The organism is Gordonibacter faecis, from assembly GCF_030077735.1.
GTDB classification, from domain to species: domain Bacteria; phylum Actinomycetota; class Coriobacteriia; order Coriobacteriales; family Eggerthellaceae; genus Gordonibacter; species Gordonibacter faecis.
In genome coordinates, this window is sequence record NZ_JASJEU010000022.1 from 1 (window position 1) to 57,671 (window position 57,671).

At 60.0% G+C, this 57,671-nt stretch carries 49 protein-coding genes and 1 pseudogene (1 of these 50 running past the window's edge); 23 read left to right on the forward strand and 27 right to left on the reverse strand.

Annotated features, from left to right (window positions below):
* Positions 1-83: 83 nt before the first annotated feature.
* Complete coding sequence (locus QNJ86_RS10730; RefSeq protein ID WP_283832623.1) at positions 84-275, reverse strand: RNA methyltransferase; 192 nt, start codon at positions 273-275, stop codon at positions 84-86.
* Positions 276-281: 6 nt separating this feature from the next.
* Positions 282-1,736: a 23S rRNA (uracil(1939)-C(5))-methyltransferase RlmD gene (rlmD, locus tag QNJ86_RS10735; RefSeq protein ID WP_283832624.1), complete on the reverse strand. Its 1,455-nt coding sequence runs from the start codon at positions 1,734-1,736 to the stop codon at positions 282-284.
* Positions 1,737-1,827: 91 nt separating this feature from the next.
* Here rlmD and QNJ86_RS10740 point away from each other — a divergent pair, with 91 nt between their 5' ends.
* The 3 genes from QNJ86_RS10740 (at position 1,828) to QNJ86_RS10750 (ending at position 4,476) form a co-directional block, all read left to right on the forward strand.
* Positions 1,828-2,604 (forward strand): dimethylarginine dimethylaminohydrolase family protein, encoded by a 777-nt coding sequence (locus QNJ86_RS10740; RefSeq protein ID WP_283832625.1) that lies wholly within the window; start codon positions 1,828-1,830, stop codon positions 2,602-2,604.
* 165 nt (positions 2,605-2,769) lie between these two features.
* Positions 2,770-3,141: a phage holin family protein gene (locus QNJ86_RS10745; protein ID WP_283832626.1), complete on the forward strand. Its 372-nt coding sequence runs from the start codon at positions 2,770-2,772 to the stop codon at positions 3,139-3,141.
* Between the two features lie 162 nt (positions 3,142-3,303).
* The gene (locus QNJ86_RS10750) at positions 3,304-4,476 is read left to right on the forward strand and encodes an iron-containing alcohol dehydrogenase (protein WP_283832627.1); all 1,173 of its coding nucleotides are present in this window, start codon (positions 3,304-3,306) and stop codon (positions 4,474-4,476) included.
* A gap of 284 nt (positions 4,477-4,760) precedes the next feature.
* Here the strand turns inward: QNJ86_RS10750 and QNJ86_RS10755 are convergent, their stop codons facing one another.
* Positions 4,761-5,555, reverse strand: a complete 795-nt coding sequence (locus tag QNJ86_RS10755) for a ZIP family metal transporter (RefSeq protein ID WP_283832628.1) — start codon at positions 5,553-5,555, stop codon at positions 4,761-4,763.
* Positions 5,556-6,146: 591 nt separating this feature from the next.
* Here QNJ86_RS10755 and QNJ86_RS10760 point away from each other — a divergent pair.
* Positions 6,147-6,926 carry an EFR1 family ferrodoxin gene (locus QNJ86_RS10760; RefSeq protein ID WP_283832629.1) on the forward strand — a complete coding sequence of 260 codons (780 nt, stop codon included), beginning with the start codon at positions 6,147-6,149 and terminating at the stop codon, positions 6,924-6,926.
* A gap of 113 nt (positions 6,927-7,039) precedes the next feature.
* On the opposite strand, the gene QNJ86_RS10765 is transcribed toward QNJ86_RS10760, so the two are convergent.
* Positions 7,040-8,185 carry a hypothetical protein gene (locus QNJ86_RS10765; RefSeq protein WP_283832630.1) on the reverse strand — a complete coding sequence of 382 codons (1,146 nt, stop codon included), beginning with the start codon at positions 8,183-8,185 and terminating at the stop codon, positions 7,040-7,042.
* A 302-nt stretch (positions 8,186-8,487) separates the two neighbouring features.
* On the opposite strand from QNJ86_RS10765, the gene QNJ86_RS10770 reads away from it, so the two are divergent.
* Both QNJ86_RS10770 and QNJ86_RS10775 read left to right on the forward strand, forming a co-directional pair.
* Positions 8,488-9,741, forward strand: coding sequence for a putative ABC transporter permease (locus QNJ86_RS10770; protein WP_283832631.1), 1,254 nt, complete (start codon positions 8,488-8,490; stop codon positions 9,739-9,741).
* 201 nt (positions 9,742-9,942) lie between these two features.
* Positions 9,943-11,118, forward strand: a complete 1,176-nt coding sequence (locus QNJ86_RS10775; RefSeq protein ID WP_283832632.1) for an ATP-binding protein — start codon at positions 9,943-9,945, stop codon at positions 11,116-11,118.
* Positions 11,119-11,279: 161 nt separating this feature from the next.
* Here the strand turns inward: QNJ86_RS10775 and QNJ86_RS10780 are convergent, their stop codons facing one another.
* Complete coding sequence (locus tag QNJ86_RS10780; protein WP_283832633.1) at positions 11,280-12,581, reverse strand: L-cysteine desulfidase family protein; 1,302 nt, start codon at positions 12,579-12,581, stop codon at positions 11,280-11,282.
* 142 nt (positions 12,582-12,723) lie between these two features.
* Here QNJ86_RS10780 and QNJ86_RS10785 point away from each other — a divergent pair, with 142 nt between their 5' ends.
* Together QNJ86_RS10785 and QNJ86_RS10790 are read left to right on the forward strand one after the other, a co-directional pair.
* Positions 12,724-14,679 carry a putative bifunctional diguanylate cyclase/phosphodiesterase gene (locus QNJ86_RS10785; protein ID WP_283832634.1) on the forward strand — a complete coding sequence of 652 codons (1,956 nt, stop codon included), beginning with the start codon at positions 12,724-12,726 and terminating at the stop codon, positions 14,677-14,679.
* A gap of 205 nt (positions 14,680-14,884) precedes the next feature.
* Positions 14,885-17,377, forward strand: a complete 2,493-nt coding sequence (locus QNJ86_RS10790; RefSeq protein ID WP_283832635.1) for an EAL domain-containing protein — start codon at positions 14,885-14,887, stop codon at positions 17,375-17,377.
* Between the two features lie 72 nt (positions 17,378-17,449).
* Here the strand turns inward: QNJ86_RS10790 and QNJ86_RS10795 are convergent, their stop codons facing one another.
* The 5 genes from QNJ86_RS10795 to QNJ86_RS10815 all read right to left on the reverse strand — a co-directional run bounded on the left by QNJ86_RS10795 (position 17,450) and on the right by QNJ86_RS10815 (position 23,039).
* Positions 17,450-18,352 (reverse strand): dimethyl sulfoxide reductase anchor subunit family protein, encoded by a 903-nt coding sequence (locus QNJ86_RS10795; RefSeq protein WP_283832636.1) that lies wholly within the window; start codon positions 18,350-18,352, stop codon positions 17,450-17,452.
* A gap of 9 nt (positions 18,353-18,361) precedes the next feature.
* Positions 18,362-19,006: a Tat proofreading chaperone DmsD gene (gene dmsD, locus QNJ86_RS10800; RefSeq protein ID WP_283832637.1), complete on the reverse strand. Its 645-nt coding sequence runs from the start codon at positions 19,004-19,006 to the stop codon at positions 18,362-18,364.
* Positions 19,007-19,109: 103 nt separating this feature from the next.
* Positions 19,110-19,973 carry a dimethyl sulfoxide reductase anchor subunit family protein gene (locus QNJ86_RS10805; RefSeq protein ID WP_283832638.1) on the reverse strand — a complete coding sequence of 288 codons (864 nt, stop codon included), beginning with the start codon at positions 19,971-19,973 and terminating at the stop codon, positions 19,110-19,112.
* Position 19,974: 1 nt separating this feature from the next.
* On the reverse strand, positions 19,975-20,595 hold the full coding sequence (locus QNJ86_RS10810; RefSeq protein ID WP_283832639.1) for a 4Fe-4S dicluster domain-containing protein: 621 nt from the start codon (positions 20,593-20,595) through the stop codon (positions 19,975-19,977).
* Positions 20,596-20,624: 29 nt separating this feature from the next.
* The gene (locus QNJ86_RS10815) at positions 20,625-23,039 is read right to left on the reverse strand and encodes a DMSO/selenate family reductase complex A subunit (protein WP_283832640.1); all 2,415 of its coding nucleotides are present in this window, start codon (positions 23,037-23,039) and stop codon (positions 20,625-20,627) included.
* 273 nt (positions 23,040-23,312) lie between these two features.
* Here QNJ86_RS10815 and QNJ86_RS10820 point away from each other — a divergent pair, with 273 nt between their 5' ends.
* The 10 genes and pseudogenes from QNJ86_RS10820 to QNJ86_RS10860 all read left to right on the forward strand — a co-directional run bounded on the left by QNJ86_RS10820 (position 23,313) and on the right by QNJ86_RS10860 (position 31,637).
* Complete coding sequence (locus tag QNJ86_RS10820; RefSeq protein ID WP_283832641.1) at positions 23,313-25,007, forward strand: helix-turn-helix transcriptional regulator; 1,695 nt, start codon at positions 23,313-23,315, stop codon at positions 25,005-25,007.
* A 248-nt stretch (positions 25,008-25,255) separates the two neighbouring features.
* Positions 25,256-25,564: pseudogene (locus tag QNJ86_RS13935) on the forward strand (RNA polymerase sigma factor); the annotation flags it as partial.
* A gap of 52 nt (positions 25,565-25,616) precedes the next feature.
* Positions 25,617-25,823: an RNA polymerase sigma factor gene (locus QNJ86_RS10825; RefSeq protein ID WP_283832642.1), complete on the forward strand. Its 207-nt coding sequence runs from the start codon at positions 25,617-25,619 to the stop codon at positions 25,821-25,823.
* Complete coding sequence (locus QNJ86_RS10830) at positions 25,810-26,820, forward strand: hypothetical protein (RefSeq protein ID WP_283832643.1); 1,011 nt, start codon at positions 25,810-25,812, stop codon at positions 26,818-26,820. The genes QNJ86_RS10825 and QNJ86_RS10830 overlap by 14 nt, the downstream gene beginning before the upstream one ends.
* A 12-nt stretch (positions 26,821-26,832) precedes the next feature.
* Positions 26,833-27,591, forward strand: a complete 759-nt coding sequence (locus QNJ86_RS10835) for a hypothetical protein (RefSeq protein WP_283832644.1) — start codon at positions 26,833-26,835, stop codon at positions 27,589-27,591.
* Positions 27,592-27,606: 15 nt separating this feature from the next.
* On the forward strand, positions 27,607-28,257 hold the full coding sequence (locus tag QNJ86_RS10840) for an ABC transporter ATP-binding protein (RefSeq protein WP_283832645.1): 651 nt from the start codon (positions 27,607-27,609) through the stop codon (positions 28,255-28,257).
* Positions 28,254-28,910, forward strand: coding sequence for a DUF5028 domain-containing protein (locus tag QNJ86_RS10845; RefSeq protein ID WP_283832646.1), 657 nt, complete (start codon positions 28,254-28,256; stop codon positions 28,908-28,910). The genes QNJ86_RS10840 and QNJ86_RS10845 overlap by 4 nt, the downstream gene beginning before the upstream one ends.
* Positions 28,907-29,746, forward strand: a complete 840-nt coding sequence (locus tag QNJ86_RS10850; RefSeq protein ID WP_283832647.1) for a DUF2705 family protein — start codon at positions 28,907-28,909, stop codon at positions 29,744-29,746. The genes QNJ86_RS10845 and QNJ86_RS10850 overlap by 4 nt, the downstream gene beginning before the upstream one ends.
* Positions 29,747-29,763: 17 nt before the next feature.
* Positions 29,764-30,732: a hypothetical protein gene (locus QNJ86_RS10855; protein ID WP_283832648.1), complete on the forward strand. Its 969-nt coding sequence runs from the start codon at positions 29,764-29,766 to the stop codon at positions 30,730-30,732.
* Entirely contained in the window at positions 30,729-31,637 is a 909-nt protein-coding gene (locus QNJ86_RS10860; protein ID WP_283832649.1) for a hypothetical protein, read from the forward strand. The genes QNJ86_RS10855 and QNJ86_RS10860 overlap by 4 nt, the downstream gene beginning before the upstream one ends.
* Positions 31,638-31,788: 151 nt before the next feature.
* Here QNJ86_RS10860 and QNJ86_RS10865 read toward each other — a convergent pair whose 3' ends face one another.
* The 12 genes from QNJ86_RS10865 to QNJ86_RS10920 form a co-directional block, all read right to left on the reverse strand.
* Positions 31,789-32,922: a glycosyltransferase family 2 protein gene (locus tag QNJ86_RS10865; protein WP_283832650.1), complete on the reverse strand. Its 1,134-nt coding sequence runs from the start codon at positions 32,920-32,922 to the stop codon at positions 31,789-31,791.
* Between the two features lie 9 nt (positions 32,923-32,931).
* The gene (locus QNJ86_RS10870; protein ID WP_283832651.1) at positions 32,932-33,216 is read right to left on the reverse strand and encodes a hypothetical protein; all 285 of its coding nucleotides are present in this window, start codon (positions 33,214-33,216) and stop codon (positions 32,932-32,934) included.
* On the reverse strand, positions 33,213-34,400 hold the full coding sequence (locus tag QNJ86_RS10875) for a hypothetical protein (protein WP_283832652.1): 1,188 nt from the start codon (positions 34,398-34,400) through the stop codon (positions 33,213-33,215). Before QNJ86_RS10875 ends, QNJ86_RS10870 begins: the two co-directional genes overlap by 4 nt.
* Entirely contained in the window at positions 34,397-36,679 is a 2,283-nt protein-coding gene (locus tag QNJ86_RS10880) for a hypothetical protein (protein WP_283832653.1), read from the reverse strand. The genes QNJ86_RS10875 and QNJ86_RS10880 overlap by 4 nt, the downstream gene beginning before the upstream one ends.
* Positions 36,680-36,733: 54 nt before the next feature.
* Entirely contained in the window at positions 36,734-38,278 is a 1,545-nt protein-coding gene (locus QNJ86_RS10885; RefSeq protein ID WP_283832654.1) for a CotH kinase family protein, read from the reverse strand.
* Positions 38,279-38,289: 11 nt separating this feature from the next.
* Positions 38,290-38,973 carry a DUF4956 domain-containing protein gene (locus tag QNJ86_RS10890; RefSeq protein ID WP_283832655.1) on the reverse strand — a complete coding sequence of 228 codons (684 nt, stop codon included), beginning with the start codon at positions 38,971-38,973 and terminating at the stop codon, positions 38,290-38,292.
* A 19-nt stretch (positions 38,974-38,992) separates the two neighbouring features.
* Complete coding sequence (locus QNJ86_RS10895) at positions 38,993-39,688, reverse strand: polyphosphate polymerase domain-containing protein (protein WP_283832656.1); 696 nt, start codon at positions 39,686-39,688, stop codon at positions 38,993-38,995.
* A 330-nt stretch (positions 39,689-40,018) separates the two neighbouring features.
* Entirely contained in the window at positions 40,019-40,912 is an 894-nt protein-coding gene (nrfD, locus tag QNJ86_RS10900; RefSeq protein WP_283832657.1) for an NrfD/PsrC family molybdoenzyme membrane anchor subunit, read from the reverse strand.
* Between the two features lie 6 nt (positions 40,913-40,918).
* Positions 40,919-41,461, reverse strand: coding sequence for a 4Fe-4S dicluster domain-containing protein (locus tag QNJ86_RS10905; protein WP_283832658.1), 543 nt, complete (start codon positions 41,459-41,461; stop codon positions 40,919-40,921).
* On the reverse strand, positions 41,461-43,665 hold the full coding sequence (locus tag QNJ86_RS10910; protein ID WP_283832659.1) for a molybdopterin-containing oxidoreductase family protein: 2,205 nt from the start codon (positions 43,663-43,665) through the stop codon (positions 41,461-41,463). Before QNJ86_RS10910 ends, QNJ86_RS10905 begins: the two co-directional genes overlap by 1 nt.
* A gap of 53 nt (positions 43,666-43,718) precedes the next feature.
* Positions 43,719-44,399: a molecular chaperone TorD family protein gene (locus tag QNJ86_RS10915; protein WP_283832660.1), complete on the reverse strand. Its 681-nt coding sequence runs from the start codon at positions 44,397-44,399 to the stop codon at positions 43,719-43,721.
* 98 nt (positions 44,400-44,497) lie between these two features.
* A complete protein-coding gene (locus QNJ86_RS10920; RefSeq protein ID WP_283832661.1) occupies positions 44,498-45,244 on the reverse strand; it encodes a ferredoxin-like protein in 747 nt (248 codons plus the stop codon).
* A gap of 344 nt (positions 45,245-45,588) precedes the next feature.
* Between QNJ86_RS10920 and QNJ86_RS10925 the strand changes: the two genes are divergently transcribed.
* The gene (locus QNJ86_RS10925) at positions 45,589-47,718 is read left to right on the forward strand and encodes an aldehyde ferredoxin oxidoreductase (protein WP_283832662.1); all 2,130 of its coding nucleotides are present in this window, start codon (positions 45,589-45,591) and stop codon (positions 47,716-47,718) included.
* 163 nt (positions 47,719-47,881) lie between these two features.
* On the opposite strand, the gene QNJ86_RS10930 is transcribed toward QNJ86_RS10925, so the two are convergent.
* Together QNJ86_RS10930 and QNJ86_RS10935 are read right to left on the reverse strand one after the other, a co-directional pair.
* Complete coding sequence (locus tag QNJ86_RS10930; protein WP_283832663.1) at positions 47,882-48,919, reverse strand: type II TA system antitoxin MqsA family protein; 1,038 nt, start codon at positions 48,917-48,919, stop codon at positions 47,882-47,884.
* Positions 48,920-48,944: 25 nt separating this feature from the next.
* Positions 48,945-49,343 carry a type II toxin-antitoxin system MqsR family toxin gene (locus tag QNJ86_RS10935; RefSeq protein ID WP_283832664.1) on the reverse strand — a complete coding sequence of 133 codons (399 nt, stop codon included), beginning with the start codon at positions 49,341-49,343 and terminating at the stop codon, positions 48,945-48,947.
* A 77-nt stretch (positions 49,344-49,420) separates the two neighbouring features.
* Here QNJ86_RS10935 and QNJ86_RS10940 point away from each other — a divergent pair, with 77 nt between their 5' ends.
* Positions 49,421-50,437, forward strand: a complete 1,017-nt coding sequence (locus tag QNJ86_RS10940; protein WP_283832665.1) for a hypothetical protein — start codon at positions 49,421-49,423, stop codon at positions 50,435-50,437.
* A 50-nt stretch (positions 50,438-50,487) separates the two neighbouring features.
* Here QNJ86_RS10940 and QNJ86_RS10945 read toward each other — a convergent pair whose 3' ends face one another.
* On the reverse strand, positions 50,488-51,075 hold the full coding sequence (locus QNJ86_RS10945) for an iron-sulfur cluster assembly scaffold protein (protein ID WP_283832666.1): 588 nt from the start codon (positions 51,073-51,075) through the stop codon (positions 50,488-50,490).
* Between the two features lie 78 nt (positions 51,076-51,153).
* Positions 51,154-52,158: a hypothetical protein gene (locus QNJ86_RS10950; protein ID WP_283832667.1), complete on the reverse strand. Its 1,005-nt coding sequence runs from the start codon at positions 52,156-52,158 to the stop codon at positions 51,154-51,156.
* A 227-nt stretch (positions 52,159-52,385) separates the two neighbouring features.
* Here QNJ86_RS10950 and QNJ86_RS10955 point away from each other — a divergent pair, with 227 nt between their 5' ends.
* The 3 genes from QNJ86_RS10955 to QNJ86_RS10965 all read left to right on the forward strand — a co-directional run bounded on the left by QNJ86_RS10955 (position 52,386) and on the right by QNJ86_RS10965 (position 56,504).
* Positions 52,386-54,008, forward strand: a complete 1,623-nt coding sequence (locus QNJ86_RS10955) for a helix-turn-helix transcriptional regulator (RefSeq protein ID WP_283832668.1) — start codon at positions 52,386-52,388, stop codon at positions 54,006-54,008.
* A 78-nt stretch (positions 54,009-54,086) separates the two neighbouring features.
* A complete protein-coding gene (locus QNJ86_RS10960) occupies positions 54,087-55,328 on the forward strand; it encodes a 4Fe-4S binding protein (RefSeq protein WP_283832669.1) in 1,242 nt (413 codons plus the stop codon).
* A 135-nt stretch (positions 55,329-55,463) separates the two neighbouring features.
* On the forward strand, positions 55,464-56,504 hold the full coding sequence (locus QNJ86_RS10965; RefSeq protein WP_283832670.1) for a threonine aldolase family protein: 1,041 nt from the start codon (positions 55,464-55,466) through the stop codon (positions 56,502-56,504).
* A 131-nt stretch (positions 56,505-56,635) separates the two neighbouring features.
* Here QNJ86_RS10965 and QNJ86_RS10970 read toward each other — a convergent pair whose 3' ends face one another.
* Positions 56,636-57,671, reverse strand: partial view of a pyridoxal phosphate-dependent aminotransferase gene (locus QNJ86_RS10970; protein ID WP_283832671.1) — the 3' portion only. 149 nt of this gene lie beyond the right edge of the window; 1,036 of the gene's 1,185 nt are visible here — the last part of the coding sequence; its start codon lies off the right edge, out of view; it ends in the stop codon at positions 56,636-56,638.

Below are 57,671 nucleotides of genomic sequence, written 5' to 3' on the forward strand. Positions count from 1 at the left end.
CGTTTTAAGGCACGAAAAAGCCCGCCAGGGTAACGGAGTACCCCAACGGGCTTAAAACGTCTTAAAACGCAAAATACGCCGTCCTATCCCTCCGAGGAATCATCCTCAATCATCCCGAAGTGTCGGAACGCGTCCAGAATCGCCTCGCGCTTCTCGGGCGGACACTTCGGCTGCTGCTTGCCGCCCGAGCGGTCGCACTCCATCTCCAGTCCGCACTCGGCCTTCATCTGCGCGATGTTCAGGGTGCTCACGGTCAGGCCGTGCGTCTCCTTCACATACTTTCAGATGTTCTCGTACGTCGGTTGCGCCTTGGCCTCATCCAGTCCCATGTCCTTCGGGCTGACGGTCACGGGGATGAAAGTCTTCGTTGCGGATTTCCGAGATAGAACCGCAACCGTCTCGATATGATCGGTGTGGGGAAACATGTCTACCGGCTGCACAATGCGTACCGCATAGCCGCTGTCCCGTAAGCGGGCCAGGTCACGCACTTGCGTTTCCGGATTGCAGGAAATGTAAACCACGCGGGCTGGCGCGAGGGCTGAAAGCGCGTCCAAGAACTCCGCGCTCGCGCCGGCGCGCGGCGGGTCCATGAGCACAACATCCACCGGCTCGCCCTCGGCGGCGCAGCGGCGCATGAAGTCGCCGGCATCTTCGGCCACGAAGCGCGCGTTTCCCACGCCGTTGTGGCGGGCATTCTCGCGCGCGTCGCGCACGGCCGACGCAACGGAGTCCACGCCGGTCACGTGCGCGGCACCGTGCTTGGCGGCCACGAGCCCAATGGTGCCCGTGCCGCAGTAGGCGTCCACCACGTGCTCGATGCCCGTAAGGTGCGCAAGCTCCACGGCCGTGCGATACAGCACCTCCGTCTGCACGGCGTTCACCTGGTAAAACGATTGCGAAGAAATGCGGAAACTCAACCCGCACAACTCGTCCAAAATAAAGCCCGGGCCATAGAGCGTCTGCTCACGCTCGCCCAAGATGACGTTGGTCTGGCGCTCGTTCACGTTCTGCACGACACTGGTTACAAACGGGCAGCGCTTCACCAGCTCGCGGCAAAACGCGCGCGAGCCGGGGAATTCCCGGCCGTTCGTTACCAGCGTGACCAGCACCTCGCCGCTCGTGTGACCCACACGCACCACGGCGTGGCGCAGAAAGCCCGAACCTGCGTCTTCGCGATATGGCTCCATGCCGAAGCGCGGCATGAGGCTGCGCACGGCCTGAATCACGCGTTTGGCGTTCTGGTTTTCCACCACGCACTGCTCGGTGGGAACGATGCGGTGCGTGCCCGCGGCATACATGCCGCAGAGTATCTCGTGGCGCGGGCGACCGGCCGCGCGGCGGTCACGGGCTGCGCGGTTGCGTTCGCCCCGTGTGGTTTTACCCGCTTGGGCACCCTTTCCGCCCGGCGCGGGCGGCAGCTTCTTGCCCGGCGCGAAGGGCGACACCACCTTGTTGCGGTAGAAATAGGGATGCTCCATGCCCAGGATGGGACGCACCTCGGCGCCACGAAAGCCGCTGAACAGGTCCGCAACGCGCGCGTCCTTGTGGACAAGCTGGAGGTCGTAGGGCTGCTCGACGTGCTGGCAGGCACCGCACTGGCGGGCATGGGGGCAGGTGGGTGCGGTAAGGGCATCCGCATCTGCCGAGCGAGGCGCGGAGGAGTCCGCCTGTTCGCTGGCCTCGGCATTCGCAGATGCGCGCCGCGAGGCTCGTTCGCTTTGCAACCGTTTCGTCATGAAAAACCTGTCCTTCGCAAGAATCTTAGAGCTACACTATAGTATAAGCAAGTGAACCTACCACCAAACCGTGCAAAAAGAAGGAGATCTCATGACCGCGTTCACGAACGTCATTGTCCGCCGCCCGGCGAAGTCGATGGTTGAAGGCATTACCTCGGCCCCTGAACTGGGCAAGCCCGACTACGAGCTGGCATGCAAGCAGCACGACGACTACATCGCCGCCCTCAAGCAGTGCGGCGTGGAAGTGACCGTGCTGCCCGCGTTGGAGCAGTTCCCCGATTCTTGTTTTGTGGAGGACCCGGCCGTCATCACGCGCAAAGGTGCCCTCATCACGAACCCGGGTGCGGCCAGCCGCAACGGCGAGAAGGACGAAATTGAACCCGCCGTGCGCCAGTTCTTCGACGACGAGCACGTGGCACACATTGTGGCGCCGGGCACGCTCGACGGCGGCGACGTGATGATGGTGGGCGACCACTTCTACGTGGGCCGTTCCGCCCGCACGAACGAGGAAGGCATCCGCCAGTTCTTCGAGATTCTGGAAGGCTGGGGCCTTGAGGGCTCCGAGGTGCCGCTTGAGCACGTACTACACCTGAAGACGGGCGTGAACTATCTGGAAGACGGCAACATGCTGGTGTCCGGCGAGTTCGTGACCAAGCCCGACTTCGAGCAGTACAACCGCATTGAGATTCCCGAGGACGAGGCCTACGCCGCGAACTGCATCTGGGTAAACGGCACCGTCATCGTGCCCGAGGGCTACCCCACCGTTCTGGCGGCCGTCCAGGACGCCGGCTACGAGACGCTCACGGTAGACACGAGCGAGTATCGCAAACTCGACGGCGGCCTAAGCTGCCTGTCGCTGCGCTTCTAAACCCGACGTCGTGCTGCGGCAACTGGCTGGCCGACTCACCGCAGCACGCCTGTTTCTTTCTTTGCTGATTTTGAACGCTGAACGGTAACGGTTGGTTGACCGTTCTGTTCAGCGTTTTGGTGTTCGCGGTATAGTGTGCGGAACTTTTGTGCGAAAGGATTTGGTATGCGATTCATTCTCCGCTGGCTGGTGACTGCTATTGCCGTGGGCGTGGCTATATGGCTGGTACCCGGCATTGAACTGGTGGGCGGTACGGACGCGTGGGCGGCCATCGCGCTGTTTGGCCTTATTCTGTCGCTCATCAATATCAGCATCAAGCCGCTCATGCAGGTGCTGAGCCTGCCCATCACCGTGATCACGCTGGGCATCTTCTACCTGATAGTGAACACGTTGCTGCTCTACATAGCCGCGTGGCTCGCCAACGGCATCTTCCAAGTAGGCATCGACATAGCCACCTTCGGCAGCGCCTTCGTAGCCTCCATCGTCATCAGCATAGTCTCCAGCCTCATGAACTCCCTCGTCGGGAACAAGGACTAAGAAAACCAGCCAATAATTGCATACGCGTTTACACACCCAAGCGCAGCGCGTAGGCGCCTTCCTCCGCCCATCCGGATACCTCTGCGTAGTTAGAGAGAGACGGCGCGTGTCCACTCCGCTATCATGATGCAAACGGCAGATCATCGGTTGAAAGGATCGCAGATGGAGAACTTCGAATTCGTGTCGCCGACGCATTTTGTGTTCGGCCGTGGCGCGGAGGAGCAGGTGGGTGCAAAACTGTCCGAGCGCGGCGCGAAGAAAGTGCTCATCCACTTTGGCGGCCAGAGCGCCGTCAAAAGCGGGCTGATTGACCGGCTGAAAGCTACGCTTGACGCAGCAGGCATTGAGCACGTGGAACTGGGCGGTGTGCGCCCGAACCCCGAGATCGGTCTTGCGCGCGAGGGCATTCGGTTGTGTAAAGAGCACAACATTGATTGGGTGCTGGCCGTGGGCGGCGGCTCGGTTATCGACTCGGCAAAGGCCGTGGCCGTAGGCGCGCACTATGACGGCGACGTGTGGGATTTCTTCGAAACAAAGCAGCCCACCAATGACGTACTGCCCATCGCCGTGGTGCTCACCATTCCCGCTGCCGGCAGCGAGGCATCGAAGAACACTGTTATGTCCAACGACGAACTGCAGCTGAAGTCGGGCTACCCGAACAACGCTCAGCGTCCGAAACTTGCGTTCATGAACCCTGAACTCACGTTTACGCTACCCCCGTTCCAGACGGCCGCTGGTCTCACCGACATGTTCTGCCACCTGCTGGAGCGCTTCTTCGACGATGTAGGCGCGGTGCCCGTGACGGACAACCTGAACCTCTCTCTCATGAAAACCGTGCGTGCCGAAGCGCCGCGCGTCATGGTGGAGCCGGAGAACTACGACGCGCGCGCGAACGTCATGTGGGCAGGCATGCTCTGCCACCAGGGCCTCGCTGGTGTCGGTCGTCACGAGGACTGGGCCACGCACGGCCTTGAACACGAGCTGTCTGCGCTCTATCCCGAGATTACGCACGGTGCCGGTCTGGCCGTAATGTTCCCGGCATGGATGGAGTATGTGTATCCCGAGAACCCGGCACGCTTCGCCTACTACGGACGCGAGGTGTTCGGCCTGGCTCCGACCGGTGATGTGGAGGCTGACGCGCTGTCCGCCATCGACGAGACGCGTGCATTCTTCGCCTCGCTCGGCATGCCCACGACGCTTGCCGAATTGGATGTGTGTGAGGATGACATCGAAAAGCTTATCCCCACGCTCAAGGAAAACAAGGGCGAACCCTTCGGCAGCTTTAAGAAACTCACAAAGGACGATGCCCGCGAAATTTACCGCCTTGCACTGTAGACCCTTGCACTTCGTGTCGCTATCCGTATAATAAGGTCGAGCCGCAGGGAGCGCTAACTCCCCACGGCTCTCGAATCGCTTCGGCGGTTTGGCAACTTGTGGCGGCTCCTAGTCCTTGCGGATTGGGAGCCTTTCCATTAATGCCGTCAAAAAGTCCAACAGGCTGGAAACAAACTCTAGGATTGCCGCAATCAAGGCCAAAACGGTCATGGCCACCACCTCCCTCCGCGTGCGCCCTTCAATAGGGGACATGGTTGGAAAGGGGTGTGGTGCCTTCGCCGCCTCTATCCTAGCGCTACGTCGAGGATCATCATGACGAGGAAGCCAGCCATGACGCCGAGGGTGCCGGCGTTGGAGTGTTCGCCGAGGTGCGCTTCGGGTATAAGTTCTTCCACCACCACATACATCATGGCGCCGGCGGAAAACGCCAGCATCCACGGCATATAGGGCGAGATGGCGGCCGCAAACAGCACCACCAGAATGCCGAACACGGGCTCGGCCAACCCCGACAACGTACCCAAGCCAAACGCCTTCGGCGCGCTCATGCCCTCCTGCAGAAGCGGTAGTGCCACGGCGGCACCTTCGGGCACGTTCTGAATGCCAATGCCTATGGCCAGCGCCACGGCCATCCCGAAGAGGGCTGGGTCGCCCGCCCCCTGCGCCGCCATAGCAAACAGCAAACCCACACTCATGCCCTCGGGAATGTTATGCAGCGTCACCGCTGTAAACAAAAGCGTCGGACGGTTCCACTTCGAGGGCAACCCCTCGGGGTCCTTCTCGCCGGGATGCAGGTGCGGCAGCAGTTGGTGCAGCACCATGAGAAACGCCACACCAATAACAAAGCCGCCCGCAGCCGGAATCCACCCCACCTGGCCCGCTTCCTCAGCGCGCTCGATGGCAGGAATAAGCAGCGACCACACCGACGCCGCAATCATGACACCAGCAGCAAAGCCCAAAAAGACGCGCTGCAACACCATGCTGTTGCGCTTACGAAACAAAAACACCGAGGCGGCACCCAGCGTTGTCATGAGGAACGTGAACCCAGTGCCCGCAGCGGCCCACAACAGCGCAGTCTGCATGAGCATCCTCCTTCGATCGCCTGCCCGCCGCCGAAACTCCGGCGCGACACGGCTTGCATCTTGCCCCCAAGGGGCGCGGTTTCTTCGACGGTACAGTGTACTGCTTTCTTGCGCGTCCGGTCAGGTCGTTCGCCCACCGTCACCGGATTGCTCAAACCTGACGCGGCGCTTCAACCCGCAAACGCAATGAAGCCGGGGGAACTCCCCGGCTTCATCGAAAGGAATACCGACAGTGCGCTTGGCATCTTGGCCCACAAGCCCACCGCGTTGCGGTGCCGCAAATCGTCACGAGACTTAACTTGGCGAAGATAGTCTTTTCGTTATCATTGCGTAGGTTTTCAACTGTCGGACAAGCCGGATTATAGGCGCTTTCCCGATGGAACAGAACCCCTTTGCACGTTTTTGTGCAGGCGAGCAATGAAACCGTTACCAGCGTCAACGCACCGTTAAGGCTCATTTTCGCGGCGCTTCACGCGCGCTGGCGAAAGCGATAGCCAGGCGGGTCGGAAAGCGCTACCATCGAGCCAGCAGAAAAATGCGCCGCGGCGGCCACAAGCCGCAGATGACGCCAAGACGAGAGAAGGGGACCTCATGGCACAATCGCTGTACAACGTGTTCTTCAGCCCGACGGGAACAACGCGGGCCGTGGTGGACAAGGTGGCCGATGCCATCGCCGCCGATTTAGACATTTCGAACATTATTGTGAACCTAACGCAGCCCACAAAGCGCCCCGTAGCGGTGGGAGGCGAAGCTGGCAACGTGCTGGTGTTTGGTTTTCCCGTGTACGGCGGGCGCGTGCCGGCCGTGCTGGCGGACAGCATCAAGAAGTTCGATGGCGAAGGGGTATACGCCATCCCCGTGGCCGTGTACGGCAACCGCGACTACGACGACGCGCTCGTGGAAGCCGTCGATCTACTGACCGCGCACGGCTTTAAGGTAGTTGCCGCCGGCGCGTTCATCGGCGAGCACTCCATGGCCCCGCGCGTGGGCGAAGGCCGCCCCGACGCGGCTGACCTGGCCGCCGCCGAGCAGTTCGGCCACGACGTTGCCGCAAAGCTGGCGCAGGAAAACTACGAGCGTCCCCAGGTCAAGGGCAACCGCCCCTACATGGATGCCATGGCGCCGCGCGACGACCGCCCCAAAACCACCGATGCGTGCACGGTGTGCGGCATCTGCGTGAAGCGCTGCCCCATGGGCATCATTGATGCCGAAGACCCGGCCAAGATTGGCGAGGGCTGCCTGCAGTGCAACGCCTGCGTGAAGTCGTGCCCGGTCGATGCCAAGTATTTCGACGACGAGATGTCGCTGAAGATTAAGGCCATGCTGGAGGGCAACTTCATGGCGCGCCGCGAACCGGAGCTGTTCCTGTAAGCGGACACGCCCCGCACACCCGCGACAATACGCGAAAACAAGCGCCCCGCACCGGTTGATCGATGCGGGGCGCTTTTGCGTGGTGAGACATTGCTGCAAGCGCTCATCGAACGCTAGTCGATAATAGCTTCACCAAGCACCGAGTCGAACCGCACCGACGTGCCATCGGCGTAGGCAACGTTCCACATGCGGTAATCCAGGGTTTCGGGAACCTCGCCGCCAACGAGCGCGCAACCCTCGCCCGACTGGTCGTCCTCAGGCTGCGGAGACGTTGCCGCAGTTGAGCGATCAGCGGGCTGCGTGGAAGTACTCACAGCTGAGGCTTCATCGTCGTTCGCCTCACGCTCGCCTCCGGCGCGGCGTACCGCCTCGGGGCTGCCAGGCGTCGCCACCGATGCCACCGGTGCTTCCGCCTCCGCACGCGCAGCGCGTTCCTCCGCATCGACATCGGCCGGGTCGGCTCCCCGACGCAGCGCAGCCTCCGCCTCCGCCAAGGCTTCGTCCAACTCCGCACGCGTCGGCCCATCGCCCTGCGAAGAGCTGCCAGCCCAGGCATTTTCCGCATCTGGATCGGCCGCCGCCCAGCCGCCGGACGCTTCCTCATCAATGCCCGCAGCCTCAGTCACCGCCGCCACCACGTCAGAGGCCGAAGACGAAGAACGCTCCGCACGCCCCACCGCTCGCACTTCTTCCAGCGTCTGCGCGGACGGCGCATCGGCACCACCCTCGCCTGCGCCGCCGCCTGCTCCCTCGCGCTGCGCCTCAATGCTCACGCAGGCCGGGATGCGAATAACCTCAATGGGGTCGGCCCCCAGGGCACCCGCCGCCAACAGCGCGCGGGCGCGCCCCACAAAGCCAGCGGCCGCCGCAGGAATGGCCGAGTCCACCATGCGCACAGCAATTACAGGGCCAGAACCGAAGCGCACCTCTGCCCACGCGAAGGGAATCGGGCGTTCACCATTGGTGCGCCGCGCGTCATTCTCGCGTGCCACCAGGGCCGATGTCTCGGCAAATTCCTCATCTAACCACGTGATAAGCGCGCCTTCCCACAGAGGATCGCGCACATCCTCGTCAACCGCAGACGTTCCCACGTCGAATCGCAGCACGTTTGCGCGCTGCGAGCCCTTCGGTGCACGCACCACCTCGGTGGGCGCCACCGCCGTAAAGCGACGCTCCATCTCGGCGCCGGCGTCATTTTCGTAGCTGCGCTCGTCCAACACGATATTCAGCTTCATTGCGGGATGAATGGTCGCGGGCATAACACGTTCCTTTCAACGAGAGCGGGCACGCTCGACACACCGGAGCCGCCCAACAGACGGCCTGACGGAGGTGCGCGCCCGCATCAGTGTTCGCTATCCCCGGCATTGTCGCGCAGCCGCACACGCGCGCCGGTGCCCTGCGGCGCGCGTTGGCGAACCGTTGCACTCCCATCAACCGGCAGCGAGCCCACCGCCGCCTGCCCCCGTTCCTAAGGCGTCGCGTGTGACGCGTTGTAGTATCATGAATGGCTACAGCAACACAGGTGCCTCGCGGCACCGGCTATGACAGGGAGGGTTCGAGGATGCGGAAGCACCGCGACGTTCAGCGCGACGCCGACGCCGATGCCAAACTTGAAGCGGAGATCGAAGCGCTTGAGAAAAAAGAGGCGGAAGCAGAAAAGACGCTGAAAAAGAAGATCCCCCTGGCGCTGAAAGTGTTCGCCATCCTGTGTATTGTGGCTGGCGTGGCCACTCTTCCCATGATTGCCTTCGTCATTGTGATCTCGGTCATCGCGTTTCGCGAAGGCGGGTTTGCGGGCGATTCGGCGGCATCAATGGTGCTGTCTGGTGCGTTGGTGGGCATCCTGGCCGTGTTGGCAGTGGCCCTCATCATATTTGGCATTCGACTGCTGCGCGACAAACGACGCCATGCGGCGGAAGCGGCTGAAGTGCTTACCGCCCTCATCGTAGCCGCCATCCTGTGCAACATCATGCTGTTTGGCCTGGATGGCAACCTGATATTCTACGCAGCTTTCCTCGTGTTCCTCATTGTGCTTACCAGCTACCTGGATCCCTCGCTGGCCGAAGAGCGCGAGTTACAACGCAAACTGCGCGACATGGAAACGCGCGAGGACGCCGAGGATGGCACGCTCGGGCGCGACAAAACGGGCAAGGGCTACATCACGCTGAACTTCTTCAACCTGTTCTGGATTTTTGTGGTGTGCTGCATATTCGGCCTCATCTTGGAGAGTATTTACCACGTGCTGGTGGTTGACCCTGGGCACTACGAAGATCGCGCTGGCATGCTGTACGGGCCGTTCTCGCCCATCTACGGGTTCGGTGCGGTGCTGCTCACCATGGCGCTCAACCGCTTTCACGACAAGAACGTCATCCTCATCTTCTTTGTGAGCGCAGTGATTGGCGGCGGGTTCGAATACCTGGTCAGCTGGTTTATGCAGTACGCGTTCGGTATTGTGGCCTGGGATTACACGGGCACGTTTTTGTCCATCGACGGACGCACGAATGGCATGTTCATGGCCATGTGGGGCGTGCTGGGCGTGGTGTGGATCAAGCTTCTTCTACCCTGGATGCTGAAACTGGTGAACCTCATCCCGTGGAACTGGCGCTACACCGTAACCACCGTGTGTGCTGTGCTCATGATAGCCGACGGCGCGCTTACGCTTGTGGCACTCGACTGCTGGTACCAGCGCCACGCCGGCAAACAACCGGAAAGCGCCATCGAAATGTTCTGCTCCGAACACTACGACGACCAATTCATGCAAGAACGCTTCCAAAGCATGAGCATAGACCCCAACCGAGCCACCCGCGCCCACTGAGGCGGCGACGTCCGCACTATTTCCGCAACAGAATAAAACTGATGAAGACGAGGAAGCGATTCTTTCTGCAGCGTAGAAAGAATCGCTTCCGTATTGAAGTATTTATTCATGTGCCTTTTCTTAGGCACGCGCAATTCTAATCTTCTATACTATAATATAAATTGAAATTTATTCTTCCTTATAATATGTTAGAAAGAGCACATGGCTAATCCATTCAAACCAGGCGCAGGGAGAAAGCCACCCTACCTTGCAGGTCGTGATGACATCATTCGTTCAATTAAAAATGACATGAAGCAAGTGTATGAAGATGCTGAAGGAATGAGGCCAATCGTCATCTCAGGATTGCGAGGAATGGGCAAAACGGTCCTTTTGCGCGAGTTGGCAGAGACCGCCCACCATCAAGACTGGATCGCCATTGAAGTAGAAGCATCGAAGCACGACTCGCTAGCCAAGAAGCTTGCTCAGGCAACCTATGTTGAGTTAAGAAGAATTCGCAATTCTTCTCGCCCTCTTAGCTCGGCGTTCGAACATGCACTTGCCGTATTACGCTCGTTTCAGTTGAAAATTGACCCCACTGGCTCATACTCCATAGGTATAGATATCAATCCCGCAAAAGGGTTCGCAGACTCCGGAGATCTTTCGCTTGATCTGGTAGATCTATTGAAAGCAGTCGGAGAAGCAGCTCGAGAATCAGGGACCGCCGTCTTCATAAGCGTTGACGAATTTCAAGAAGCGCCGCAGGAAGATCTTGCCGCCCTTAATATAGCACTGCACACCCTTGGTCAAGGAAGCGCCCCCGTCCCGGTGTATTTTGTCGGAGCTGGTCTACCCACACTTCCTGCTGTTCTTGCTGATGCCACCAGCTATGCCGAGCGAATGTTTCGGTTCTATTCTTTAAATCTACTTTCGGAAGAAGCGGTTCGAAAAGCGTATGTCGAGCCCACTGAAAAAAACATGATCAAGTGGGAAAATGAATCTCTTGAAGCCGCCATACAAGCAGCGGGAGGATACCCCTACTTTATCCAGCAATGCGGATTTTGCATCTGCGAGCAAATTGATTTTCCGGGCACCATTACCAAAAGCGAACTTCTTGCGGGAATCGCTTTGGCACAAGATGAAATAGATCGAGGATTATATCGTTCCAGATGGGATAGAGCGACGCCAAAGGGTAAGGAAATGATGCGCGCAATGGCAGAAGACGAAGTTCCTTCAAAGTTGAGCGATGTCGCCGACCGCATGGGGAAAAAGCAGCCCAGCGACCTTTCTGTGCTGAGAGACCGCCTTATCCACGATGGACTCATTTATTCACCTAAACGTGGCTATATAGCTTTTACCGTGCCTGGCATGAATGCATTTATCAAGCGCTGCTCAGACTAGCTGGCAGCAAAGCTTTCTGGAATAGCAGTGGCGCTCGTGGAGGGCACCCATACTATACTTATATCCCGTTTGGGATCATTTCGGCTGCAAGCAACACAATTTTCCCTTTTGGGATAATGTATTCCAAAAGCCGCATTGCGGAAGGCATGAGTGCCAGGGCGCTATGAACCCAGCATAATGCGGATTATTTCGTCGTTGGTGGCGCGCATGCCGTCGCGGCCGAGGCGGGCTATGCTGTCGATGGTGTTTTCGACGCCCTTCTTCACAATGCCGTCGCCGCCATAGAACTGCTGGCCATCGCGGTACATCACGTAGCCCAGGATACCGGCGTTCACCGAGAAGGCAATCTTGCCAGCGCAGGAGGGTTTGGCGCCGTCGCACACCATGCCGGCCACGATGGAAAGGGCGTTCACTACGGCGTGGCACGCGTCTTCGTAGCCGCCGCCGTCCAGATATGCAATGCCCGCACCCGCCGCCGCGCCGGCGCACACGGCGCCACAGAAGGCCGACAGACGGCCGATGCCTGTCTTTTGATGGATGGCCACGAGGTTAGACAACACGAGCGCACGCCGCAGTTGTTCGTCGGATGAACCCAGTTCACGCGCGTATACAATGAGCGGCACGGACACGGTGATGCCCTGGTTGCCGCTGCCGGAGTTAATGACCACGGGCAACTCGCAGCCACTCATGCGCGCGTCGGAGGCCGCGGCGGCGTACGCGCAGGCACGCACCTTCACGTCGCTGCCGTAGGAGCCCAGCATGACGCTGCCGATGTTGGCGCCCCAGTCACCGGCGAGGCCTTCCTCGGCCACGGCCGCGTTGCAGGCAATCTGGTGGTCGAGCAATTCGCGCACGTCATCGAGGTCCACTGTCTGCGCGAAATCCCAGATGCCAGCCATGGACAGCACACTGCGATCCGTCAGGCCCTCGGCGGTTCCTGCGGCCGACGCCAGCGGTGCATCGCGCAGCACGTCCCCATCGCGTTCCTCGTGCACAATGTTGGTGTGGTAGTCGGCAATGCGCACCAGCGCCTCGCGCGCGGTCCCCGGCGCGGCCGCACCCGCGAACACGCGCACCACCACGTCGAAGTCCGCCTCGTCGTCGGTCCGCTCCACCTCAATGGGCGTGCTCTCCGCATACGCCGCGATAGCTTCCACGTCCTTTGGCGACACGTTCGCAATCACCTCGAGCGCCCGGTCGGCACGACCCGCCACAATGCCGGCCGCCGCCGCAGCCTCGATTCCCTTGAGGCCACCCGTATGGGGCACCACCACGCTTTTCGCGTTCTTGATGATACTTCCCGAAGCCGCCACCTCTACGCGCGCGGGCGTGGTGCCCAAAAGCTCGCGCGCCCGCGCCGCCGCCAGCGCGATGGCAATGGGCTCGGTGCACCCCATGGCTGCAATCAGTTCCTCGTTCAGTATGGCAATGTAGGCACCATAGCGCTCGTCGGTCCGCTCCATGTCCTGCCTTCCTCGTTGTTCGCAAACCTCATAATAGCATGCAGGTCTTCAACTAAACCTCCCGACCTGACTTATTGCGACAGGTGGGACCCCCTGGCGTTATAATGGAACGGTTTTGAAGCGCCGCAGCAAGGAGGACCGCTTGAGCAAGCGGATTAGGCTCAGCAAAGGGCTTATCGTTGTCGCCATTTGGGTGCTAGGCGCCGTTATCCTCACGTTCGCTCTCACGCAGATTCGTGATTACGCTGGCATCATCAACGACTCGGGTGTCGTACGCGGCGGCACGCAGCGCGTGGCGAAGATGGCGCTTGCGGGTGAAAGTGCCGACGAGACGGAACAGCGTGTGTCAAATCTGCTTGATAAACTGCAGAAACGCGAGAACGACCGCCTGTATCGCGGACCCGAAACCCTCCGCTTCATGGAAGATTTAGCTGCCGTCGACAACCAGTGGCAACTCATCGAACGCGAAATCGAGCGTGTCAAACGCCACGAAACGTCAACCGACCGGCTGATGGAACTGAGCGAAGAGCATTTTCGCCTGGCCGACCAAATGGTACTCTCAGCCCAGCAGCGCGCCGAGCACGATTTCCTATGGACGGGCATTATGTGCACCGTCCTGTTCTTGTTAGCTTCCACCATCATGGTGTTCATGCGCAACGACCGTATTACCAAACTCAAAAAAGCTTACTTCACCGACACCCTCACAAAACGCCGCAACCTGTTTGCGTTCGAGGAGCAGGCGCAAGAACTGCTTTCTGGCGCACCCAACGGCGCGTATCTTGTTATGTACACCAATATCTCGAACTTCCGGCTTATCAACGAGACATACGGCTATGAGGTAGGAAATCAACTTATTATCACCCTCGCACGCCTGCTTGACGGCGCGTGTCGGCGCGGCGAGATAGCCGCCCATGCAAACGCCGACCATTTCGCGTTACTACTGCGCAATGAACCCGACCGGGCCGAAAAGCTGTGCAACCAGATAGAGAAAAAGCTGCGCAGCGAACCTGACCTACACTTTTCAACTGCGTTGGCCTTTGGCTGTGGCATTTGCGAAGCAGAAAACACTAACGACATCCCCCTGCTTCTGAGCAACGCTATTGCCGTACTAAAAAACGCACCGAGCGGCGTGCGTGTTGCGCGCTACGACCAGGCGTTCAAAAGCGCATTGGAGCTGAGGAGTTGCATCGAGCAGCACGAAGATCAGGCGCTTGCGAACCGTGAGTTTCAGCTGTACCTGCAACCGAAAAACAACCTAGACGACGGGACGCTGGTGGGAGCCGAGGCGCTCGTGCGCTGGGACTCGCCTGAACTGGGCTTTCTCACCCCCGATGCCTTCATTCCTGTATTTGAGAAAAACAGCTTCATCGTGCAGCTAGACTTCTACATGCTGCGGCGCGTGTGCCAAAGCTATCCGCTACTTGGCCCCGATAGGCAACCGCTCGTAGTGTCGGTCAACATGTCACGCGTCACCATTTTACAGGAAGGCTTCGTTCAGCGCGTGCTGCGCATCGTTGACAGCGCCCGCATTCCCCACGAAGTCGTCGAGTTGGAAGTGACCGAAAGCGCGCTCGTTGCGGAAGAGAGCGCGGTCATTGACACACTGAGCGAACTGAAGGCACTCGGGTTCCGCCTGTCTATGGACGATTTTGGGTCGGGGTACTCGTCGCTCAATTTGCTGCGGAAACTTTCCATCGACGTGTTAAAGCTTGACCGGGGCTTTCTATCGGAGAGCGCAGATTCCGCGCGGACGCGCTCCGTGATAAAGAGCGTGGTGGAAATGGCCGACAACCTAAACTTGTCCATCGTGTGCGAAGGCGTGGAAACCGCCGAGCAGGCCGCCATGCTGCACGGGCTGGGCTGCCGCACGGGACAGGGCTACGTGTTCTCGAAGCCCCTGCCAGAAGCCGAATTTCGCGCGCGCTTCCACATGCCCGCCGTGAACGCAAACGCCGCCACTGGCACCGGTGAGGCCACAGCAACCCCCACTCTTTCCGCCACCCCTCGCCCCGCTTCTGCTCCTGCCCCGGAGAAATCTCGCGCAGACCTTTTTCCTGACGACGCAAGCGACGCTCCTTTCGCTGCAAGCGCACACTAATCTGCGGCCTTCCTCTTCTCTGCCGCATCCTCCCTGCCACAAGGTCCTCGCTCATCTGACCGGGTGCTAAGCGTTTTTGACATGCCCCTGCTATTTTTCTGCCCTGTCGCCTTCTTTCACACCCGAGGTATTACAATGGAGGTACCTTGACAGGGTGTGCTACTGGCTCCCCCTGAGCCAACCACTACAACAAGGAGCAGATGAAATGGGCAACGACAAGTCGGACAACGTTTCGGCTCAGCATCATACCTACGTCATCGACCGCACCTATCGCGTCGTGTACATGGACAAAGCCGCGCACCGCGTGTTTCCCGCGGGGCAGGTGGGCCTGCGCTGCTACGAGTCATTCCGCGGGGCAAGCGAGCCGTGCGGCGACTGCCCGTGGCAGCGTGAGGGGAACGACAGCTCCACGCAAACGGTCATTTTCAGCGCAAACCGCAACACGTGGTTCGAAATTACCTGCCTGGAAGTGGACTGGTTCAACGAGGGACCCTGCGTCCTGTTTTCCGGCCGCCCGGTTGAAGACGGCAGCCGCAGCCTGTTCTCCACACTGAGCCAGCCGTCGTCGTATGACGAGCTGTTCGAACTCAACCTGACTGGCGACGCGTACAAAGTGCTGTACACCGAGCCCGACAAGTACGTGATGCCAGCCTTAGAAGGCCAGCTCAGCGTTATGTTTGAAGACGTGTTGGAGCACATGATTCACCCGGAGGACCGCGGACGGTTCCAAGAATTCTGGGAATTCGGCACGCTGCTTGCCCGCATCGAGCGCTCGGGCGGAATCCTGCGTGGCGAATTTCGCAAGCGCCTCATGCGCGGCGGCTGGGGCTGGGCGTCCCAAACGTTGGTGCCCGTGAAGCGTGGCGAAGCTGGCGAGACGGTGGTGATGTGCTTCATCGCCGATATTGATGCCGAGGTGAAGGCACGCAAGGGTGAATTTGAAAGCACGCAGATTCTGCAACTGAAAGAGCATGACCAGCTGACCGGCCTCTATAACGCCGTCACCTTTTACGAGCGCGCCGAGGCGCTGGTGAAACAACATCCCGAAGACCGCTTCGAAGTGGTGTATTTGGACATAGAGCACTTCAAGCTGTACAACGAATGGCACGGACGCGACGCGGGCGACATCATGCTGCGCGCCATCGCCGAGCGATTCGCGTTTGGCGCCGAGTGCTGTGGCGGCGTAGCGGGGTATCTCGGCGGGGACGACTTCGCCATAGTTCTGCCTGCAGGCACGGTGACTGAAGCGGCCGTCGAACATGATTCCCGCAGGCCACCCTTCGATTCTGAGGATACGATAGGCTTCCAGCCCGCTGTCGGTGTGTGCACTATTGAACCCGGCGACTCAGTGGGCACCGCGTGCGACCACGCCATGATAGCCATGGCCTCTGTCAAAGGTATCTACGGCAAGCGCATTGCCTGGTACGAAAATTCCATGACCGAAGAGTTGGAAAGCGAAACAAAAACGCTGCTTGAAGTGCAGCGGGCGCTGGCGAACCGCGAATTTGTGCTGTATTGGCAACCCCAGTGCAGCACGCGCACGGGGCGCATCGTGGGCCTGGAAGCACTCGTGCGCTGGCAACACCCGCGGCGCGGCCTGGTCATGCCCGGCAGCTTCGTGCCCGTGCTTGAGCGCAACGGGTTCATCGCCAGCCTGGACTTATACGTGTGGGACGAGGCGTGCCGCCAGCTGCGCGCATGGATCGACCGCGGCGAGCAGCCGGTGCCCGTGTCGGTGAACATCTCGCGCGCCGATTTGTACGCCATCGATGTGGTGTCCACCTTTGAGGAACTACTGCAGCGCTACGGGCTGGACCACCATCTGCTGGAACTGGAAATTACGGAGAGCGCCTACGCCGAAGACGAGCGCATGACCACCACCGTGGAGCGCCTCAAAGAGCACGGCTTCACCATTTTGATGGACGACTTCGGCAGCGGCTACTCGTCGCTCAACATGCTGAAGGACGTCAACGTTGACATCCTGAAGATTGACATGGGCTTTCTCAACCGCGCAAACGAATCGAAGCGCAGCGAAAGCATTCTGGAAGCCGTCGTATCCATGGCGCGCCTCATGGATTTGCGCATTATCGCCGAGGGCACCGAGACGAAAGAGCAGGTGGACTTCCTGCAAAGCATCGGCTGCGACTACGCGCAGGGCTACTACTTCTACCGGCCGATGAGCACCGAAACGCTTGAGGCCCTGCTTACTCAGGAAGGCGTCGTTGACCTGCGTGGTGTGCTGAGCCCCACGATGGAGCTCATCGACATGAAAACGCTGCTGCGCGACGACGTGACCAGCCGAGCCATCATTGACAGCTTGGTGGGAGGCGTTGCGGTGTACGCCGTTTACCCCGACCGCTTCGAATTGTTGCAGGTGAACAACGCGTACTACCGCGTCACGGGCTGCAACGCCGTGGATTTGTGCGAGCGGCAAAAACTCATTTCTCGTCAGGTGCACCCCGATGACCTGCCGATTGTCATTGACATGTTCAACCAGGCAGAGCGTCACCCCGTCACGGGGGCCGAGGGCACGTTTCGCCGCTATCGCCTGAGTGGCGAACTTATGTGGATGCACATGAAGGCGTTCTTCCTGCGCCACGAACAGGACCGCTCCCTTTTCTTCTGCTCACTAAGCGACGTGACAGAGCAAGGGCACCACAGAGACGAAGATGCCCACGGGAGCATGGACGGGCAGTAGAACACCTGCGTGCAGCGATTGGCACACCGTCGCGCGGAGTTGGCAGGCAAAGGGAGGACCCCTTGCCCGACGCTACAGCCCCAGACCCACGGTCATGTGCATCAGGTAGAACGCGAATCGCATGACGAAGATGCCCGCCAGCGCCAGCACGCACGCAACAACCGCACGCTGCACGCTCAGGCGGCGTGCGCCCGCCGCCTCACCCGTGGGCGCACGCCCGAAGAGCGCTTGCGCATCCAGCGCCACACCGCCCAGCGCCAGCACGCCGAACGCGGCAATCATCAGGCCATAGTACGGCACGAGGTCAGCCGCCGTGAGGTAGGCGTTCTCGATGTTCGGCAAGTCGGCGCTCTGGAGGCCGAACGACACGAGGTTCGCCACCAGGGCCACCCCGGCCAGCACCACCAGCGCGCGCCCGAACGATCCCTCGGCCGGCTGATAGCGCGCCGCGCTCAGGCCCACGAGCGCCAGCAGCGGGCCACCCACCAGCGCATTCAGCCACAAGTTCAGCGGCACATACACCGTGTACCACGAGATGATGGTGTCAGCCGCGTAGGCAAACGCCACCGCCGTGATGAATACCACGCCCGCCACCAGGGCAAGCGCCATCCACACGCGCATGAGGCCCACACGCGGCCGCTCCGAAAACGAGTAGAGCCAGTACACGCCCGCCAGCGCCAAGAACACTACGGCGCAAAACACCTCGGTGGAAAGCGGGCTGCGCCCCACGCCCAGAAACACGTAGAGGGCGTTGGCCGGGTTGCCGAGGTGCGTGGCCGAAGCCACCAGCCCCACCATGGACGTGACCAGGGGAATGCTGAGGAAGCGCTGGATGCGTTGGCGCACGTCGGCATTAAGCCCGCCGCGCACAAGCGGCAGGCCCATGAGGATGAACGCCATCACGCCCGACGGCGCCAGCGTCGTGAACAGCACCAGGGTAATTTCACCAAGCGCGTTGTTCAACCCCGTAATCACAGCCAACTCCTAGCGGTAGTACCTCGGGTAGCTCACCTCAAGTGCAAGGGCGCTTTGGATACCCTCCAGGCTGGCCTTCGCTAGTTGCGCGAGGCCCTGGTAGAACGGCTGCTCGGCCGCCGCGGCCAGCTGCTCAAGGAAGTGCGACGACCACGTGAGCACATGCAGGCGCAGAAAGTCGTCCAGCACCTCGGGACGGTTGCGGGCAATCCAGGCCATCAGCACCAGCAGAAGTCCGATATGATCCTCGGGTGTTTTGTCGTCGTCAAGTCGTTGAATGCCCTGTTCACGCATCCACGCGCGCAACGCCAGCGTGCTCTCGCCAAACACGACGCACTCCCGGTCGGTGTACACCGAACCCCACGGCGGCGCCGGCTTCGCAGCCGGGCCAATGAACAGACGGCGGTATTCCCACACGAGGTCGTCATCCATCGTGCCTTTCGCCAGGCCTTCCTTCATGAGGCCCAGGTCGCGCTGCGCCTCGTCCGTATCGACGAACGGCCACTCGCCCGCCGCCGCGTCCGCGTCGAGCGCGGCCAGCGCCTCAAAGGCCGCTCCCGCGTCGCCCTTCACCGGGTCCTGCAAGAAGAACGGCCCCAGCGTCTCACCCACAAAAGCAATGCTTTCCAGCACGGCTTCCTTATTCTCATCCATGTCCCACTCCTCTCAAAAAGCAAGCAAGGTGCGCCCATTGTAGCGCACCTTGCTTCGATCAGCGTATGTCGTCAGCCAACGGTTGCGGCATCCTCAGAAAGCCTTAGAAACTGAGGCCCACCGACAGCTGCACCGCGTAAAACACCAGGCGAGCGAGGAAGATACCCACCACGGCCAGCACGGTGCCCACGCCGGCCAGCGCCACCGGGCTCTTGCCCATGAGCGCCACGATGTTCGCCACCGCTGCCGCCAGAAGGCAGATCACGGCCGCCACCAGGTAGGTCATAGCCGCAGCCACCAAGTCGGCGCCAGACACGAGCGGGTTCACCATATCATTCACGCCCATAACCTGAGCGCAGAAGCCCGCGACCGCCAGCAGCGCGCCCACGACAACCACCACGAGCGCGGCCATCTTGAACGAGCCCTTCAGCGCGTCGGTGAGCGAGCCGGCCAGACCCAGCACCAACGTACCCAGCGGCAAGCCACCCACCAGGGCAAAGCCCAGCATCTGCACGATAACCAGCGGGCTGTTCCACGAGGCGATAGTCTCCATCATATACGCCATGCCGGTAAAGCAGGCGAACACGATGGCGGCCAGGGCCACCACGGCGGCGAAGCCCTTGCGTGCGCCACCCTGCAGCTTGCCGGCCAGCGCCACGATGACGTACACCACAGCCAGCACCACGAAGAGGGAGCCCACCAGAATCTCGTTCGACAGCGGCGAGGAACTAATGCCCGCGAACACACCCACCGCATGCATGGGCGATGCCAGGTGGAAGAACGAGGCGGCGAAGCCCACAAGCACCACCACGAGCGGAATAAGCGTCATCTGGTCAATCTTCTTCAGCTGCTCATCCGTGAACTTCGTGGTGAAGAAGGCCAGGGCAAGCGCGATGAACGCGCCGGCACCCATCGGAGCCAGGGTCGTGAACAGCGCCAGAGGCAGTTCAGCGAATGCGGCCTCCATGCTACATCACCTCCAGGGGATTAACGACCTTGCCATCAGCGCTACCCGCCGGCTTGGCATCCGCGGAGGGCTTGATGTAGAGGTTCGGGTTCGTGTACGTCGGTTCGGGCAGAGGCGCAATGTTACCGCGCTCGCCCATCTTGGCCATTTCCTCAACCGTGCCGAAGTCAAGCGCACGGGCGGGGCAAGCCTCCACACACACCGGCTTCTCGCCAGCGGCCACGCGCTCGGCACAGCCGTCGCACTTCACCGAGTGGCCCTTTTCGCGGTCCACCTTCGGCGCGTTGTACGGACAGGCCATGTGGCAGTAACCGCAGCCCACACACTTATCGGCATCCACCATCACAAGGCCCGTCTCATCATCCTTGTGCATAGCACCGGTCGGGCACACCTTCGTGCAAGCCGGGTCGTCGCAGTGGTTGCACGACAGGGACAGCGGGTAGCTTCCACACGTGCTTACAATGCAGCCGTTCGCGTCCTTCGTCGTTTCACCGTAGGTCACTTCGTACACCTTGCGGTACGCCGTTCCCACTTTCAAATCTTTATAGTCTTTGCAGGCCATCTCGCAGGTTTTGCAACCGGTGCAGCGAGTGCCGTCGAAAGAAAATGCATAGTGCGTCATAACGTAACCCCTTCCTTTCCTCGCCGCCGCTAGGCCTTCGCAACTTCGCAGATGTTCGTGTGCTGCGGGTTGCCCTTCGACAGGGGCGAAGGACGCTGGGTGGTCAGCGTGTTAATACTACCGCCCTGGTCAACGCCGTTCGCGTCCGCTTCAAACCAAGCGCCCTGCGACACGGCCACCGTACCCGGAACCACGCGAGGCGTCACCTTAGCCCACAGCTCAATCTCGCCGAACTCGTTCTTCACGCGCACACGGTCGCCCTGAGCGATGCCGCGCTGCTCCGCGTCAGCCGGGTTGATCCAGGCCTCCTGCGGGTTGACTTCCTTAAGCTCGGGCATGAAGCCCCACGACGAGTGGATGCGACCGCGATAGTGGAAGCCTGCCAGGACGAGCGGATACTCGTCGGTCGTGGTTTCAACGCCGTACCATTCGGGCAGATACACCGGAATAGGAGGCATGGTGTCCATACCGGGCAGCGTGTCGTCGGCCTCAAGTTCCCAGCCTTCGGTGAACTCAAGTAGCTTCTCGGAGAAGATTTCAATCTTGCCGGACGGCGTGGTCAGCTTGTTGGCCACCGGGTCGTCGCGGAACTTCTTCATGGACACAACCGGGTCGTGCTCTTCGATATAGACGCCCATTTCCACAGCCTCTTCCCAGGTGGGAAGCTTCGGGCTCTTCTCGCGAGACTTCTCGTACTGCTCTTTAATGCGCTCTTCCTCGGTCTTGCCCTCGGTGAACTTGTCGGCCACGCCGAAGCGCTCGGCCATCATCGTGGCCATCTCGTAGGCCGTCTTGCGCTCGAACTTGGGCGTGGTGCACGCCGTGCCCGTAATCATGTAGCCCACATCGGAGCCCGTGGAAATCTGCGAGGTCTGCTCGAAGCGGAACAGGTCGGGCAGCACTACGTCGGAGTACATCATGGAGTCGCACATCACCGTGTCAATACCCAGAATGAACTCGCACTTCGTGTCGTCAGCCAGAATCTCGTGCGCCTTGTTGATCTGCGAGTGCTGGTTCGTCAGGCAGTTGCCAGCGTAGTTGATCATGTACTTGATGTTCGTCTTCAGCTTGTCAGCATTCTTCACACCCGCGTTCTTCGAAGTCATCTCGGTGCCGTGGTCGATGGCATCGGTGAACAGGAAGCACGGAATAGACGTCTTCACGGGGTTCGTACCGGCCGCCATCGACGTGCTGGTGGGGCTGGTGCGGTCTTCACGCGTGCCGTTGTTCGTGCCGGGCAGACCAATCTGACCAACGAGGCAAGGAAGCGTCATGATAGCCCACGCCGTCCACTCGCCGTTGCTGCGGCGCTGCGGGCCCCAACCCTGATTCACATAGAGCGGCTTCGTCGTACCAATTTCCTCGGCCAGGCTTTCGATGCGCTCAGCAGGGATGCCGGTGATCTTCGCGGCCCACTCAGGCGTCTTTTCCACCATGTCGTAGCCCGTGCCCATGATGTAGTCGTAGTAGGACATGTGCTTGCCCTTGTACGCCTCGGGCATGGTTTCCTCGTCGTAGCCCTGGCAATACGTGTGCAGGAAGTCCAGGTCAACCATATCGTTCTTAATCAGGTAATGCGCGATGCCCGCCACCAGTGCGGCATCGGTGCCCGGGTTGATGGGCAGCCACTGATCGGAGTGACCCATGATGGAGTCGTTCATGCGGTAGTCAATCATGTAAATTTTCGCACCCGTGCGCTCACGCAGATGCACCCAGTCATAGTGCGTGGTCAAGCCACCCTGGCGCGTTTCGGTGGGGCTGGAGCCGAAGATGAGCACCAGCTTGGCGTCCTCAGCCGTCTTGAACGAGCTGCCACCGTTGCCCTTCGAACCATACATATAGGGCGTGATGCAGGAGATCTGCGCGGTGGAGTAGCTGTTATAGAAGTTCAGATAACCGCCGATCAAGTTCAGGAAACGGTTGAACGGGCGCGAGGTCGTAGCCGACACGCCAGTGGCGTAAGGCACGTACACGGCTTCGTTGCCGTACTTTTCGATAACTTCCTTCAGCTTGTCGGCCGCGATGTCGATGGCCTCGTCCCAGCTGATCTGCTCGTATTTACCCTCACCACGCTTGGTGCCTTCCACTCGCTTCATGGGGTAGTTGATACGATCTGGGCTGGCAAGCCAACGGCGATAGCTACGGCCACGCAGGCACGCGCGGGGCTGGGGATCGTCGAAGCCCGCATCCTTGCTGGTATAGGTATCCACCCACACCACTTCGTCATCCTGCACATGGAACTTCAGGCTGCACCTACCCGGGCAGTTGATGGCGCAGTGGCCCCAGGTGATGGTTTCCTCGGTTGCGGCGTGCGCTGCGGGCACGCCTGCGCCGAAGAGTGAATCGGTCGCGGCGACGGTTCCGCCGACGGCAGCCAGCGCACCGAGCGCGCCTGTCGTCTTCACAAACGTGCGGCGGCTCAAACTCGGCATAGTGTCTGACATACTCTCTCCCCCTTCTAAGCTTCCTCGATTCGCCCGGCGGCTCCCGCGTCGGGCGTTGTGTCGCGTGTCGGTCGATCGACGAACACGCGACGGTTATGCAACGCGGCACACAATACACGTGCGGGTGAATCGCTTGTCACATAAAATGTGGTAATTTTTCGTTTGCGCAGGTCAATTAGCAGTATGTGACATGGTTTCGGGTGACATCAGCGCGCGGTTGCACCGCTTAGGCTATACTGCACAGCGCATCGTAAATGAGAGAACAGAGGGGCATTGCAGCTGTCCGCCGTTATCAGCATACTGAAGCCGAACGTGACATCGCTGGGCTACGCGCTGTTTTTGGCCATTAACGCGGCAGGCGTGTGGGGCGGCGTGTTCCCGTTTTTGCCCATGGGATTCCAAACGCCCGAGATTGTGTTTTGGTTCTTTTTGGCACAATCGCTCGTGTTCTCGGTGAGCTACTTCGCAAGCGCGTTCGGCGTGTATTTCTTCCCCGGGCCCACGCGCCGCTTCATGGTAATGCTGGCGTCCGCGCCCTACTTTTTGGGATGGTGCTGCCTCATTGCAGCTATCTACGTGGACGCATTGGCACTGCCTTTGGTAGTAGCGGGCGGCGGACTTCTGGGGCTGGGGTCGGCGGGCTTCTATATGTTGTGGCAGCGGCTGTTCGCCAGCTTGGATTCCGACCGCGGCAACCGCGACCTCATTGTGGGCACGGCCTACGCCGCAGTGATGTATTTCGCGCTGTACCTTATTCCCGAGGCCGTGACGGCGTATTTGATTCCGCTGGTGTTTCTGCCGCTGTTCGGTCTGGCCATTGTGCTGAAGGGACGCGAAATTGACCGCGACCAACCCATGTTCCAGGACGTGCCGCGCGACCACCCGCAGGTGTATCGGCGCGTTCTGCGCGACTACTGGCGCAGCGCGTTTTGCGTGGGCGCGCTGGGGTTCTGCACCGGTATTATGCGCTCGCTAGCCATTGCCGAGCCGCAGGTGGGCGCGCTGGTGAACGCGCTTTCCATGGCGGGCTCGCTGGTGGCGGCTGTGGCGGTGCTGGTATTGTGGCAGTTCAAGAACCTGCGGCTGAACGTGGTGGGTGCGTACCGCGTGGTGTTCCCGTTTGTGATTACGTCGTTTCTACTGTTGCCGTTTTTGGCGACGAACTACGCGCAGTGGCTCGCGGCCATTCTGTATGCGGTGTACAGCGTGGCCATTATGCTGATGATGATTCAATGCGCGCAGGCCTCGCGCGACCGCGGCATCAACCCGGTGTTTGTGTACGGGTTCTTCGGGGCCATCGTGTACACGCTGCATGACGTGGGCTTTATCGGCGGCTCGTTCGCCGAGCAGATTATGATTACGGGCATTGAGCCCTTGGCTGTGGTTGCGTTGGCGGCCGTGTATCTGTTAGGACTCATGTACTTTGTGGGGCAAGGAGGCTTCCGTAAGATATTTGAACGCAACGACGCGGAGAACATTGAGTTGGTGGCCCTGCGCCCGCTGGGGAAGAGCGGGAAGAACGCTGGGAGCGCGAGCGGGGGCGCGGGGGCGAGCCGGGGCGCGCTGGCGGGCACTGGCGCGAGTGCGAGCGGGACTGCATCGGCGGCCGAAGCTGCGATCTCCGATGCGCGGCCGCCTTTCGACGAAGCACAAGCAGGTGCCTCACTGGCAAGCAAAGCCGCCGCCCGCACCCAACGGCGCCACGACAGTGGCTTCATCTACCAGGACCGCATCTCCAAGCAGGCCGAACTGCTGCGCCAACACTATCGCTTAAGCGCCCGCGAGACCGAGGTCATGGAACTCATCGCCCGCGGCAACACGGTAGCCCGCATAGCCGAGGACCTCGTGGTGTCCGAAAACACCATCCGAACCCACTCCAAACGCATCTACGCCAAACTAGACATCCACAAAAAACAAGACCTCCTCGACCTCATAGACTCCTTCAACCCCAACGACCTGGAGGACTAGCCCCACCCTGTCGCCCCTCCGCGACACACGTCTCTCACGCTCAACTGTCGAAATGTCTCTTTTTGAAATAATTCCTACGGAGTGCAACCTTTTGGGGTGAGGGGGCGTTTATCCGGGCAGAGTTACTTTTTCTAGGAGGGCTGGTATGGACGAGAAGGAGTTCTTTGTTCGGTATACCTCGTTGGTGCGTGAGGTATGCGCCCCGGAGCGGTTGAAGCGGGAGACGTGGGAGCGGCTCGTACGTGAACATGGCGGGGCGGCAGTGCCGTCAGATCACCATTCCCAGGAGGAAGCGCCTCGTGAGTCGATTGGTGCATAGCGAATTTACGGTCAGCGTCGAGGACGCCATCGACGAGTGGGGCGATGCCGTGTTGCGGCTCGCGCGCCGCCGCATGGGCAACCAGGCCGATGCCGAGGATGTGTTCCAAACGGTGTTTTTGCGCTTGCACCAAAACGCCAGCGTCATAAACGACGCGACGCATCTGAAGTCGTGGCTTTTGCGCGTCACCGTCAATTGCTGCAACGACCTGCATCGGAAGAACAATCGCGATACCAGCGTGCCACTGGAAGACCACGACGCGCCCTCGGAGCCGGAAGAGGATCTATCGCTTGCCGAGCAGCGTTTTGCACCACGCCGTGGACGAGCTGCCCGAGGGCCAGCGCACGGCCGTCCATCTGCACTACTTCGAAGGGTATTCCACCAAAGAGATAGCCGCCATTGCGGGCGAGAGCCCCGCAACCGTTCGATCACACCTGTTCAGGGCTCGCAAGGCGCTGAAGAAGGCACTGGAAGGAGCCGACGATGAGCAAGCATGACATCCGCGCGGCCTACGCACGAATAGAAGAGCGCGTGAGCGTTTCGGAGAATTTGAAGCGCCGGACGTTGGAAGCCATAGCAGCAGATGAAGCCGCTCAGCGCGCAGGCACGCAGGCCGCCGCGGGTGGGACGCGTGAGACGGATGAGACAACCGCCCGGCGCGTTGCGCGCCCCGCCGCACGCGAACGCCGCGCCCCACAGCGCCGATCAGGCGGAACAGCCGTCTTGGGAAGGCCCCTCATCGCAGCGGCGGCGTGCCTTGCACTGGTCGTAGGCGTGGGAGCCCTCGCTGCAACGGGATCGTTCGAGCGCCTGGCCGCTTCGTTTACTGGCAACTACTTTGAACTGGCATACGCCGACGAGGGCGAGCTTTCCAACGGCGGCATGGCCGTGGGCATCAACAACTTCTTCCCCACCCGGACAAGCGCAGGCTACCGGTATGACCCGGAAACCAAAAGTGCCGACACCAGCGTGGCAGTGGCCAGCCGCACGTATAACCTGAACCTGACCTGCACTGGTGGTAATATTCGCTCGATTACGTACACGGCGGAAGGCCCCGACGCGACGTTCGGTAGCTGGACCGTACCCGACGCGGACGCAGCAACCATTGAGGTTGAAAATGGCCACACGTTCACGGTGGACTACACCCGCCAGAACCCCGAGCGCCTCGTGCGGGAACTCAATCTGAACTACGTGCTGGATGCCTCCTCCAAGCAGGAGTTCGACCGCTTGTATGAGGAAGCCCATGGAGAAGTTGCCGCCGATAACAGCGACATCGAAGCCATCCTCGCCCGCTGCGATGCCGAGCGCCTTGCGCGCACCACGCTAACGCTGACCGCCACCTTCCATGACGGCTCCACGCAAACGAAAACGTACCGCATAGAACCCGCCGCCGACTACACGCAGACCTGCCTCGCGTACCACGAGGCGAAACAAGCTGCTGGTGAAAACGGCCCGATTGAAGCGCCCGCGCTGATCACACTCGTAGAGCGGTAGAACGGAGCACCCATGAACGCACTCAAATCGCACTTCCAACGCACATTTTCCCCCCGAATGTTCGCGCTCGGGTTCGCAGCGCTCGCCGCCTGCGTCGCGCTCACCTCATGCGAAGCGCCAGGCGGCCCACTTCCGCCGGAGAACCGCGAGCCCTTCGAAGTGTCCGCCCCGGTCATCGACAACGCGTCCCTTTACGGCGAAGGCGAAAGTATCCCGATGCCCGCCAACGTGCCTGGCCGAACCGGTCAGTTCACCAACGAAGAGGTCAATCTGTTCTACCCGCAGCTTCGACGCACCGCGCAGTTGCCCGAGGGCGTGGCGGCGGCCGACTTCGCGCCCACCGTGCTCGAAGAAGCCTCGCGCTCCTCCCTGCAAGAGCGGTTCGGGTTCGCACCCGATGCCGACGGCAACCTGCCGACGGGGTGCTCTTATGTGCAGGTTACCGCAAAGGTGCAAAACACGGTTGATGCCGAAGCGGTGTTCGACACGGCACAAGGGTCGTTTGCCCTGCTCAACGAAGACGGAACGTACACCTCCGTCGGCACCGATGACCCCCTGTGGCAAAGTGCGCGCGACAGTACCAGCCCCAAGCAGTACTTCCAGGTCCATCTCGTACCGCACGAAGAGCGGGAAGTTTCCACCCTCTACCTGGTGCCCGACGAGGCGCTTGACGACCCGCGTCTGGTCTTCATCGCGAATCCGGGGCTCAGCGGCGGAGAGGGTATCGCGGGCGTGAAGGCGTTCGCTATTGCCTCTCAGCTGCAGAAGTAGCCAGAAAGGGTCCTCATGTACCTCACGATTGAAAACCTCTCCAAAACTATCAAGGGCGCCCTGGTGCTCCAGGACATCAATCTGTCGCTCGACCGCGGGAAGGTGTATGGCTTGCGCGGCAAAAATGGCTCGGGCAAAACCATGCTCATGCGCGCCATCGCGGGCCTCATCCGCCCAACCGCGGGATACGTGCGGGTAAATGGCCAGGTCATTGGTACCGACGTGTCCTTTCCGCCCAGCATTGGGCTTCTGCTGGAGAACCCGGCGTTCATCGGGTCATATACCGGGTTCAAAAACCTCCAGGTGTTGGCCGGCATTCAAGCGCGCATCGACGACGAAAAGATTCGCGCGACACTGGAAGCGGTGGGGCTGGACCCCCACGACCGACGGCCGTATCGCAAGTACTCGCTCGGCATGAAGCAGCGCCTCGGCGTGGCATGCGCCGTTATGGAAGACCCCGACCTGGTGCTTTTGGATGAACCCACAAACGCACTTGACCCCGCAGGCGTGGCTCAGGTGCGCACGCTCGTGAGCGCCTGCAAACAGCGCGGGGCATTGGTGCTGGTGGCATGTCACGATGCCGATGAGCTGGACCTTCTGGCTGATGAGGTGTTTACCATGGCCGAAGGGCGCATCGTAAATTCAGCGACGGGCAGCACGCGATGAAGCGGAAGACAGCCTTGACCCTGGGCGCAACCGTGGCGTTGGCAGTGTGCGCCGCGTTCTTCGTTCTGCGGGTAGCCCAGGTGAATGCAGCCACCCCCGCTCCCGAGGTACATCGATTCGCGCTGGGCGAGGAAGCTACCTACAGCGGCAACGACTCGTCGGGCGGCACCGTGAACCCGGGAGACATAACGGTGACGGCCGAGCACGCCGCGCTGCTGAACCGCGAAGAGCTGGCGAAGTTGCCAGGGATTCCCGCCGGCTACGTCGACGACCTCATGGCCTCCACAAGCGCGAACGATATGCGCGCTCTCGTGGTAGAAGTGACGCTGCGCAATACTACCAGCGAGCCACGGGAGGCGCACGTTCAAGGCTTCAAGGCCCGGTCGGGTGCCTGGTCAAACGGCCTGTTCGCCGAGATCTACTTCATGCTAAACGACGGCTTGTCCACGCGCGTGCCGCTGGAGCCAGGCGGCACGGAGAAGGCAACGCTCATTTCCCTTCTGTACGACAACCAATCGAACAGCACCGACGCATGGCAACACGTAGACGAGCGCACCTTCGACCTCGTGCTGACGGTGTACCCACAACAGTACGTGATCAACCTCGGCCAACCCGGCTTGAATAGCGCGCCCAGCCTGGGGGAGGAAGCGTGAACACCTCGTTACGCATGATGAAAACGGAATGCCGTCGCGCGTTTGGTAGCCGACTGTTTGCCGCCGCCCTGGTCGCCGGGCTGGCGCTTGCCCTCGCGCACCTCGTCACGATTGCGGTGCCCTACGGCACGGGTGACGTCTGGGAAGTATGGCGCGGCGGCGCGAAGGGAGCCTACCCTTTCTCGGTGTACAACACCTGGATGGGCGGCGAGAATTCCTCAGCATTCACCACGCTGTACTACTTCCTACTGCCGCTTCTGGCGTGCGTGCCCTTTGCGGACAGTGGATATACCGACCTCAAATCGGGCTATGCCGCGCAGATGATCAGCCGAGCGGGGCGCAGTGCCTATTGCGCTGCGAAAGTGCTGGCCGTGGCTTTGTCTGCGGGCACCGTGGTGCTGGTGCCACTCGTGGTGAATTTCCTGGGTACGCTTTTGTTTGTACCGCTCCTACCTCCCGAAGCGGCGGCGGGAACCTTTTTTGTGGGCCCTTCGGCCGCGTTCGCCGATGTGTTCTATGGGGCACCGCTTGTTTACTGCGGGCTGTTCGCCCTGCTGACGTTTTGTGTGGCGGGAATTATTGCGTGTCTTTGCGTGGCGCTCGCGCCAGTCATGCCCAACCGGTTCCTGGTGCTGGTGACGCCGTTTCTGCTGTGTACGGCGGCCTCATTCGTACTGGCAGGTTCAGGCCTTGCAGGGTACGCGCCCACGGAAGTGCTCATGCCCGCACCGCGCTTCGACGTCCAGCCAGCGGTGGTGGCAGTGGCGTATGGCCTGATAGCAGGTGCGGAAGCTGTCGCCATCGCGCGCCACGCGCGCACGTTTGAGGCGCTGTGACGGAAGTGAAAGCCACCATGAGAACCGAAGGAACTCTGCGCGCCGCGCGTCGCCCAAAACGCTTTGGAAAGCTGGCAGTATTCGGCTCACTCGTGCGTCACGACCTGGTGGCCGGCAGCGTGCCGGATAGAATTCTGTATGGTGTTGCCCTCATGTGCTTTGTGGTGGTGTGCGCCCTCTTCCTCAGCGGGTTCGAAAACGCACAGCGAATGGTTGAGGCGGGCATGGCGACCTCGGCTGCGCCACCCGTTGCCACACCCGCAGAAGCTTGTGCACTTCCCGAACACTTTTCGCTGTTTGATGTGCTGGTGTTTGCCTCCGCCGGTGCACCTCCCCATGATGCCACCAGCGGTCTGCCCTACTCACCGCCCTTCACCTGGCTAGTCATGCAGGCGCTCATTGCGGCCCTCGTGGGACACTACCCCGCTAACGACCTGATCACGCGTGGCCCTCAGGTGCTTACGCGCGTCGGCGGCACCGGCACGTGGTGGCTCGCAAAATGCACTTGGATTGCAGCCACCGTGGCGGCATTCTACCTGCTAGGCCTTGCCGTGTTCATCGTGTTTGCCGCAGCACAGGGAAACGTGAGCGGGCCTGCGTCCAGCATGCTGTCGGCACTACTCAACGGCTTTAGTCTTGAAGCGGCAAGCGGAATGTCAAACGGCAGTGCACTCGCAGCGGCGCTTGTGGCCGCGCTGGTGCTCTCAATTGCGCTCTCGCTCGCGCAAGTTACTTTATCCCTGATCGTAGGCCCTCTCGCAAGCTTCGTGGCGCTTATGGCCTTCGACGTGGCATCCGCCTATTTCGCCTTCCCGGCACTTTTCGCAAGCAGCGCCATACTCTGCCGCAGCAGCCTCGCAACAATAGGAGGCACAAGCCCATCAGTCGTCTTTGCGATCAGCGCCCTTATTGCCGTCGTGTCCCTCATCGCAGGAGCCCTCATCCTGCGACGTCGCGACCTTCTCACGCGGAAGGAAAGTCGATGACCTCGACACCACACGCAACTCGACCCATACCCACAGCGCGCCTCCTCGTAGGCAGCGCACGACGAACCGCCTCGTTCGCCCGAGACCATCTGCTCGCGCTGGTGCTCTGCATAGCGCTACTCGTTGCCGCTGCATTCATCACACAGCGCCTCCAGGCGAGCTACCTTCAGCACAACGGCTTCAATCCCACCTTTGCCGACAGCCTCATCTGGCTGCTGGGGCCTGCGAACGCAACACCGTTTCCGCTTTTGTGGTGCGTCTGCCCCGTCGTGGCCATGACCTGGCTGTTATTCATGGAACGCGGGCGCGACGAGGCAAACTGGGCGGTGCGCCACGGCAGTTTCCGCAGGTTGTGGGCCACACGCCTAGTTGAGACCACGCTGGTATCGCTCACATTTGGGTTCATAGCTTTTGCAGCAGCCACCGCAGCGTCACTCATCGGCACCGCGGCGGGCAGCACACCCCTCGTGAACTTCGACGACCCCCACAGCCTCTTCGCCGCCTTCTGCGATGGCACCACCACACGTCCGCCTTCCCTCGCAACGCTGCTCGCCACCGCGCTCTGCCTTAGCCTACTTGCGCCGTGCGTCCTCATTACGCTCCATGCACTCCTGCGCTGGATTCTCCCCGGCGAAGTTCTGGCCTTTCTACTGATCACCGCCGCAGGACTCACCGCGGTGCACAGCCCGCTCGCCTTCGCCCTTGATGCCGCCCGCGCACTGGGCACTAACCTGACGCTCACCAACCCTCTCGCACTGCTCTACGAAACCAGCAGCATCGCCCACGCCACCTGGCTCCCCGGCGCCACACACCACCTCTGGCTCATGCCCGCCGTCTGGCTCGCCGCCGCCACCCTCGGCCTCGCCACAGCCCACCGCAAAGAACTTCCCCCAAAGAAAAACTAGCAAAACGCTGCACTGAGGTTATCCGTAGGGCAAGGGCTCTGCCCTTGCCGCGAACAACGTTTGACCTGGAAGTTTACCAAGGTAGAACGGCAAGGGTAGAACCCTTGCCCTACGAAATACCTGCAAAGGGAACTGTTGTTTCAACCTCTTATCAGTTCTCGGCGTCGATCTTTTTGCGTTCTATGGTGCCCCAGTGGCGTTCTTTCTTGCGGTAGCCCACTAAGGCCATCATGCGGGTGGTGGCCAGGATGAAGCGCAGGATCGTTACCTCGAAGATGGACAGCAGCAGCGCGCGCACCACGTCGCCGGCTGACAGTTTCAGGTCACGCGTCTGCACGCGCGAGAAGAATGCGGTCAGCGACATCACGGCCCCGAACACCGCGTAAATGCCAAAGAACATAATCATGAACGGCACGTTAATGAAATTGAAGGCAAACGCAAGAGCCACCGTTGCCAGTCCAAACAACTCAATCATGGGCGACAGCAACTCGTATATCAAAAAGTACGTGTACGAGAAGAAACTCACCAACCCAAAGCGCAAGTTCGCAAAAATGCGCCAATGCTTCGTCATGCTTTCGAACAGGCCCGTGTGCCAACGGCGCCGCTGCTTCACCAAGTCGCGCAGCGTTTCGGGCGCCTGGCTCCAGCAGATGGCGTCGGGCGCGTACTTAATAAGGTAGTCGATGTCGTTCGTGCGACAAAACACGTGCAGCTTGGTGACCAGCTCCATATCCTCGCCCACCGTATCCAAATCGTAGCCGCCGCACGCCACCACGAAGTCTTTGCGGAACAGACCAAACGCACCCGAAATAATCAGGTTGCCGTTGAACTGGTCGAACAGAATACGCGCTGACAAAAACGAGCGATCGTACTCCAGCACCTGCATGGCGGGAATAATCTTCTTCGGCAGTGAGTAATGCGTCAGGCGGCCGTCCTTAATTTTGATGCCATTCGACAGGCGCACCAGGCCGCCAACAGCCACCACGTTCTCGTGCTCAATGACCGGCGCCACAATTTCACGCAGCGAGTCGTACTGCAGCACCGAATCGGCATCAATGCAGATGAAGTACGGGTATTGTGCCACGTTAATACCCATGTTCAGCGCGTCAGCTTTGCCGCCGTTTTCCTTCGAAATAAGCGTGATGGGCACATGCCCCACCTTGCCAATCCACACGCCGCGCTCGGATGCACACGGCACCTGGCGGCGGATGGGCCGGTCGATAGGATGCAGGTCGAACGCCTCGATGACAATCTGCGCGGTGTCATCGGTGGAACCGTCGTCCACAACCACCACCTAGTAAAGCGAGTAATCCAAGGTCAGCAGCGAGCGGATAGAACTTTCCACCGTCACGCTTTCGTTGTGCGCCGGCATGATGATGGTCACAGGCACGTAGCAGTCCACCATGAGCTGGTTTTGGTAGTGCGCCTCGCGCTTGCGGCGATACAGAATGGACGAGCCCACCGTGACGGACAGGAACAAAAACGTGGAGTACCCAATAAGGTACAGCACGAAAAACACGCCCACAAAGTAGAGAAACCCCTGAACAAAAGCGGCGGCAGTAACGGTGGTGATGATCATGCGCCCACCCCGCTTTCGGGGGCAAGTTTGGCAGCGGTGATGACTTGTTGGTCAGCCAACGGGGTAGCCGTTGGCTGACCAGGGGGCATGCCCCCTGCCGCACTGTGGCCGATATCTTCCAACTCCCAGCGATACGTCAGCATGTCGCGCGCGTACGCATCGGGGCCGTTCATGACGTCGTCCAAATCGTCCAAGCTTAAGCCCCAGTCGAACAGGGTCTTGGCGGCGTTTTGCCGCACGAACCACGAGGAACTTGACAAACAACGCTTCAGCACCTCGAATGTCTCAATGCTGGGATAGCTGGCTAATGCCGTGGCGGCAACGGCGGCATATTCCCAGGTAGCTGGGTCATCAGAAGCCGCAAGACGGCGCAGAACGGCTTCCGCCGGCTCCCAGAAGTTGCGCATGAAGTAGCGGGCGCACGCCAGGCGTACCTCCAGGTCGGCCGTATCATCGTCCAGCAAGGCGCACAACTTCTCCGGGTCGCCCCGCCCCGACATGCGCAGGTAATTGATAACGGCCGCCTGCGTATGCGGCAGGAAACTATCGAAGCGTTCCCTCAATTCCTCTTCCAGTTCGTGAGCGTCACCCGCGAAGGCAAGCGCCGTCTCGGTGACCAGCTTCGGGTGGTGGAAATCGCCGCCGCGTTCCACCAATGCCACGGCATCGGCAAACGCCCTCGCGCTTCCCACCTGCGCCAACGCCTCAAACGCATTCTGTCGCGCGTAGAATGACCCTTCGCGCACCGCGTGCAGCAGCGCCTGAATCACCGTGTCACTTGCCGGCTGCTGGCGGTACCACCGCTTCAGCACGTAGGCAAAATACGCACGGTGCAGGTCGCTCTTCTTAGCGAAATGATACGTCAGATGGTCAAACACGGTGCCGATGCCCTGCAGATAGCGATTACTCTTCTCGGGGTCCAGCTCTTCGAGGCGCGTCATCGTCAGATCGAACGACTCCATGCCCGACAGCTGCTTCATTCGCCGCTCAAGCATGCGTTTATGCTCGTCTGTGGGGAACTCGGCGTTGCGCGCTATCTCAACGCGCAGTGCCTCAGCGATACGCGCCGTCTTCGTCGCAAACCGCTTCGCATGCACCTTCTCGTAGCCCAAGAACCCGAAGTTGAACACAATCATCATGAGGCTTACGAACAGGTATAACGCTATGAGCCACTCAATCTTCACGCAGCGTCGCCCGCCTCGCCAACCTCGTGGACCTCAGCGGCCGAGGCACCCTCGCTGCCACCTACACTCTCGCCAGCCGCATTCGCGCCATCATCCTCACGCCACAGCTCCTGCGCATCCACTCCCCCAGCCCACATCTGTTGTACCAGGTAGTAGCTCTCCTTGAGGCGCTCGTGATAGGTCACCTTCCTGCCCCATCCCTCAAGCTGTCTTTCGAACAGCGGAATGCTTTCTCCCGCAGCGCCATCGCCCACACCCACATACATGCGGTCAATCTTCATGTTCTCCACGCCGTAGTGCTCGTAGTAGTCGTCGTGAATTTGCATTTCAGAGGGGTTCGAGAAATTTAACAACTGCCATGGCAACTTGATCTCCACGAACCCGTCGCCATAGCAAAAGTCGGCAAGCGAATTGAAGTCATTATGCGCCGGGTTCGCATCGCCATAGGTGAGCTTGCCAGTTTCGTAGCTGCGGAAATAGAACTCGCCCGCAATGACGTTCTTCTCGTTTTGCACAGCCTCACGCACGGCGCTGTTCTCGGTGATGGTTTGAAGCACGAGGTCGATGTGTTTGAACCGCGATGTGTCCTTGGCAGGCACGTTCACGTACGGGTCTTCGCCCGTGGTAGTGCGTAGCGCCATGGCGCGCATCACTTCGTAGCGCTCCTGCACGAGCACGCGACTCTCATCCTTGCCATCGAGAACCACCACAAAGTCGGCCGCCCGGTCGAACGTGAGCGCGGGGTCGTCAGCTCGCGTCGTGCCCGTTTTCTGAGTTGTGTCAATAGGCAGGTAGAGCGGTGTGCCTTCGCCCACGTCGTCGCCGCGTACCATGAAATAGAGGAACTTCTCGTCGTACTTCATCGACAACGTGCGCCCATCAGCTTCACCAATCACATCGTCGGAGCCCCATTCCTCGTCGTCACCGTCCACGTAGCTCACGCTGCGCTCGGTGCCGGGATCGAACGACAGCAGCCCGAAGTACTGCTCGTTTGTTTGGTAGTCGCTCCAATAGGGCGTTTTCAGCAGGTCGACGTTCGCCATGGTGTTCCAAGTGCGCTTGAACCACTCGTCCTGCCAGGTGAATATCACACTGCCCGCACATCCCGCCGCCTTAATGTCCGCGTAACTTCGCACAATAGCGCGACCCTGATCCTCCTCGCTCATACCACCCTGGTGCCGATCGGTGTTCGCATCGGGCTGTGCCATGCCACGCGAACTGGGAACACCAAACTCCGAGATGACTACCGGCACACTATGATAGTCAACCAATGTTTTCAGGTAGGCGCGGTAGGTGTTCACCTCGCCCGTTTCGTCCACGTCGTTCATGTGCTCAGGCATATATTGAAGGTAGTCGGGATAGTACGGATACACATGGTACGAGGCGAACGTGCCCGACACCACCGTGTCCTCGAATACGAAATGCTCTACGTCCACAGAGCTATACTTCTCGAAGAACAACTGCAAAGCGCGCGGATAGGTGAATGGATCGGTAGTGGGCCAGTTACTGAATGCAACAAGCCGCTGCTCCTTGTACCTCAGCGATTCGTAGCGCAGCAGATCATTACCCACCTGCGCCAACATAATTTCGAACGCGCTCGCCTCGGACGTGGTACTCACATACTCGCCCGTGAACGTACCCATTCCCTCGTGCGTGCGATCGGTGTAGGCCACCGTAGGCGCCTCCCATTCCACGCCCAAAATGTAGCCAAGCACCCACGGCGAAATGTCCTTTGTGTAGCTACCCGTACCGGCAAGCCGCCCCAGTTCTATCCAACGCTGACCATGGATAACGTCTACCACGGTACGCGCGTCTTCCATGAAGCGCCGCTGGTATTCGTCAACGAATGCGTCCATGTGCGAGTTTTGCACATAATCGTCAATCCACACGCCATGGATTAAGTAAAGCGGGTCGGGATTGTCCTTATTAAATTCGTAAAACGCCTCGTAAAAGCTGGTGCCCAGCAGAATGTACACGCGAATAGTGTTCGCGCCCATCTCCTTGATTTGCTTAAACCACCGCAGGTAGGTGTCCTTGTCAATGGCGTAATCCGTGGCGAAGTGGCCGGGAATGCCCGCACCCATATCCACTCCGCGTATCTCGAAATCCTCCCAGCCATTGCCGCGATCAATTTGAATAGTCTTGCCAACTTGGCGCACCTGAGACGTCACCGGTTTGCCGGGATTGAGGTCGATGGAAGCGCTCGTGCCGAAGACGACATACAACCCGCAAGCGGCCAGCATAAACATGACAACGGCAGCTATAATAAACTTCTTCATGCGCTCCTCCTTCCGACTTCGTACACGTTCCTTACGTTTCGCTCAGCAGCTTGCTTAGTGATTAAACTTCTTGACGGCCGACTCGTGTGAATACTGGCGCAAATTCTCGATGTAGGTATCAAGCCACGTGCCTCGTTCATGAATAAAGTTTTTAAGACGAGCAATAGCATCATCATACGAGACAGGGTTGCGCTCGTCGGGATCCACTTTCTGAGACCCATCCACGTTCTCCACATCGTACAAATAGCCCCATACCTTGTTGTTGCGATCGACAGCCGGCCCGAGATAGGCCACCGTCTGGTCGATAAAAGTGTTCAGGTGCTCTTCGGAAAGCGCGCCCGCGCGCAGTTCGCGATAGCGGTCGATAACCCGTTCAACAAAGCGTTCATCCTTGAACAACATGAAGTACCACGCCCGATCCACCAGGTAGAACTTGTCGGTCGGCGATGCCAGTTTGTAATTGTCGAACACGTTGTTAAAGTCCCAGGGCGGCCCCATAACCAGCTTGCCACGCACATCCTTGTACAAATACGTGGAATAGGCAGCGAAATCGTCGTTGATAACAAACTCATCGAGCACGAACGTGTCCACGAAACTGTCCACGTCGATATAGTTCCAGTATCCATAATCGGACGTGTCGTAGTCATATGAGAAGAGCGCCTTCTCAAAAGCACTCACATCCTGCTCAATCCATGCTTTTTGCTCGGGTGTAATGGTTTCCTCATTCGGATACGAAATGTCCATGTACTTGTTCAAGCGCAACGTATACTTCAGGAAGTCCGAAATGCTGGTGGGCCCCGCTCCCGATAAATCGATTGACAGCACGTAGCTCGTTACAGCCGACTTCGGGTCGGTCGGATTTATGTTAAGACGCCCCTCTTCCACCTTTACCGTTTCGGTGGCAAGGTAGACACCGCGATACTCGCCATTCACAAACAGTTCGCAAAAGCGCACGTCGGGCACAAAATCGTTCATGAACTCGCCCGCTATACTGTAGGTAAGGTAGTTGCGGAGCAGCGTCTTGTCGAGCGAAGGACCGTGCAACGTCCACGTTTCGCTCTTGTCCATGCCGAGAAATTCCTGATCGTTGTCAGTACCATCATCTTTCACAAACGTCACCTGAAAGTTCTTCTTGTCGAACGCACGTGATGAGTTGCCGCGAATACGCACACGCGCATCGCTCGTAAGCGTCGGGTCGTCCGAAAGCCGGTTGGCCTGCCCTTGTGCATCGCGAACTTCCAGAGTGGTAACAACATCCTTCAAACCGTCGGGAGCAAGCGTCACCACGGCACGACCATCGGAGCCCTCAATGGTTTTACCGTTTTCGTCGTATACCAACTCACCGGGAATTTCTTGGCTGTGTGTGTCGATGCTCACCACCGGCAAATGCGAAGCAAAGGTGGCGGAATCGATAGAGGTTGAGGAAGCAGCAGCGCGATCTACTTCCGGCAAGTCAGCCAGCTGTTGAGCCTGTTCGTGCTGGTGGTAGCGCTCCGGCAGCCCCTTATTTTGGTCTACGACCGTGGCTACACCGACGGAAACGACCGCGATCAACGCGGCCGCCACGGCTATGACCTGGTATTTCCGCCCCTTCAACACGGCGCGTGTGCCTAGCTGCCTATCTCGTCGTTTTGGGCGACAATGTTCACGTAGTCGATGCCACCCAGTGCGTACAACTCGTCGGTAATGGGACGCTCGGCCTTCTTCTGCGCGCGGTCGAGCATACCGCGCGACAGCTCGAACATGAATTCGACGGCGTCCTCGGTGGTGTTCTTCACGCGCTGCACGGCGCGGCCCTTGAAGTACTCAAACACGAGGCCTTCCACCGGTAACTCCTGCGTACGTGCGGCGCGGATGACAATAAGCGTACGCGTGTCATTGCGCACACGCCCCAAAATGAGCAGCACCACAAACACCGCTACGCTGCCTATGCCCGCGGCCATGAACTGCCCCACACCGCAACAGATACCGCAGATGATAGCCCAGAAAATGTACGTGGTATCACGCGCGTCTTTGATGGCCGTGCGGAAGCGTACAATGGACAATGCACCAACCATACCAAGGGACAGCGCAATATTGTTGCCAATAACCGTCATCACCGTAGCCGTGAGCACCGTGAGCGTTATGAGGTTGATGTTGAACTTCTGCGAGTAAATGGTACCCGCGTGCGAAATCCAATACGACACGAAGATGACCAGGCCCAACACCACCGATATAGCCACCCGCAGCACAAGATCATCCATGGACACGCCAGCGATGGAACCCTGAAACAGTTGGTACAGTTGCTCTTTCACAGTTGCCTCTCTCGAACCTCTAAAACTGGTAGCCCATGCGCACAGTGCGCGCCAGGCAATACTTACTCACGGACAGTTCGCTCTTATCTGCCATATTCAACACCGAGCGAATATAGCTCAACAGAAAACCGTTATACTTCACTTCCAGAATGACGTTGAACGGGTCAAACACTGGATACAGCGGTAGGCGCGGATCGAACAAGTTCAGGTTGAGCTCGGTGGCACGCACGTTGCGATCAAACGTGACACGAATCTTGTTCTCCTTCGCAACGAACGCCGCACGGTCGTACTCAACTATGGCCTTCGGCGCGTACCCGTTGATACTCATGAGCGCGTGCATTTCCGCCGCGAAGGGTTCGTCGCGAGTCAGCAGCACATCCATATCGCCGGCAATGAGGCGCTCCGCTTCGACACGCGTTAAGGGTAGCGAGCGTTTCTGCTGGTTTTCGCCCTGTTTCTGCTTGAGTTCGAGCAGCGCGAAATCGGCCGTGGGATCATAGATGCGCAGCCGCACCTTGCGACGCGGGTCAACGCCAAACAGCTTCTCAGCGTAGTCGCGGTCATGCAGCGTGTCGAAATAGAGCGAGCGGATGGGATAGCCACCGAGGCCATTGTGTGGGTCGGCTGCAAGCAGGCCAATAAAGGCCCCCTCAAGCTTCTTCGCACCCGCGAGGTCCACGAGGAACTTCTTCTCTTTCCGACTGACACTTCTCACGCGTAATTCATTACCTTTCTCTGCATAGTATCTGCTTTTTCGCACACATGCACAAGAACAATACCAGAAGAGTCCACCACACAGGTAACGCCCCCGTGCGCCTAAACAGACTATTGAAGATATGCCCCACCATACCGCAAAATGGCGCAAAAAACGTCCCTCTGACGCGCGAAAACGTGACAGACCAGACAAGCGCCGTCAACAAATCACCCCCGCCACCAGCGCGCCCCCTCACAAAATCCCCATTCCCGCTTCATCTCAGACAGCAAAAAACGCGCCGTCCCCGAAAGGACGACGCGCTCCTAAACGTTACATTCCTTGCGAACGGGCCTACATCATCGGTACCGTCATGGTGATGGGCAGAGCCGCCACTACCACCAGGTAGCGCAGGAGGAAGCCGCCTACCAGGACGCCGGCGTCGGAAGCGGCGCTGATCCAGTGGGCTTTGCGGCTTTCTTCGAACTCTTTCGGGCTGAAGAACAGAAGCCACGTCTCAAGCGCCGTGGGCAGCACGAGGCCAACCAGCACCAGACCAATCCAGAAGAGCGGCGCGTAGCCACCAGCCACCAGGCTCACCACGGAATTCCAGCCAGCAGTGGAGTTGCTCGACGTAATGAACAGCAGCGACGCGATGAGCACGAGCTCAATAATAGGCAGGCAGAAGTGGAACTTTTTCAGCACACCCACGCGGTTGAACTCGTCGGCATGACGCACCACGCCCACCAGCAGAACCGCCGCTGCGCCGGTCGACATGGCCGACACCAGGAACAAAATGGGCAGCAGCGCGTTGTTCCACAAGGGGAACGTCTTGCACACGCCCAGCAGAGCGCCCGTGTACATAGCCACGCACACGCCCAGCACCACGCCCACAATGTCCAGCCACACCGGCACCGTACGCTTCAGGAAGTCCAGCAGCACCACCACCAGCGCCACCACGGTAAAGCCGGCGAGGAACACCACGCCCCAGGTCATGACCGACCCGAAATTCGTCAGCAGCAGCGCGAAACGCAGCGGGTTGTGCAGGCCGCCTTCCGCGTCGAACATCAGCAGCACCAGACCCACAATAACCACGATGGGCGCAATGAGGTGCCCAATCTTGCGCATGGACACTGCCTCGGGATGGCGCCACCCCAAAAAGGCCGAGGTCACGAACGCGCCGCCGCCGAGACCGGCGAGGAACAGGTACCATGCAATGATGGCACCCCAAATAGGTTCAAACGTCATCGTTCATCACCTCACGTAGAATACTTTAGCTTTGGTCAAGTCACCCGCGATGGGCTGGGCGTTCGTCTCGGCGATAGCCTGCGAGATTTCGCTCGCCGGGTCATCCAAATCGCCGAAGATGCGGGCGCCCGTCAAGCACGCCTCCACGCACGACGACATCTTCGTGCCGTTGGTGGCAGCCGACACCGTGCAGAAGCGGCACTTGTCCACCGTACCCGTGGCCTCGTCGAACACGCGCACCTGGTAGGGGCACGCGGCCATGCAGTACTTGCAGCCAATGCAGCGCCCGTGATCCACGCTCACGATGCCGTCCGCGCCAATGAAGGCCGCACCCGTCGGGCACACGGCCGCGCACGGCGCATCCTCGCAGTGCATGCACTGCATCGGCACAATCTCAATGGCCACATTCGGGTACGTACCCCGCTCGCTTTCCTCATAGCGGATGAAATCCTGCGTGGGCGCCAAGTTGTTCTGGCGCTGGCACGCCACGCGACACGCATAGCAGCCGATGCACTTCTTCGTATTGATAAGCATTCCGTAACGGGCCATTACGCACCTACCTTCTTAACCGTGACGACCGCTTCCTGCGTCATCGCCGCCCCGTAGCCGGGTTCCAGGTGGAACGGCACGAAGTCCATCTGGCGCAAGCCCACGTCATAGGCGGTGTGCTGGTCAGGTGACGAGCAGCCGTAGTGGCTGGGCATGTAGAGCGCCGTCGGGTTCAGGCGCTGCGTCACCTTGCAGCGCACGCGCCCGGTGTGTTCGCCGTTGGACACTTCCACCTCGTCGCCATCGGCAATGCCCAGGCGAGATGCCATGTCGGCGTTCAGCCAGACGCGCGTCAGGTCGTAATCCTTCGTAATTTGCATGAGGTCTTCAATGTTGCCCGTCTGCGTGTGGCTGTGAATGGCCTGCTTGCCGCCGATGAGACGCAGCTCGTTGCCCATGGGCATAACAGCCGGTGCCACCCACGTGGGATAGGGCGAAAGTCCCGCCTTCTCGCAGGCCTCGCTCGTGCACTGAATCTTGCCGGTGGGCGTCTTCCACTTCGGCATATTGCCGTAGCTGAATTCCTTCTCGGGGAACGACGCCGTGCCCATCTGGCGCAGCGTGTTCAGCGAAAGCCCCACGGTTTGCAGTTGCGCGTCGGCCAACTCATCCACGGTGAACTGGAAGTACTCGCCCACGCCGCACGCCTCGGCCAGGCCGGAGAAAATCTCGTCGACCGGCTTGGTGTTCGGGTGAATCTTCTCCAGCACGCGATCGCGCAGAGCCACAGCCGGCACCTTGCCGCCAATGAATTCCGGCAGCTCCAGGCGCTCAAGGTAGCTGGTGTCGGGCAACACGTAGTCGGCGAGCATGGCCGTTTCGGACATCTGCACATCCACAACCACGCACAGATCCAGATTGGACAGCGCCTCAGCCAGATACGCCGTGTTCGAGTAGCCCGCCGCCATGTTCGAGTTGTAGAAGAACATGCCCTTGATGGCACCCTCTTTGGCCTGCTGGGCCGCGAACAGGTTCGTTCCCATGCTGGACAGCGCGAGCGGATACTCGGCGGACCCGGCAATCTTGGCCTCGGGCTTCTTCGGATCGGCGAAGCGCTCGTCGGTGAGCTTGCCGGCCGACACGCTAGAGGTAAACAGCGCGCCGCCCTTCTGGTTCCAGCAGCCCAGAAGCGTGTTGAACAGGCAGATGGCACGCGCCGTCTCGCCGGAGTTGGCGTACGAGCAGCCAAACGCACCGCGCCAACTGGGCTCGATGGAAGCAGCCGGTGCCGCATCCGCGAACTCCACGGCCAGACGCGCGATAGTGCCCGCGTCGATGCCCGTGATGCCCGCGGCCCACTCGGGCGTGCACTCGGCAAGCGAGGTGGCCCACTCGTCAAAGCCCACGGTGTTCTCGCGCATATACGCTTCGTCGTACAAACCGCGGGTTACCAGCACGTACGACATGGCCAGCACGAGCGCGAGGTCGGTGCCGGGGTTGATGGGCACCCATTCGTCGGCGAACACGCGACTGTTGCTGCAGCGCGGGTCAACCAGCACAATGTGCGCGCCCTTCTCGTGCGCCTTCTGGAGCGAAGCCACGGAACTCGGGCGGATGGCGTCGGCGTAGCTGCGGCCAATGAACATGGTCATCTTGGAGTTCGCCACGTCGGACGAATAGTTGCCCGTGCCGATGACCTGGGTAAAGCCGCTCTCCTTGGACAGGTTGCAGGCAGCGCCGTGCGTGTACACGTTCGCCGAACCCAGTGCATGCATGAAGCGCTTAGTGTAGTACTTGCCCGAGGGGCGCGGGTCCTGCACCATAGCCAGCGCCTCGGGACCGTCGGACCCAATAATGGCCTTCACCTTGTCGGCAATTTCGCTAAACGCCTGGTCCCACGAGATAACTTCGAACTGACCCTTGTCGTTTTTCTTCAAGGGGTCGGTCAGGCGGTCCTTGGAATAGGCAATCTGCGAGTAGCCGTAGCCGCGGGCGCACAGCTTGCCCTTGGCGTAGGGGTGGCTCACGTCGCCAATGAGTTTGTCCAGGCGGCCGTCGACCACATAGGCCGTGAAGCCGCACTTGCTCGAGCAGGCATTGCACAGCGAGTGCGCGGTCTTTGTTTCGCCGCCCCCCTGCGCTGCCTCCTCGGCATGCGCCTGCTCCCAAGCGTTAAAGCCCACGTAACCGGCCGCTGCGGTAAGAGCTACCGCACCCGCGCTGCCGGCCAGGAAGCTTCGCCTGGTGATAGCATTTTCTGACATTGCGATATCCTCTCTACGTGCGATGCACGTGCGTTCGTTTTCGTTCGGCGTCCTCACGCGCTTGCCTGCTGGTCGTGGATGAGCCCCGTGTGGATGCCCACGATGACGTCCACCAGTCCAATGTAGAACCGGGCGTCATCTCCCAACTCCAACAAGCGCAAGCGATAGGCGGTCAGCCAGCCGAAGCGCTCAGCCGCAAAGCTGCGAGCCTCGTCGCGCATACCCGACCTCAGAAGCACGGCGGTCAGGTCTAGTTCCAGCGCTAGGTGGTCGGGGCACGCCGCGAACGCCGGCGGCACCTCCATACCCAAGCGCTCCACCAGTTCGCGCGCGTACTGCGCCGAGTCGCCTCCGTACAGTCCCGCTTGCTGCGAGAACGGCGCGTGAGCGATGCCGTTCGACCAGGGGCGATAGAGCGATTCCACGGGAAGGGCCGATTCGGGCAAGCCGCCGGTGAAATGCCGGGCGGCAAAGGCCTGCTTCTCGGCGAACGTGGGCGGCGTGTAGAGTGCGTTGACCTCGCCGGATGCCAGGAACTCCTGCAGCGGACAGCGCCTGCGCGCCCGCGCGATGGGAGCCTTCTGCGGCGCGAATGCCTCGTCTTGCAGCAAACGCCGCGCGCCATCCAGAAACTCGGTCCACGCGTGTCCCGCCGTCAACTGACGCCATGAGTCCTCGTCAACTGGGCCAAAGCACTGCGCCAGCACCGAGAACACGGCCTCGTCTTCCATCATCGCCTTCCCCCTTTCCTTCTCTCTTCGCCCTGCGCCCTTACGCTTGCGATTCACGCCGCGCGGTGCGGACGTGCGCGTTGGGGCGCGTCTGCGTGGTTTTAAGCCTGCACGAGGGTGGTCGTGCGGACAACGCCCTGGTCGATGACCTTCTGCGCGATGTCTTCCCAGTCGATGAACTTGATGGCACCGTTCGGGCACTGCTCGGCGCAGCGACCGCACGAGATGCACTTCGTGGACACACCACGCTCGGAGTCGACCACCGGCATGTTCCACGGGCAGGCCTGCGAACACATGCCGCAGCCGATGCAGGTCTTCTCGTCCACCACGCGCGCGCCGGTTTCCTCATCGGCGTAGATGGCGTGCACCGGGCAGTAGTTCATGCACTGCGGGTCGGCGCACTGCTTGCAGTGCTCCACGGTGAACTGGCAGTTGTCATAGATGCCGTCTTTGGTGTCCACGCTGGGACCGAAGTTGTAGTTCTGCCACACGCGCACGCGGGCGAGGTGCTGCGTGACGCGGCCGTCGTTCTTCAGCGTGCACATCATTTCGCAGCGCTGGCAGCCCGAGCAGCGGGCGCGATCGGTCACAATCATCTTCGTGGGCGTGGTGCGAATTTCTATGCGTCCTGAGGCGATGGACTTCGACGTGACGCCCCACGAGGCCAACACGCCACCCACTACGAGGCCGGCCACGCCGCAGCCGGCCATAGCCAGCACGCTGCGTCGCGTAAACGTCTTGCTCTTCGGAGCCTCCTCAGCCGCGTCCACCGTATCGGCCGCAGGTGCGGGCGCCGTGGTCTGGGCGGTTTCCTCGGAGGTGCCGTTTTGCAGATTGGAATCTGTCATAGCCTTGTACTCCCCCCTCACAAACAGTGAGTATCGGTTGCTGGTTACGTCCGCGCGCGATCCTTCGATGGATCCCACAGCGGGCGGCCGGCGCCCTTCGCGCATGCCATACCTGTTCTCACACAACGCGGTACAGTATGGCTTAAGGCGCGGAAAGGGCATCCCCTCTTTGAGGCAATTTCGCCCATGACCGGCTATTTTGTACAATTACCCTCAAAGAGGGGATGCCCCATTTTCCGGTGCGGGCATACTTGCGAGCGACGAACGTTGTCGCCGCGCTCCAATCGCGCCCGCCGGTTCCCACACAACACTTTGAACCTTTGGGAAGATTTGGAGAAGCAAACATGGCTGACGAAACATCGTACGGATGGGCCGGGAAGATCCTTCGCGTCAACTTGAGCACGAATGCCATCACGACGCAACCGACCGACCCCTACAAAGAGTATATCGGCGGCATGGGCCTTGCCAACAAGATCATGTACGACGAAGTGCCCGCCGGCACCGATCCGCTCGCTCCCGAGAACAAACTGGTCTTCGCCGTGGGCCCGCTCACGGCCTCCGGTGTGCCCCTGGCTGGCCGCACCACCATCTGCTCGCTGTCCACGTTCACGAAGGACCAACTGCTGGTTGACGCCCACTGCGGCGGCATGATTGGCGCAAAGATTAAGCTGGCTGGCTACGACGCCATCGTGCTTGAGGGCGCGGCGAAGAGCCCCGTCTACATCAACATTGTGGATGACATGGTTGAGATCAAGGACGCCTCGTTCGTGTGGGGCCTTGGCACCCGCGAAGCCACCGAGACGCTCTGCCGCCGCGAAGGCACCGAGGCGTGCGTGGCCACCATTGGCCCCGCTGGCGAGAACCTGCTGCCCTATTCCTGCATCATCAACGCCCGCAACCACTCCGCGGGTGCCGGCACAGGCGCGGTCATGGGCTCCAAGAAGGTGAAGGCCATCGTCGTGCAGGGCAACGGTAGCGTGCACGTGAAGGATCCGCAGGCCGTGGCCGATCTGTCCGACTACATGCTGCGCGACATTATTGGCTCCAACAACAACCACGTGGTGCCGCAGACGCAGCAGGAATGGGCCGAGTTCTACGACAAGGGTTCGCGCTGGTCGGCGCGCAGCGGCCTCACCTGGGGCATGGCTGAAGGCGAGCCCATCGACACCGGCGAGCCGAAGCCCGGCGAACTGAACACCGTGGGCTATCGCTGCATGAAGTCGGTGTATGACCTGGGTCCCGATGCCGAAAAGTACACCATCAAGATGAACGGCTGCCACGGCTGTCCCATCCACTGCTATTCCGACCTGCGTATCGACCGCACGGGCGAGCTGGGTGGCAAGGCTACGGCCGGCAACACCTGCGCCGCAAACTTCCCGTTCAAGTACATGAACGGCATTCTGAAGACGGACATCGACGACAAGAGCGAAGATGCTGTCATCTGGAACACCGTCATCGGCACCACCATTGATGAACTGGGCCTGTGGTGCAACTACGCCCAGCTGTGGCGCGACATTGCCCACTGCATCAAGGACGGCGTGTTCGACCGCGTTCTGCCCGAGGAAGAGAAGGCTCGCTTCGATTGGCAGCGCATCTACAACAACGACCCCACCATCATGGTGGAGCTGCTGAACGAGATTGCCAAGAACAACTCCGAGATTGCCCACATCGCCTACGGCCCCTACCACTGGACCGAGCGCTGGAACGACAAGGAATGGTTCGACAAGAAGCCCAGCCAGCTCATCAACTACCGCGGTTGGCCGGTCCACCACGCCACCGAGTGCTTTGGCCAGGTAGGCGGCTTGTACAACATGATGTTCAACCGCGACGACATGATTCACTCCGCCGTAAACTTCCAGGGTTGCGGTCTGCCCATCGAGATCAAGAAGGCCATCGCCGCTGAGGTATGGGGTGGCGAAGATGCCGTTGACCCGGACAAGAACTACACACCCATGAACGACCACAAGGCCAACTTCGCCTGGTGGAGCATCGTGACCGACGTGCTGCACGACTCGCTCACGCTGTGCAACTGGACGTGGCCGATGACCATGAGCCCCACGAAGGCGCGCGACTACCGCGGTGACCTCGACCTAGAGGCGAAGTTCTTCAAGGCCGTGACCGGCGAAGATGTGACCACCGACGATTTGTATCAGGCCGGTGCGAAAATCATGACGCTGCAGCGCGCCGCCACCGTCCGCGGCATGACGAAGGCCGACGGCACCATGGGCGAAACCGACATGCGCAACGTGCACGACACGATGACCGCATGGCCGTTCGACCACGATCCAGACAAGCAGCCGTTCACGGAGGGCACCATCAAGATTGAGCGCAACGACTTCCAGACGGCCCTTGGCATGCTGTACGACAAGTTCGGCTGGGATCACGAAAAGGGCTGCCCCACGGCCTCCTGCCTCGATGCCTACGGCATGACCGACGTGAAGGAAGACCTCCAAAGCCTGAACCTGCTGCCGTAACGGGCTCGACACCAACCAACCCGCGGAACGCCGCCTCCCCTCCCTTCAAACGGCGTTCCCCCTTCAAGCAGAAATGCCCCCGATTCCAACCGGGGGCATTTCTCGTTTTAGTCAACATGGCGTACGACGCAGCAATGCAACAATTGGCAGCCGCACCCCGAACCTAATCCCAGTTGAGATGGTGCGCGTATTCGAACGATATAATTTCGCCAGGAGACGTTTCAAGGTAGGCGCGCTCGCGATGCATATGCTCCACGATGTTCTGCGCGCTAAAGTACTTGAATTTACTGATGACCTCGTCTAATGCCGCTCGTTCATCCTTGTTCAATATCTCCCAAGTACGTTCATTGCCCGGGCTAATCAAGTACCGCGTTGAGCCATCTTCCTGCTCTTCTTCTTTTACTTCTATACCATCGAGCGCTAACAATTCGTTATATGCGACTGGCAGTGCTCCCATGGGCATATGCCGATACACAGCGCCCGTAATAGCTTTACCGTGATCGCGATACGCGAGTGAGTCGGCGTACCACAGCATTTTCATCAGTCTCGTCTTATACAGATACTCCACGTGAGACGCAAGATAGTTGACCGATGCCGTAAACTTTCGTTCATCGAAAGAGGTGTTGCCGTTCGCATAACTAGGTTCGTGAAACGGAAGATAGGCACTCTGAACTGCTTGTCTGCGTAGCGCGGCATTTCCTTGCTCTTCCATAACCTGCGCAATACGATTTTTTAGTTCACCAAAGCGAATTTCGCCGAGTGCTTTTTTATTGCGGTCGAGGAAGCGATTCAGCTCCATTGGGTTGTCGCGAATGATACGTAGCAGCCCGTCATGTGCTTCATCTTGAATGGCTTTTGTCTCATAGCGCGTAACGGTAACCTCACCCCAACCCAGCACTTTCGCCAGTTCAGCTTGAGTAAGGCCGTACTTTTTACGTAGTGCGGCAATCTCAGATGAGGTGAGCAGATGCATACGCTCACGGTATGCATCGCGTGCTGCGAGAAGATTCCTGTTGGTGAGCGAAGCAGTTTCGTATTCGTTCGTCTCTTCGTCGCTGTGCTCACACACGAATACCGTTTCGCGATACGTGACCGCAACATCTTTAATAGTGGTTGCTGCGTCGCGCTCAACCTTACGAGGCTGGTGTTCCTTACCACAAAGAGGACAGTATGTTGTTTTCATAGACTTGTTACCATTCATAGTGTGTCCCTACGCATTCATTTTCTTACCTATAGGGATGATTCATACGATACCGCGCATAATGAAACGAAACGCATAAAACGACCGCCTGAAGCCGCTGCTTCACTTTCACCTTGATGTATACTTTCTTGCCTTTGACATTCACCCCAAACACAAACAGGAGAGGTGGCTGCTCGTTGTCTTTGTCGAAAAGCGTTTCAGAGTAATCACCCACCGAAAGACTTCTGATGCAAGCCACTACGTCAGAGACATCGAATTCAAGATCGAGCAACGTAAAGGGGGTCGAGTAGTATTCTTCTTCGGGAGGTTTCCGCTTACTTATAAGAATGAAGTCACTTTCAACATTAAACGCCGGATCGCCCATCACCGCTTGAAGCGTGTTGAGAAACCGCTCAACCTCCTGTATGGGCGACTTAAATCCCAACGCAACTCCTCTTGGTTTGACTTCGTTGAGACGCAAGTATAAACTATCAAATGATAGTTTGCAAGAGGGAGGATACTATGGAACAAATCGGCATAGATAATTTTTTGAGCATTCTATCCTGCTTGCTAACACTTTTAGTTGGTCTTGTGCCCTTCCTTCTTCCCATTACAGAAAGGAAAGGCGCGCTTGAAAAGGCGGCATTAGCCATTGATGTTTATACTGCCCGAAAAGATAAACTTCTTCGCAGTAGTCCTCTAACATCATTGAGCGATAAAGAGTTCGAACAGGAAGAATTGCTCTCAAGGCAAATAATATCGGAAACTAGACGCTTACTTATTGCATCGTGTACCCCCATTCTTGACCGGTGGTCTCGCTCCTATGGCATGATGCTATCTATCTTCTGTTTCTCCTCAGGCTTCTTTATTCTCATATGCATAGTAATCGGTCTGGAGGCATTCGATCCAAAACATCAATTTGCGGAAATGTCCTTTATATCTGGGTTTATGGCAATTGTCTCTTTTAGCCTCCTTTTTAACGGAATTAGGTTCTACAGACTTATAACCCAGAGTGAGAGCAATTCTGTTCAAATTGATCGCCAAGGCAAATACACAATCTTGCCGTTAAACCCAATCGAGCAAACTGTTTACAAAAAGATTTATCTGTCAGTACCTCTCACTTCCGCTCTCATTGCGTTTGTAATGCTTAAGTTTTACCTTTTTTTACTTCCTTTAATTATTCCGAAATCCACTTTAAACAATGCCGCTTCAAATATTGTGTTATTCAGCGCGTACGGTGCTGTCTCTTTGGCGGTTATATTTGGGGTCATTTGTATTTTTCATGCGATATGGTGCCGATGGAAAGAGGGGCACGGTTTAAAAAGCTCACAAGAAACTATACTTTGTCTTTTGAGAACGCCGACTCCTTGCTCTTATGGCAGCAAAGTCAAATCACCTCTGATCAAGTCTTTCTTTATGCCCAGCGTACTCTTGCGAACAAGCGGTGGTTTAACTATCTATATGCAGAAATCCGCATGCAAGGTTTTTACGAAAACGATTGCACGACGCTTGATCATGGTGAATTCACTTACTATGTAGTCGGCGACGATCAGCGCGTCATCCGAAAAAGCCCTCATCATTCATGAATGTTACACCAGGCGGAGTTCTACGCGGGTGTCGCGGAGGGAGCAGTGTTCGCAGATGATGCAGGGGATGCTTAAGGAGTCGCAGGGGAGGCGATTATCGAGGTCTTCCAGGGTAGCACCTTGGTGGACGAGGTAGTCGCCGATCAGGGCGCGAATGGCCTCCACGGCGAAGTGGAGCGTGTAGGATTTGTCGGCCGGCACGCCGTCGAGGGCGCTTTTGATGTCGTCGGTGGTGATGGCCAGGGCCTCGTCAAACGTTTTGCCTTCCAGCATCATGCACACCACGCTGGCGCAGGCGGTCACGGCCAAGCAGCCGCGCGTTTTGAAACCCGCCCGGACGATAGTCTCCGTCGTGGGATCAATGACGGCGAACAGGCGCAATGCCACCTCGCCACGCTTCGACTTCCCCACCATGCACTGGGCGTTTGCTCCCTCAGGAATGCCCGCGTTGCGGAAGTTTGCCACTACGGCCAGAAGGGTGTCGGAGTAGCCAGCCACGCCGTCCTCGATCTCGGTCTGATAGACGTCGGCCGTCCTGAGCACGTGGCGGTCGGCCACCTCGCGATAGACGTTGCGCACTTCATCTTCCATGGGAGTCTCCTTTTCTGCGGCAGCAGCACTGCGACTTGGGGAAGGGCCCGCATGCGGCGGGCCCGGGGTGGGCACTAGCTAGAGGTACAGCGAGCGTTCGACGGAATTCCATTCCGCGAGCGATGCGGCGTAGGCGGGCTTGAGGTAGTCGGTGGAGTAATAGTACACGTCGCCGTTTGACGCGGTGGTCGTGGCGAGATCGGGGTAGGCGCCCGATTCGCTCACCGTCTGCCACAGCGCTTCCACGTCCTCGGACGTGTAGCAGAACGGCTCATTATAAAGTGAAGCGGCCTCGAACGGACGCGGATAGGTGCGTGATTCCTGGCGCACGCATTCAACAAACGTGGCCACGCGGTCGTCCTCCTTAGCGAGGAAAGCCCAGCGGGCGTATGCGTTGGTCATGTGCTCGCGCGAGTACAGGTAGTAGCTGTGCGCCCCCACCATGGCAACGATGTCGGCACAGGGAAGCGCGAAGGTGGGGTTGTCAGCAACGGCAGGATTTCCGCCCACCGCGGATGCCTCCACCGCTGCAGAAGATGCGGCTGCTGCGGCGGTTTCCGTAGGGACGCTCTCCAGAGCGTCCCTACGAGGATTTTCCGAAACAAGCACGTCATCAGAAACAATGCTTTCAGGCACCTCTTCCTCAGAGGGTTCTTCGCGCATGAAGCGAGGGATGCCAACGGGCTTGGTGGCGGTGCGGGGCTTCTGCGCGGGTTCGGCCGGTGCGTCGGCGGGCTCAACTGCATGCGCTTCCAGGTACTCATACACGTTCATTTCCCAGTCGTCGGCCGTCCAGCCTGCGGGCACCAGGCCAGCGGCTTCCCAGCTCGACGGCTCAACCAGCCGCCCGGCAGCCGATTCGGCGCGCACAGCATCGAACAGCGCCGCCAGAAGCATCTGCTCGTCGTCGGCCGCTGCATCACCCTGCGCAGCGCCAACCGCCGGCACGCTCGCCGCCAAGGACACATCGGCGCCAACACCAACCTCCGCGGCACCTTCGCCCCCGCTTTCGCCTGCTTCCGCCTGCGCGGCGAGAGCCCGTATCACTTCTTCGCGGATAGCCCGCGCTTCTTCGTCAGCCATCAGTGCTCCTTTAAGGAAACGCCCTTCAACTCAACCATCATAATGGTTGTTTCGCGTTCCCCTTCATCCCCTCTTTGAGGATAAAAATGCATAATCCGAGGTAAACGGCGTGTCACTCTTCATGCCTTCCCAAACGATACTCCAGAAGTTAGTCTACAATGGCAACCAACGCGAAGAAGAATTTGCAACCACGTAAGCCAAAGAGCAACCTTGGGGGAGGGAACGTCTTGGCGCATCGAACGTCACGGGAGACCGAGACAGGCCCCGTCGCGGGCGGAAAGCCTGCACCCACCGCCGCAAGTGCGGAGCACCCCGCGCGCCCGCATAGCGAGTCGGACGCTGGCCCTGTGGACACCACCCCGGCGGCCCAGGTGCGCCGCTTTGCCCCGCTGTGGCCCCTGGTGCTGGGGCTGGCGTTTGGGCGCGCCGGGCTCATCGTGGCCAGCTACGGCAGTTACACCAGCACCGACGAGGGCATCTTCACCGACGGCGCCATGCTGGTAGCGCTTTCCATCCTGGCCGTGTTTTTCGTGCTGTTCCTTATACGTAAGCGCACGCTCAGCAAGTCATCGGTGCGGGCCACCATGCGCGTTTGCGTTGCGCTGGAAGCGTTCACCCTCGCGGCTTTGGCTTACCTTGACGTGCGCGGCATCAACGAGCCGGCGATACGCTTCGGCCTCAGCGTGCTGTGCACCCTCGTGGCGTCGGGAGCTATCTATTATTGGCTGCGTCGCGCGCGCGGCACCAGCACCACCGCAGCCGCCGTGTTCGTGTTCTCCACCCTCATCGTGAGCGAGGTGGAAATTTACCTGTGCACGCTGATGCCGATAGCGGCTGGCAATCTTATTGCGTGCGTGCTGGTGCTGGCGCAGTACCCCTGCATGAGGTGGGCGCGCAAACGCCTGCAACCCCATGACATCGTGTCGCCCACGCAGCGCAACGACTACTTCGGGTTCGCGAAAACCATGCTGCAATCCAAGCAGTTTCTCACGGCCACCGCGCTTGGCATTGGGTGTCTTTCCATTGTTATTGGGCTTTTGCGCGGCTACCCGGACGGCCTGTCCATCGCGTTCCAACCCGCCACTCGTATTGCGTATGGCCTGCTCACGGTCATCATAAGCGTCGCTTTAATCGCGCTTGTGCTGAAGCGCCGCGAGCATGTGCTTACCGTGGGCATCTTCGTCATCATGGAGCTTCTGGCGTGTTTCGCGCTGATTGCCTATGCCGCGTTTCCCGAGATGCTGGATATCGGCGCTGTATTCACCACCACGCTCAATGCGCTGATGGTGGCGTTCACCTGGTACGTTATCATTGCGTTCATGAGCCATGGCTGGCGCGACCCCTACTATTACGCCATCGCGGGGTGGCTCGTGTGGCTGGGCTGTCGGGCTGTGGCGCGCGTCGCGCTGCTGGAAGTGTCCGGGCTTTCTATGAACGACCTGCTCACGGGCGCGCTCATGGGAGCCATGGTGGTGGTGTCCACCCAAGTCATCTTCGTGCAATTCCTGAACATCGCACGCCACGGCGCCCAGGAAGAACAGCAGGAAGCACGCCGCCAACAAGGCATGCTCACCAAAATCATGGGCCTGGATGAACACGAAAGCCTGGCCAGCGTGAGGCAAGCAGCCATGCGCCACAATGCCGAGGAAATGGGCCGCCAGTTCCTGCTGTCCGAGCGCGAGGTGGAAGTGCTCACGCTGTACGCGCTCGGCTACACGCAAAAGCGTGTGGCCGAGGAGCTGTTCATCACGCCGGGCACGGCACACGCGCACATCAAGCGAATCTACGCGAAAACGGGGCTGCACTCGCGCCAAGAAGTTCTGGATTATTTGGAGCAGTACGCGTCGTAAAACGCGCCTTCGTTCCCTTCGCGCGGGCGTGGGCGCGGTATGATAGACGTCGCTTGATACCGAGTGAAGGAACTCGCCATGCCGAACCTCATCGACATAACGCGGCGCATGACCGAAACGCCGCCGCTCGCGTTTTTGCAGGAAGAACGCTGTCTGCCCGAGCGCGACCTTACCGCCACGTGCGCGCGGTGTGCCGAGGTATGCCCGGTGGATGCCATTGTGGTGGGACGTTCGGCGGGGAACTCGGCGAACCCGCTGGTGAATAGCGACCCGTTCTCCGGCCCGGGCTCCGTGGTGAAGGAAGGACCTGCTGGTCCGCGCATTGATGTGGAGGTGTGCGTGCGCTGCGGGCGCTGCGTGGTTGCGTGCCCCACCGGCGCGCTGGTGGCCGCGCCGCCGTGCGACGACGATACGCTGCTGGCGGAGGCCGCGCGCGTGGGAACAGCGGCGGTTGTGCGGGCAGCGGATGGCGAAGGTGGCGCGGCGAGCGAACCAATCGGTGAGCCTGCGGAGCGCGTTGCGGGGTTCGCCTGTGAGCGCGCGGCGCGTTCCGCCCGCATCGACGCCGAGCGCGTGGCCGTGGTTCCCTGCCTCGCGTGGATCGACGAGACGCTCATCGTTCATGCCGCCTGCGCGGGCGCCGAACGCGTTGCGCTGCTGCCTGCGCCGTGTGCTTCGTGCGAGCACGCCGCTGCTGTGGCTGCGCTTCCCCACTCGGTTGAACAGGCACAACATATCCTTGATGCTTGGGATGTGCCCTGCCAAGCTGTTTGGGTCGAGCAGGGCTCGGCTGGCCTGGCGGCGCCCCTTGATGCGGAAGCCGCTGGCGAGCTGTCGCGCCGCGGGTTGTTCTCCCAAGCGCGTGCCGCTCTGGCAGACACGGCCGTCGAAGCGGCGAAAACTCAGGTGGAAGCCCTCGTTGGCCAATCAAGCAAGCACCCTTCCCCTAACCAAGACCCCGACCGCAGGCGCTGGCAGCTGCTCGACGACCTCCATGCATTCGGCCTTCCCGACGCGCACGCCGTTGTCCCGCGCTGCGTGGCTCCGCGTGTCAGCATCGAGGTGGAGCACTGCTCAGGCTGCGCGCTCTGCGCCGAGTTCTGCCCCACCGGCGCCCTGCACAAGGCCGGAAAGGCAACCGGCGGCGGCACGCTGCTTGAATTCGACGCCGCGCTCTGTCGCGACTGCGGCGTGTGTTCCGACACCTGCCGCTACGGCGCGCTTGAGTGCACAGAAACACTCACAGTCGACGAACTATTCGCCCTCGAGCCGCGCACCCTCGCTATCCCCAAGCGCCGACTCGTTCCCAACAGGCGGTAGGGCGGCCGCGCCCGCAAGAGCACCCCTGCGACACACCGCACAGGCACCGACGTCGGAATACTCACTGTCTGGCGCACCTATTCGTCGTAAAATGCTGCCTACACACCCTTCGCACGGAAAGGAACCAACACCGCCATGCTTCATTTCGACTCCGACTATATGGAAGGCGCGCATCCCGCCATCATCGAGCGCCTGGCCGCCACGAACCTCGATCAGACGAGCGGCTACGGCACCGACGAGGTGTGCGAGCGCGCCCGGCAGCGCATCCACGAGGCGTGCGCATGTCCCGAAGCGGCGGTCTATTTCCTGGTGGGAGGCACGCAGGCGAACGCCGCCGTGGCCGACCAGATCCTGCGCCCGTGGGAGGGCATCATCTCCGCCACCACCGGCCACATCACCGCACACGAGGCGGGCGCCGTGGAAGCGTGCGGTCGCAAGACCCTGCCACTGCCGCAGCACGACGACAAGCTAGACGCCGCTGAGGTGCGCGCGTACTGCGAGGCGTACTGGGCCGATGAGAACCGCGAGCACATCGTGGCACCAGGCGCGGTGTATATCTCACACCCCACCGAGTACGGCACCGTCTATTCGCTGGCCGAGCTGGAAGCGCTGTCGCAGGTCTGCCGCGACTTCGACATGCGCCTGTTCATGGACGGCGCACGCCTGGGTTACGGCCTGGCCGCCGTGGGCACAGACGTCACGTTGCCCGACATCGCGCGTCTGTGCGACGCTTTCTACATCGGCGGCACCAAGGTGGGCGCCTTCTGCGGCGAGGCCGTGGTCTTCACTAAGCCGGGCCTCGACGACCACTTTTTCACCCTCATGAAGAAACGCGGCGCGCTGTTGGCGAAGGGCCGCTTCCTCGGCTTGCAATTTGACGTACTGTTTGAGCGTGAAGCCGACGGGCGACTGCGCTACGAAAATGCCGGTCACCACGCCGTTGAACTGGCCCAGCGTCTCGCCGAAGGCTTCCGCGCGAAGGGCTACCAGCTGCACCTGAGCTCCCCCACCAACCAGCAATTCGTCGTGCTGGACGATGCCACCAAAGAGCGCCTCGCCCACCACGCCACCTTCGGCTTCTGGGAACTCACCCCCGACGGCCGCACCGTAGTCCGCTTCGCCACCAGCTGGGCCACCAACCCAAAAGTCATAGACGAACTGCTGGCATTGCTGTAAAACCCGTCTCGCTGGTAGAAGTCTCATCAGAGGCTGCCGTCAGCGAGACAACTAATCGGTTTATGCAAATTCGAACCCGTATGTCATGCAATTCATAACATGGACTTTAGGAATTGCATACGACAGAACGCTTACCCTCGATACTCCTCCATCAGGGCCTTGAAGGCGGGGAGGGAGCGCTTAATAACTTCGGGGCTTACGCAGTAGCTTATGCGGACCCAGCTGGGGACGCCGAAGCTGTCGGAGGGAACCAGGAGTAGCTCATGGACTTTGGCGCGGTTGCTGAAGGCTTGGGCGTCGTCCTCGAGGGCGCGTACCCACAGGTAGAAGGCGCCTTGCGGTTCTACGAACTCATAGCCCAGTTCAGCCAGGCCTTCGCTCAGCAGTTTGCGGTTTGCGGCGTAGGCGGCTACGTCGCTGGGCTCGTCCACACAGGCGGCAATTACGCGCTGGAACAGCACCGGCGCGCAGATGTAGCCCAGTGCGCGGCCCGCGCCAGCTACGGCGGCATTCACCTGGACGGCGTTGTCCATGAGGTCAGACACGTACACATACCCAATACGCTCGCCTGGCAGCGACAGCGACTTCGAATACGAGTAGCACACCAGCGTGCGCGGATACACGCACGGCACGTAGGGCACCTCGATGCCGTCGTACACAATCTCGCGGTACGGCTCGTCGCTGATCAGGTACAACTCGCGCCCGAGCTCAGCCTCCTTTGCCGTAAGCAGCGCGGCAAGCGCCTCCAGGTTCTCGCGCGAATACACGGCACCCACCGGGTTGTTCGGCGAATTGATGATGATGGCGCTCGTCTTCGGCCCAATGGCCGCGGCCAGCGCGTCGATGTCCAGTTGAAAGTCGGGCACGTGCGCGGGCACCTCAACGCAGGTGCAGCGCGCCGTCTCAATCCACACCTTATACTCTGGGAAGTACGGCGAGATAACAATAACCTCATCGCCCGGCTCGGTCACGGCCGAAATGGAAATGGCCAGACACGCCGCAGCACCCGAGGTCAGATAGATGTTCGCAGCCGAAGCCGCAATGCCAAACCGGCGGCTGATGCTCTCGGCGATGGTCGCACGCACCTCGGGCACACCACTCGCGGGCGAATACCCGTGCAGCGACACGGCCGGCTGTTCCAGCAGCTCAAGCGCCGCGCGCTTCACG

Excerpts from the sequence above, each read along its gene's own strand:
- QNJ86_RS10960 (WP_283832669.1), top strand. The coding sequence starts at position 54,087 with ATGCCGAACCTCATCGACATAACGCGGCGCATGACCGAAACGCCGCCG.
- QNJ86_RS10815 (WP_283832640.1), bottom strand. The coding sequence starts at position 23,039 with ATGTCAGACACTATGCCGAGTTTGAGCCGCCGCACGTTTGTGAAGACG.
- QNJ86_RS10790 (WP_283832635.1), top strand. The coding sequence starts at position 14,885 with ATGGGCAACGACAAGTCGGACAACGTTTCGGCTCAGCATCATACCTAC.
- QNJ86_RS10870 (WP_283832651.1), bottom strand. The coding sequence starts at position 33,216 with ATGATCATCACCACCGTTACTGCCGCCGCTTTTGTTCAGGGGTTTCTC.
- QNJ86_RS10835 (WP_283832644.1), top strand. The coding sequence starts at position 26,833 with ATGAACGCACTCAAATCGCACTTCCAACGCACATTTTCCCCCCGAATG.
- QNJ86_RS10905 (WP_283832658.1), bottom strand. The coding sequence starts at position 41,461 with ATGGCCCGTTACGGAATGCTTATCAATACGAAGAAGTGCATCGGCTGC.
- QNJ86_RS10745 (WP_283832626.1), top strand. The coding sequence starts at position 2,770 with ATGCGATTCATTCTCCGCTGGCTGGTGACTGCTATTGCCGTGGGCGTG.
- dmsD (WP_283832637.1), bottom strand. The coding sequence starts at position 19,006 with ATGGATGAGAATAAGGAAGCCGTGCTGGAAAGCATTGCTTTTGTGGGT.
- QNJ86_RS10755 (WP_283832628.1), bottom strand. The coding sequence starts at position 5,555 with ATGCAGACTGCGCTGTTGTGGGCCGCTGCGGGCACTGGGTTCACGTTC.
- QNJ86_RS10910 (WP_283832659.1), bottom strand. The coding sequence starts at position 43,665 with ATGTCAGAAAATGCTATCACCAGGCGAAGCTTCCTGGCCGGCAGCGCG.
- QNJ86_RS10880 (WP_283832653.1), bottom strand. The coding sequence starts at position 36,679 with ATGAAGAAGTTTATTATAGCTGCCGTTGTCATGTTTATGCTGGCCGCT.
- QNJ86_RS10845 (WP_283832646.1), top strand. The coding sequence starts at position 28,254 with ATGAAGCGGAAGACAGCCTTGACCCTGGGCGCAACCGTGGCGTTGGCA.
- QNJ86_RS10920 (WP_283832661.1), bottom strand. The coding sequence starts at position 45,244 with ATGACAGATTCCAATCTGCAAAACGGCACCTCCGAGGAAACCGCCCAG.
- QNJ86_RS10830 (WP_283832643.1), top strand. The coding sequence starts at position 25,810 with ATGAGCAAGCATGACATCCGCGCGGCCTACGCACGAATAGAAGAGCGC.
- QNJ86_RS10940 (WP_283832665.1), top strand. The coding sequence starts at position 49,421 with ATGGAACAAATCGGCATAGATAATTTTTTGAGCATTCTATCCTGCTTG.
- QNJ86_RS10860 (WP_283832649.1), top strand. The coding sequence starts at position 30,729 with ATGACCTCGACACCACACGCAACTCGACCCATACCCACAGCGCGCCTC.
- QNJ86_RS10805 (WP_283832638.1), bottom strand. The coding sequence starts at position 19,973 with ATGGAGGCCGCATTCGCTGAACTGCCTCTGGCGCTGTTCACGACCCTG.
- QNJ86_RS10775 (WP_283832632.1), top strand. The coding sequence starts at position 9,943 with ATGGCTAATCCATTCAAACCAGGCGCAGGGAGAAAGCCACCCTACCTT.
- QNJ86_RS10770 (WP_283832631.1), top strand. The coding sequence starts at position 8,488 with ATGCGGAAGCACCGCGACGTTCAGCGCGACGCCGACGCCGATGCCAAA.
- QNJ86_RS10840 (WP_283832645.1), top strand. The coding sequence starts at position 27,607 with ATGTACCTCACGATTGAAAACCTCTCCAAAACTATCAAGGGCGCCCTG.
- QNJ86_RS10740 (WP_283832625.1), top strand. The coding sequence starts at position 1,828 with ATGACCGCGTTCACGAACGTCATTGTCCGCCGCCCGGCGAAGTCGATG.
- QNJ86_RS10930 (WP_283832663.1), bottom strand. The coding sequence starts at position 48,919 with ATGAATGGTAACAAGTCTATGAAAACAACATACTGTCCTCTTTGTGGT.
- nrfD (WP_283832657.1), bottom strand. The coding sequence starts at position 40,912 with ATGACGTTTGAACCTATTTGGGGTGCCATCATTGCATGGTACCTGTTC.
- QNJ86_RS10750 (WP_283832627.1), top strand. The coding sequence starts at position 3,304 with ATGGAGAACTTCGAATTCGTGTCGCCGACGCATTTTGTGTTCGGCCGT.
- rlmD (WP_283832624.1), bottom strand. The coding sequence starts at position 1,736 with ATGACGAAACGGTTGCAAAGCGAACGAGCCTCGCGGCGCGCATCTGCG.
- QNJ86_RS10760 (WP_283832629.1), top strand. The coding sequence starts at position 6,147 with ATGGCACAATCGCTGTACAACGTGTTCTTCAGCCCGACGGGAACAACG.
- QNJ86_RS10780 (WP_283832633.1), bottom strand. The coding sequence starts at position 12,581 with ATGGAGCGGACCGACGAGCGCTATGGTGCCTACATTGCCATACTGAAC.
- QNJ86_RS10945 (WP_283832666.1), bottom strand. The coding sequence starts at position 51,075 with ATGGAAGATGAAGTGCGCAACGTCTATCGCGAGGTGGCCGACCGCCAC.
- QNJ86_RS10855 (WP_283832648.1), top strand. The coding sequence starts at position 29,764 with ATGAGAACCGAAGGAACTCTGCGCGCCGCGCGTCGCCCAAAACGCTTT.
- QNJ86_RS10915 (WP_283832660.1), bottom strand. The coding sequence starts at position 44,399 with ATGATGGAAGACGAGGCCGTGTTCTCGGTGCTGGCGCAGTGCTTTGGC.
- QNJ86_RS10810 (WP_283832639.1), bottom strand. The coding sequence starts at position 20,595 with ATGACGCACTATGCATTTTCTTTCGACGGCACTCGCTGCACCGGTTGC.
- QNJ86_RS10765 (WP_283832630.1), bottom strand. The coding sequence starts at position 8,185 with ATGCCCGCGACCATTCATCCCGCAATGAAGCTGAATATCGTGTTGGAC.
- QNJ86_RS10925 (WP_283832662.1), top strand. The coding sequence starts at position 45,589 with ATGGCTGACGAAACATCGTACGGATGGGCCGGGAAGATCCTTCGCGTC.
- QNJ86_RS10965 (WP_283832670.1), top strand. The coding sequence starts at position 55,464 with ATGCTTCATTTCGACTCCGACTATATGGAAGGCGCGCATCCCGCCATC.
- QNJ86_RS10950 (WP_283832667.1), bottom strand. The coding sequence starts at position 52,158 with ATGGCTGACGAAGAAGCGCGGGCTATCCGCGAAGAAGTGATACGGGCT.